The following is a 55837-nucleotide window of genomic DNA, read 5'->3' as shown; positions in this document are numbered from 1 at the left end:
CTGTTGCCGAATGCCTATACGCCCGGGAACTTCCTGCGCGTGATGGGCCTGCCTTCGACCATCGAGGTGTCGGCATTCCGCGCTTCACCGATCGACTTCATGCTCGCACTGCGAAACAGCGTCATCTACACGGCGCTGACGGTCACAGGGCAGATCTTCTTTTCGGCGCTGGCCGGCTACGCTTTTGCCCGCATGAACTTTCCGGGCCGCAACAAGCTGTTTTTCGCCTTCCTTGCCGCCACCATGATCCCGAGCGTGGTGCTGTTCATCCCGAACTTTGTCCTCATCAAGCAGCTTGGTCTCCTGAACAGCTTTGCCGGGCTGGTTGCCCCGACCATCCTGATGACGCCTTTCGCTGTGTTCTTCCTGCGCCAGTTCTTCCTTTCCGCGCCGAAAGAGCTGGACGAGGCGGCGCGGCTCGAGGGGGCGTCCCAGTTTCAGATCTTCTGGCGCGTCGCACTGCCCATCCAGAAAGGTCCGATCGCTACGCTGGCGATCCTGCTGTCCATCAATTCCTGGAACGAGTTCTTCTGGCCCTTCCTGGTGGGGCGCGACCCCGGCGTTCGTGTCATGGCGGTCGCCCTGTCCGATTTCATGAGCCAGACGGGCCGGGGCAATCCCGACTGGAGCGGGCTCATGGCAGCGATCGTGCTGTCGATCCTGCCCGTCATCGCCATGCTCATCGTATTCGGCCGGCAAATCGTGGAGTCGCTGCAGACCAGCGGCCTGAAGTAGCCGGCCAGCCGTGGAATCGAAAAGTGGAGGAGAGACAATGAAAGAATATCTGATGGGGAAAAGACACCTGACGGGCGTTTTTGCCACCGCAACCGCGCTTACCACGCTCGGATCCTCGTTTGCCTGGGCCGAGGATGTGACCTTGAACTATGCCATGTGGGACGCCAACCAGGCTCCCGTCTATCGCCAATGCGCCGACAAGTTCGAAGCTGAAAATCCCGGCATCAAGATCAACATCAAACAGGACAGCTGGGACAATTACTGGACCACGCTGAGCACGTCCTTTGTCGCAGGCACGGCGCCGGACGTGTTCGTCAACCATCTCAGCCGCTTCCCGGAATTCCTGGCGAACGGTGTGATGGATGACCTGACGGACCGTATCGCGGCCGACAAGGTGGAGATGAAGGCCTATCTCCCAGGTCTTGCCGAAAGCTGGAACAAGGACGACCGGCAATATGGCTTGCCGAAGGATTGGGACACGATCGCCCTTATCTACAACAAGAAGATGGTCGCCGATGCCGGCATCAGCGAGGAAGAGCTCAAGAACCTCACCTGGAACCCGAAGGATGGTGGTTCGCTCGAGAAGATCGTCGCGCGCCTCAGCGTGGATCAAAACGGCAAGCGCGGTGACGAAACCGGTTTCGACAAGTCCAAGGTTTCCGTCTATGGCTGGGCAACCAACACCGTTGACGGTTACGGCCAGACGCAATGGAGTTTCCTCGCCGTCTCCGACGGGTTCAAGCCGATCGATAAGCCGTGGGGCAAGCAGTATGGCTATGACAGCCCGGCGCTTGCCGAAACGCTGACCTGGATACGCGATCTTGCCTTGAAGAAGGGCTTCGCGCTTAGCCAGGAGCAGACCGGCAGGCTGAACGCCACCGCGATCTTCGCTGCCGGAAAGGCGGCCATCGTTCCGGATGGCTCGTGGAACATCTCCTCCTATCGGGACACCTCGAAGGCTGAATTCGGCTTTGCACCTTTGCCGCAGGGACCGGATGGCCGCCGCTCGATGTTCAACGGTCTGTCCGACAGCATCTGGTCCGGATCCCAGCACAAGGACGAAGCCTGGAAATGGGTGAAGTATCTCGGCGGATCGGAATGCCAGACCATCGTCGGCAAATCGGGCGTCGTCTTCCCGGCTCGTCCCGAAGCAGCAAAGGCGGCCGAGGAGGCACACAAGGCGAAGGGGCTGGACGTGTCCGCCTTTGTCCAGCTGGCGACACCGGAAACCACTTTTCCGTTCCCGATCTCCGATCGCGCTTCCGAGATATCGGCGATCCTGACGACGGCCATCGAGAACGTCCTGCTTGGCAAGGGTGATCCCGCAACCATCCTCAAGGAAGCCAACGACCAGGCCAATGGCATGCTCTAGCTAGAGCGTGATCCCGAAACGTGGACCCGGTTTTCGGAAAAGATCACGCTCCAACAACAAGGCCGGGCGAGCTTCTCAATTCGAATCCCTGGCGCATCTCTCCCGCGGCAGGATCTTCCTCCGGCGTTCTCTCCCTGACGTCGGAGGAACCTTCACAATCCCTTTTCATCCCACCGAGAACCCGCAATGCGACGCCCAAAGATCACTTTCATCGGAGCCGGCTCCACCGTTTTCATGAAGAACATCATCGGCGATGTGCTGTATCGCCCCGCGCTCCAGGACGCGGTGATCGCGTTGATGGACATCAATCCCGAGCGGCTGAAGGAGAGCGAAGTCGTTGCCGGCAAACTTGTGCAGGCGCTTGGCGCCAATGCCGTCATTGAAACCCATTCCAACCAGCGCAAGGCATTGGAAGGAGCGGATTTCGTCGTTGTCGCCTTTCAGATCGGAGGCTACGAGCCCTGCACGGTGACCGACTTCGAGGTCCCCAAGCAATTCGGCCTGCGTCAGACGATTGCCGACACGCTCGGCGTTGGCGGTATCATGCGCGGATTGCGGACAGTGCCGCATCTCTGGAACATATGTGAGGACATGCTTCAGGTCTGCCCCGACGCGATCCTGCTGCAATATGTGAATCCGATGGCGATCAACATTTGGGCAATCGCCGAGAAGTATCCGTCAATCAGGCAGGTGGGGCTGTGCCATTCCGTTCAGGGCACCGCCTACGAACTGTCGCGCGATCTCGATATCCCGGTTTCGGAAATCCGCTACCGCGCCGCCGGCATCAATCACATGGCGTTCTTCCTGACCTTCGAACATCGCCAGGCGGACGGCAGCTATCGCAATCTCTATCCCGACCTGGTGCGGGGCTACCGCGAAGGGCGCTTCCCGAAACCAAGTCACTGGAACCCGCGCTGCCCGAACAAGGTCCGCTATGAAATGCTGACGCGGCTCGGCTACTTCGTCACTGAAAGCTCCGAGCACTTCGCGGAATATACGCCCTATTTCATCAAAGACGGCCGTGCCGACCTCATCGAGAAATTCGGCATCCCGCTCGATGAGTATCCAAAACGCTGTGTCGAGCAGATCGCCCGCTGGAAGGAGGAATCCAAGACGCTGAAAGGCGCCAGCACGATCGACATCAAGGAGAGCCACGAATATGCCTCTTCCATCATGAATTCGGTCTGGACCGGCGAGCCGTCGACCATCTACGGCAACCAGCGCAACAATGGCTCGATCACCTCGCTGCCGGACAATTGCGTTGCGGAAGTGCCTTGCCTCGTCGATGCAAACGGCATCCAGCCAACCGTCGTCGGCGATCTGCCGCCGCAACTGACCGCACTCATCCGCACCAACATTAACGTGCAGGAGCTCACCGTCAGGGCGCTGACAACGGAAAACCGTGAACACATCTACCATGCGGCAATGATGGATCCGCACACTGCGGCCGAACTCGATCTCGATCAGATCTGGACCCTCGTCGACAGGCTGATCGCAGCACATGGCGATTGGCTGCCCGCATGGGCGCGCGGCTGAACGACCGCCGAATGGCGAGGCCATTCGGCCCGCCGCCATCCCCGCAAGAAAACCCGGAGCAACAGTTCTGTCCCATGACTTTTCTCAGGATCGATCACGTTACCAAGCAATTCGGCTCCGTTCAGGTGGTCAAAGGAGTCTCGATCGAGGCCATGAAGGGAGAATTCGTCGTCTTTGTCGGCCCTTCGGGTTGTGGCAAGTCGACCTTGCTTCGCATGATCGCGGGCCTCGAAGAAACGAGCGAGGGCTCGATCTCGATCGATGGGGAGGATCTAACCCATGCCGATCCGGCCGATCGCCACGTCGCGATGGTCTTCCAGTCCTATGCTCTGTTCCCGCATATGTCGGTCTTCGACAACATCGCCTTCGGCATGCAGGTCAACAAGGTGCCGAAGGCTGAGATCAAGGCGCGTGTTGCGGAGGCCGCTCGCATCCTGCAGATCGAAGCACTGCTCGAACGCAAACCAAAGCAACTCTCCGGTGGCCAGCGGCAGCGTGTCGCCATTGGCCGCGCCATCGTGCGCAAACCCAAGATCTTTCTGTTCGACGAGCCTCTCTCCAATCTGGATGCCGAGCTTCGCACCCAGATGCGTGTCGAGATCGCCAAGATCCATCGCGAGATCGGCGCAACAATGATCTACGTTACGCATGATCAGGTCGAGGCGATGACACTTGCGGACAGGATCGTCGTCCTTCGTGGCGGGTTGGTGGAGCAGATCGGAACCCCCATCGATCTCTACGACAACCCAGCCAACCTTTTCGTCGCCGGCTTCATCGGCAGCCCACGTATGACCTTGCTGTCCGGCAAGGTGGAAAGCGCCTCGGCACATGGCCTTCAGGTCGCGTGTCCAGCCTTTTCCCGACCGCAGTCCATTCCCGGACCCTTTGCGCGGCTGCCGCAAGCAGGCAGTCCGGTCACAATCGGCCTACGTCCGGAAGCCATCAGGATCGACGCCGCGAATCCGGTGTTCAGCGCCAAGGTGGAAATCACCGAAAATCTCGGCGGGTCCACGCTCATCTACGCCGTGACCCAGGACGGAACCGCGCTGATCGTACCGGCACAGGAGCGCTCATCGGTTCGTTCCGGCGATACGCTTCCATTGTCCTTTTCCACAGCCCCGCATGTGTTCGATGCCCAGGGAAACAACCTGCGTTTGCCATAGGTGGAGCCAACCCGCGAAGGCGTACTTTCACCTTCTGCTCGCAACCCTGTTGACAAAAAGGGCGCTTGTCGTTCACCCTTGAAGCTCACCAGGGGGGTCCCGACAAGGGGCTGAGATACTGCTGAACGCGCAGTGACCCGTTGAACCTGATCCAGTTCATACTGGCGTAGGGACGGTGGAACGCTTCGCGGGCCGGCATTTCTTCGGCTTCGGTTTTCGGGCAAAGAGCCCGTATTCCATTCAGCGAAGCGTCGCTCCCTCCTCATGCGCGGACTGGGTCTTCTCGCGAAGGAGGCTCGCTCATGAATATCCATACCCCCACCGTCACCGTTGGCGAATTGCCGGCATCGCGCAAGGTCCATAAGCCGGGCGTCATCCACCCCGGCCTGCGCGTGCCGATGCGCGAGATTTCCGTGCATCCGACCGCCGGCGAGCCGCCGGTCACGGTCTACGATTCGTCCGGGCCCTACACCGACACCAACGTGCAGACCGATATCGAGCGTGGCCTGCCGCGCCTGCGCGAAGAGTGGGTCGTCGCGCGCGGCGATGTCGAGCGTTACGAAGGCCGGCTGGTCAAGCCGGAGGACAATGGCTTCGTCTCCGGCGAGCGGCTGACACCGGAATTCCCGGTGCGCAACCAGCCGTTCAGGGCAAAGGACGGGCGCGCCGTCACCCAGCTCGCCTATGCACGCGCCGGCATCATCACGCCCGAAATGGAATTCATCGCCATCCGTGAGAATCTTGGCCGCCAGGCGGTGCACACCAAACTGCAGCGCGACGGCGAAAGCTTCGGCGCGGCAGTCCCCGACTATGTCACGCCGGAATTCGTGCGCGACGAGGTCGCGCGCGGCCGCGCCATCATCCCGGCCAACATCAACCATCCGGAAGCCGAGCCGATGATCATCGGCCGCAATTTCCTGGTCAAGATCAACGCCAACATCGGCAACTCGGCCGTCACCTCGTCCATGGCGGAAGAGGTGGAAAAGATGGTCTGGGCGACCCGCTGGGGCGCCGACACGGTGATGGACCTTTCCACCGGCCGCAACATCCACAACATTCGCGACTGGATCCTGCGCAACTCACCGGTGCCGATCGGCACCGTTCCGCTCTACCAGGCGCTGGAAAAGGTCGGCGGCGTTGCCGAGGATCTCACCTGGGAGGTGTTCCGCGACACGCTAATCGAGCAGGCGGAGCAGGGCGTCGACTATTTCACCATCCATGCCGGCGTGCGGCTGCCCTATATCCCGCTCACCGTCGACCGTGTCACCGGTATCGTCAGCCGCGGCGGCTCGATCATGGCCAAGTGGTGCCTCTATCATCACAAGGAAAGCTTCCTCTACGAGCATTTCGAGGACATCTGCGACATCTGCCGCGCCTATGACGTGTCGTTCTCGCTGGGCGACGGCCTGCGCCCCGGCTCGATCGCCGACGCCAACGATGCCGCGCAGTTCGCCGAATTGGAGACGCTGGGCGAGCTCACGCAGATCGCCTGGGCCAAGGATTGCCAGGTGATGATCGAAGGCCCCGGCCATGTGCCGATGCACAAGATCAAGGAGAACATGGACAAGCAGCTCGCCGTCTGCGGCGAGGCGCCGTTCTACACGCTCGGGCCGCTCACCACGGACATCGCGCCGGGCTACGACCACATCACCAGCGGCATCGGCGCCGCCATGATCGGGTGGTTCGGCACGGCGATGCTCTGCTACGTCACGCCGAAGGAGCATCTCGGCCTGCCCGACCGCAACGACGTGAAGGTCGGCGTTATCACCTATAAGATCGCGGCCCACGCCGCCGATCTCGCCAAGGGCCATCCTGCCGCCAAGGTCAGGGACGACGCTCTGTCCCGTGCGCGCTTCGAGTTCCGCTGGGAGGACCAGTTCAACCTCTCGCTCGACCCCGAAACCGCGCGCGCCTTCCACGACGAGACCTTGCCCAAGGAGGCGCACAAGGTGGCGCATTTCTGCTCCATGTGCGGACCGAAATTCTGCTCCATGCGCATCTCGCACGACATCCGCGCGGACGCGCAGAAAGAGGGCATGGCGGCGATGGCGGAAAAGTTCCGCGTCGGTGGCGATCTCTATTTGCCTCTCGACACCGCCGCTTCCGTCGAAACAACGGAGGCGGGGACGGACCGGTCATGAAAGCGCTGGTCAAAGGTGCCGGCGTCGCCGGGTTGACGCTGGCTTTCGAGCTGGCGTCGCGCGGCGCCGACGTCACCGTCATCGAAAAGCGGCATCGCCTCGCCGGCAGCGCCTCATGGGCTGCCGGTGGCATGCTGGCGCCCTGGTGCGAGCGCGAGAGTGCGGAACAGGCGGTCGTCACATTGGGCCGCCTCGCGCTCGACTGGTGGGAGGAAGTGCTGCCCGGCCATGTCGTGCGCGCCGGCACACTGGTGGTGGCGCCGGCGCGGGATACGGGCGAGCTCGACCGTTTCGCACGGCGCACGGCCGGGTTCGCGACGATTGGCGAAGAGGCGGTCGCCGCGCTCGAGCCGGATCTTGCCGGCCGCTTCCGACGCGGGCTGTTCTTCGCCGAGGAAGCGCATCTCGATCCGCGCCGCGCCTTGACTACCCTCAAGGACAGGCTGGTCGGCATGGGCGTGCGCTTCGAATTCGGTTACGGCGCGGTGCGTGTGCCGGAAACGGTCGACATCGAGGCCGACTGCACCGGCATCGCAGCGAGCGTCCCGGATTTGCGGGGCGTGCGTGGCGAGATGTTGCTGCTGCATGCGCCGGACGTCTCGCTGGCGCGCCCCGTCCGGCTGCTGCATCCGCGCTTTCCCGTCTATGTCGTGCCGCGCGCCGATCACCTGTTCATGGTCGGCGCGACCATGATCGAAAGTGACGCCAGCGAGCCGGTCACCGCGCGTTCGATGATGGAACTGCTCGGGGCCGCCTATGCGCTGCACCCGGCTTTCGGCGAGGCCGAGATCGTCGAGGCAGGCGTCGGCGTGCGCCCGGCTTTCACCAACAACCTGCCACGCGTCAGCCGCAAGGGAAACCAAATCAGTATCAACGGTCTGTACCGCCACGGCTTCCTGCTGGCGCCGGCAATGGCGAGGCAGGCGGCCGACATGATCTTCCATTCGCAAAGGGAGCTCGCCCATGCGGCTCATCATTAACGGCGAAAGCCGCGAGGTCGGTGCCGGCACGCTGGCGGCACTGCTCGCCGAACTCGACTATGAGGGTGGCTGGCTGGCGACCGCGCTCAACGGCGAAGTGGTGCCGGCCAGGGAACGCGACACCTGCCGCATCGCCGACGGCGACCGCATCGAAATCCTGTCGCCCATGAAGGGAGGGTGAGCCATGACGAGGTTACCCCCACCCCTAACCCCTCCCCTCAAGGGGGAGGGGAACACGCTTGCCTTCTCGCAGCTTGCTTCGATCCATCGATGTGCCCAGCACCCGAGTTCCCCCTCCCCCTTGAGGGGAGGGGTTAGGGGTGGGGGTGCTTCACGCACCTTGGTCTCAGGACCAGCTCTCCGTTCTTCTGCCGGAGCCTGATCATGCTCGAACTCTACGGACAAGAATTCTCATCACGCCTGCTGCTTGGCACCGCGCTTTACCCGTCACCGGCGATCATGGCCGATGCGGTCGAGGCGGCGCGGAACGAGATCGTGACGGTTTCGCTGCGGCGCGAGAGCGCCGGTGGCAAGACGGGCGGGCAGTTCTGGTCTCTCATCCAGTCGCTCGGCGTGCGCGTGCTGCCCAACACGGCCGGCTGCCATTCGGTGAAGGAGGCCGTCACCACCGCGCAGATGGCGCGCGAGGTCTTCGCCACCAACTGGATCAAGCTGGAAGTCATCGGCAACCACGACACCTTGCAGCCGGACGTTTTCGGCCTGGTCGAGGCGGCGGGCATCCTGAGTGGGGAGGGCTTCGAGGTGTTCCCTTATACCACCGACGATCTGGTCGTCGCCGAACGGCTGCTGGAAGCCGGCTGCAAATTGCTGATGCCCTGGTGCGCGCCGATCGGCTCGGCACGCGGGCCGCAGAATGTCGATGCGCTGCGGTCGCTGCGCGGCCATTTCCCCGATGTGCCGCTGATCGTCGATGCCGGCATCGGCCGCCCGTCGCATGCGGCCGCCGTCATGGAGCTCGGCTACGACGCCGTGTTGCTCAACACCGCCGTCGCCAAGGCTGGCGATCCGGTCGCTATGGCCGGCGCTTTCGCCAAGGCGATCGAGGCCGGGCGGGAGGCCTTCCTCGCTGGTCCGCTTGAACCGCGCGACATGGCCGTTCCTTCCACCCCTGTCATCGGCATGGCAGCCTTCTCATGAAACTCGATCCCTTCTACCTTATCGTCGATTCCGCCGCCTGGATCGAGCGGCTGGTGCCGCTTGGCGTGAAGCTGGTGCAGCTGCGCGTCAAGGATACGCCGGATGAGGTTTTGCGCGCCGAGATCCGTGCCGCCAGGGTGACCTGCGAACGCCATCACTGCCAGCTCATCGTCAACGACCATTGGCAGCTCGCCATCGACGAGGGCTGCGACTTCGTCCATCTCGGCCAGGAGGATCTGGCCGAGGCCGATGTCGGGGCGATCCGCCGCGCCGGGCTGAGGCTGGGGCTAAGCACGCATGATCATCTCGAACTGGAAACGGCGCTTGCGGCGGAGCCCGACTATGTCGCGCTGGGCCCGGTCTATCCGACTGTCCTGAAGGCCATGAAATGGGCGCCGCAGGGGCTCGATCGCATCGCCGAATGGAAACGCCGGGCGGGTGAGCTGCCGCTTGTCGCCATCGGTGGATTGACCGTCGAGCGTATCCCAGGTGTGTTCGCGCAAGGTGCCGACAGCGCCGCCGTCGTCACCGACATCACCCGCAATGCCGATCCGGAAGCGCGCACCCGGGAATGGCTGGCGGCCACGGCGTTATGGCGGTGACGCCGGACCGGCATGTCCTGGTCGTCGCCGGTTCGGATTCCAGCGGTGGCGCCGGCGTTGCGCGCGACGTCGAGACGGTTGCCGCCTTCGGCCTGCGTGCTTGCCTCGCGGTAACCGCGGTAACCGTGCAAACCCATGACGCGGTTGAGCGGGTCGAACAGATGCCGCCGGATCTCATCGCCGCACAGATGCGGGCGGCGTTTGCCGCCAACGCAATCGCCGCGGTCAAGATCGGCATGCTGGGCAGCGCGGATGCCATAACCGCGGTTGCCTCTGTACTGGCCAGCCGCCTGCCGCTGCCGGTGGTGCTCGATCCCGTCCTTGCCTCGACGTCGGGTCGCGCGCTGCTCGCCACGGACGCCGTCGAGATATTGAAACGCCGCCTGATGCCGCTCTGCACATTGGTCACGCCCAATCTGCCGGAACTTGCGCTGCTGGGCGATGAGACGGTGGCGACAGACGAGGACGGCATCATCAGCCAGGCAGGACCGCTGTTCGAAAGCGGCATGTCGGCTTTGCTGGTCAAGGGCGGTCATGCAGACGGCGATCGCTCGGTCGACCTTCTCTTGCGTGCCGGCGCGAAGCCGTCACGTTTCGAAGCGCTGCGCCTCGATGTCAGCATGCGTGGCACCGGCTGCATGCTTGCCAGCGCCATCGCGGCTGGGCTGGGTCTGGGTGATGATCTGCAAACGGCGATCAGCAAGGCCAAGGACCATGTTTTCGAAAAGCTGGGTCGGGAAGAGCGCCGGTCTGGCCCAAACTCTCCTCGCATCGATGGTCTGCGAATTGCTGGCAACTCCATCCCGGATTTGTAGAATGCAGTGGACGCAGGGATGGTCCGGCTCGAAGTCAGGCAAACGATGTTGCTGAGGCTGAGTGTTAGTCCGGATGACACGCAATTTTTTGACAGTCGCTTGTGCGAAATGAAACAGGCCGTTCGAAAGCTCCTGGGATGGTTGAGCGCAACCGATGAAATTGGGTTTCCTTTTGACAATGAACGACACGCGCTCGGCATTGCGGGTGTCTCATCATTTGATACTTCGGCTCAGCGAGTTGATTGCCGAAGCCGGCTTCAACGAGGATGCGAGAAAGCCGGCGCATAAAGGCCTCGATATCCTTGTCTATGTCGACAGCGTGGATGCCCAGCGAATGGCGACTCAGACCGGCCTCATGATGAGTTCGATCGATCCGGATGTGCTGATCTACCATCGCAGTGCCAAGCCCGGGCGCTATGATTGGGTGGAGTACTATGTGCGCCTGCGGTACGAAGGCATCAGGGATGCATCCGACAAACTTGGCCGTTTCACGCAAATGATACAGGCGGTTCTTCTGCTCGTCGCCCGACGATCCAAAGTTGAGATCGGCGCTATCGATCGATGGGACGCGATCACGGCCACCATTCGAGAAGAAGTGGCTCGTGACAACTCGATGCGTTTCGATCGCGATGAACCCGATGGAACCGTCATCGTGTGATGTCGCGAAAATTCAGGCGTAGCGTGACTGAATAAACGCTTGATGTCCTATGCTTTCCCGCTCTCCGTCAGGATCCGCTTGTCCCCACCATCGACCACCAGTGCCGTCAGCCTGCCGCTCTGGTAAGCGGCGGTGTCGACGTTGACGCGGTTGGGCATCAGTTCGGCCTCCGCCTGCGGCGTATGACCGTGCACGATCACCTTTTCATACAGTCCCGGATGGTCGAGGAAGACGGCACGGACCCAGATCAGGTCTTCATGCGCCTGGCGGTCAAGTGCGATGCCGGGGCGTACGCCTGCGTGGCAGAAGAAGAAATCGCCGAATGAGATCGAATAGGGTAGATCGTGCAGGAACTGTTTCTGCTCGGGCGAAACGGCGCTGACCAGATCCTTCCAGCCTTGTTCGAGTGAGGCCGGATCGGCGAAGTCGATCGCCACGCCGTAGGATAGCGCCGTCTCGCGGCCGCCATAACGCGAGAACAGCCCGTCGGCGGCCGGCATGGCCAGGAAATCCCGGAAGCCGATATCGTGGTTGCCGGCCAGCGCGATGATGCGCGGATCGCGCTGCTGCGCGGCGATCAGGAAATCGATGACGCCCCTCGAATCCGGGCCGCGATCGACGTAGTCGCCGAGATGGATGATGCGCCAGTCGGCCGGCCGGTCGCGTTCGATCTCGGCTGCGATGGTCCTGTGCATGCCGGACAGCAGGTCGAGGCGGCCGTGCACGTCGCCGATGGCGTAAAGGCGCATGCCGTCCGGCGCGCGGGCGTCAAGGAAATGGATGCCGTCGGTCAAGGCAGAAGCCGCTTTCAAGTCGATTCGAATTTCGATCTGGACCTCTTAGCGGTAAAGCATGTCCTTGCCGACATCCTTGATGTCGCGTTTGCCGCACAGCGCCAATGTCAGGTCGAGCTCCTTGCGGATGATCTCCAGCGCCAGCGTCACACCTTTCTTGCCGGCCGCACCCAGCCCGTAGAGGAACGGACGTCCGATATAGGTGCCCTTGGCGCCGAGGCACAGCGCTTTAAGCACATCCTGACCCGAGCGGATGCCGCCATCCATGTGGACTTCGATCTGGTCGCCGACGGTGTCGACGATCTCTTCCAGCACTGCGATGGAGGAGGGGGCACCGTCGAGCTGGCGGCCGCCATGGTTGGAGATGATGATGGCGTCGGCGCCTGTCTTTGCCGCCAGCACCGCGTCTTCCTTGTCGAGGATGCCCTTCAGGATCAGCTTGCCGCCCCAGCGCTGCCGGATCCATTCCACATCGTCCCAGGACAGGCGCGGGTCGAACTGCTCGTTCGTCCAGGACGACAGCGAAGCGAGGTCGCCCACGCCCTTGGCATGGCCGACGATATTGCGGAAGGTGCGGCGCTTGGTGCCGAGCATGCCGAAGCACCAGCCGGGACGGATCGCCATATCGATCAGGTTCGGCAGGGTCAGCTTCGGCGGAGCCGACAGGCCGTTGCGCACATCCTTGTGACGCTGCGCCAGGATCTGCAGGTCGAGCGTCAGCACCAGCGCCGAACATTTGGCCGCCTTGGCGCGATCGATGAGGTTGAGCACGAAATCCTTGTCGCGCATCACGTAGAGCTGGAACCAGAACGGCTTCCTTGTCACCGAGGCGACGTCCTCGATCGAGCAGATGCTCATGGTCGAGAGCGTGAACGGCACGCCGAATTCCTCCGCCGCCTGCGCCGCCAGCATCTCGCCGTCGGCGTGCTGCATGCCGGTCGAACCGGTCGGCGCCAGCGCCACGGGCATGGAGACGGCCTCGCCGATCATGGTCGAGGCCAGCGAGCGGTTGTCCATGTCGACCAGCACGCGCTGGCGCAGCTTGATCTTGCCGAAGTCTTCTTCGTTGGCGCGGTAGGTGCTCTCCGTCCAGGCGCCGGAATCGGCATAGTCGAAGAACATCTTGGGCACGCGCTGGCGAGCCTGCTGCTTGAGATCGTCGATGGTAAGAAGCATGCTCATTTCGCCTTCCCGCTTTCGCGCGCCGCCGCGCCTGTTTCATTGCGTTTGCGGCCGGGTTCCTGATCCCCGCCACGTTGTTTCAATCGAAGCCGCGACACGCGTTGCCAGTCGCCGGTGCGTTCGGCTTCCACCATGGAGCGTTCGACATAGGTGATGTGGTCCATCGCCGCCTTGCGCGCCGCAGCCGGGTTGCCTGATTTGACAGAGGCATGGATGGCGCGGTGCTGGGCCAGCAGCTCGTCGCGCGCGCCGGGCAAGGTGAACACCAGCAACCGGTTCTGGAACACACCTTCCGAGAGCAGGCGGTAGCAGGACCGCAACGTGTGCAGCAGGATGATGTTGTGCGCGCATTCGCCGACGGCATTGTGGAATTCGACGTCGATGTCGGCTTCGTTCTGGAAATCGCCGGTGCGGTGCGCCTCGTCCATGCGCGCCATGATGCGGTCGAGCAAGGCGAGATCGTCCGGCGTCGCGCGCCGGGCTGCATATTCGGCGGCGATGCCTTCGATCTCGCGGCGGTATTCCAGATAGTCGGCGGCAGCTTTACGGTGAGTGGAGATCAGCTCCATCACCGGCTTGGAGAACACTTGGCCGATGACGTCGGCGACATGGGTGCCGCCGCCGTGCCGGGTCTGCAGCAGACAGCGCGTTTCCAGCGCCTTCAGCGCGTCGCGTAGGATCGGTCGGGACACTTCGAACTGGCGGGCGAGGTCGCGTTCGCCCGGCAGCCGGTCGCCCGGACGCAGCACGCCTTCCAGGATCAAGGCCTCGATCTGCGCCACCACCTCGTCGGCGGTGCGCGAATGATCGATGCGGGAAAAGATGTCGCCCAAGGAAGTGTCCGAGAAAATGCTATGCCGCCTAGAATAGCGGCAATCTTGCCAACTGGTCAATTAATCTATCCAATTTACCGCATTGGCGCATTCGCCTGGCAAGGGCGGCGCTTGCCGTCGAGGCGGCACTTTTCATTGTCACGGCCAGGGATTGCTCCTAGAGCTTTGAAAAAGACAGGGTTCAGAACCTTGGGGGAACTGCCGTGTCGGACGACCAGTCCAATCTCGAATTCCGGCCGCGTGCCATCGGCAGCGTCCTGGGTTTTCCTGCGCATGAAGGCCGCCCGAGCGCGCTGGGCGAGGTGCACGCTCGCCCGCACCCGCTGGTCGAAACGCCGCGGGTCCTGATCCAGCTCTCCTTCATGACCGAAGGCGGCGCCAGCGTCGACCACGCCGTGCTGTCCGAGCTTTCGCGCCGGCTGGGCATCGCCGCCCCCGGCAGCCAGGCGCGCCTCCACGCCATGAAATGGGGCAAGGGCTCGCTGCGCTGGGAGCGCCATACCGAATTCTCGACCTATCTGTGGGAAGGGCCGCTCGACGAGAGCGGGCGCGCGCATGAGGACACGCCGTTCGGCAATGGCTTCTCGCCGCCCGGCACGGTGATTTCCGGCATCCGACTGGAGATCCGCAACTGGACCGCGGCCAACGAGAAGCTGGTCGACAGCTTCGACCCCACCAGCCTGTGCTTTTCGCTGGTGGAGCGCGGCGCCGCGGCGATCATCGCCGACTTCCGCCAGGATGGTGACGGGCTGACACGCATCCTGGTGCTCAACCGCGCGCTGACGCCGGCCAGCACCGGCGCCCTGTCGCAGCGCCTGCTCGATATCGAGACCTATCGCACGCTTGCGATGCTCGGCCTGCCGCTGGCGCAGTCGCTGTCGGCGCGGGTGCGTCGCATCGAAGACAAGCTCGCCGTCATCACGCGCGAGATGAAGGGGACGGAAACCCGCGACAGCCAGACCTTGCTGGCCGATCTCACCGAACTCGCCGCCGAACTGGAGGCGGACGCTGCTTCCAGCCTCTATCGTTTCGGCGCCAGCCGCGCCTATGACGGTATCGTCAGCGAGCGTCTGCAAGCGCTCGATGAAGAGGTGGTGCCGGGCTATGACACCTGGGGCGGCTTCCTGCAGCGCCGCGTCGCGCCGGCCATGCGCACATGCCGCTCGGTCGAGGAGCGGCAGGCAAACCTGTCGCGCAAGCTGACACGCGCCACCACGCTGTTGCGCACCTGGGTGGATGTCGAAGTCGAGAAGCAGAACCGCGACCTTCTCGCCTCGATGAACAACCGTGCCCGCCTGCAACTGCGTCTGCAGCAGACGGTGGAAGGCCTGTCGGTGGCGGCTGTGTCTTATTACGTCGTCGGGCTGATCGGCTATCTCGCCAAGGGTGCGTCCTTCTTCGGCCATGCCTTTGCACCGGAGGTGGTCACGGCCGCGTCCGTGCCGATCGCTGTCCTGCTCGTCTGGTGGGGCGTGCGCCGCGTGCAGCGCCTGCATGGCGAACCCGCGAGCCACGCAGGCGAATAGCGCAGTATCTTCGATCCTGTCTGCCAGCGTCAGATTGACGCGCGGAAAGGTGCGCGCATGACGGCGCCTGCTTTGGCCGAAAGCATCATTTGCATGCACCGTGTCGAATTGGTAAAAAGCTTTTACCAGTCAGTGCATTTTTTACAGTCAAGCGCAGGGAGGCATCATGTCCGGTCTTGCCATGCCGAAGCCGGATGAGGCGACGCTTGGACGGCGTGCCACCATCGTCGCCGATCTCAGGTCGATCGTGCCGGGCGAAGGCGTCGTCGAAACCGTCAATGAGATGCGCGGCTTCGAAAGCGACGGGCTGACCGCCTATCGCCAACTCCCCCTCGTCGTGGTGTTGCCTGAGACGGTGGCGCAGGTGTCGCGGGTGCTGAAATATTGCAACGAACGCAACATCCGCGTCGTGCCGCGCGGCGCCGGCACTTCGCTGTCCGGCGGTGCCTTGCCACTGGAAGACGCGGTCCTGCTGGTCATGAGCCGCTTCAATCGCATCCTCGGTATCGACTACCCCAACCGCACCGTCACCGCGCAGCCCGGCGTCACCAATCTCGGCATCACCTATGCGGTGGAGCAGGAGGGCTTCTACTACGCGCCGGACCCGTCCTCGCAGATCGCCTGCTCGATCGGCGGCAATGTCGCGGAGAACTCCGGCGGCGTGCACTGCCTGAAATACGGCCTCACCGCCAACAACGTTCTGGGCATCGAGATGGTGCTGATGAATGGCGAGGTGGTGCGGCTCGGTGGCAAGCATCTCGACGCCGAAGGTTATGATCTGCTCGGCCTGATGACCGGTTCGGAGGGCCTTCTCGGCGTCGTCACCGAAGTGACGGTGCGCATCCTGAAGAAGCCGGAGACGGCGCGCGCCCTGCTGATCGGCTTCCCGACCAGCGAGCAGGGCGGCCAATGCGTGGCCGACATCATCGGCGCCGGCATCATTCCCGGCGGCATGGAAATGATGGACCGACCGGCGATCCACGCCGCCGAGGATTTTGTGCAGGCGGGCTATCCTTTGGAATGCGAGGCACTGCTGATCGTCGAGCTCGACGGACCGGTGGTCGAGGTCGATCACCTGATCGGTGCCGTCGAGACGATCGCCATCAACAACGGCTCGACCACCTGCCGCATCTCGCAATCGGAAGAAGAGCGCTTGCGTTTCTGGGCCGGCCGCAAGGCGGCCTTCCCGGCGGTCGGGCGCATCTCGCCGGACTATTACTGCATGGACGGCACCATTCCGCGCAAGGAACTGCCGCGCGTGCTGGCCGGCATGCGCTCCCTTTCCGATACCTATGGCCTGCGTGTCGCCAATGTCTTCCACGCCGGCGACGGCAATCTGCATCCGCTCATCCTCTATGATGCCAATGTGCCGGGCGAACTGGACAAGGCCGAGAAGTTCGGCGCCGACATCCTGCGGCTTTGCGTCGAGGTCGGCGGCGTCCTGACCGGCGAGCATGGCGTCGGCGTCGAAAAGCGCGATCTGATGCCGGAGATGTTCAACGAGGCCGATCTCGACCAGCAGATGCGGGTGAAATGCGCTTTCGACCCTAACCATCTGCTCAATCCCGGCAAGGTGTTTCCGCAACTGCGCCGCTGCGCCGAACTCGGCCGCATGCATGTGCATCGCGGCCAGGTCGCGTTTCCCGACATTCCGAGGTTTTGAGGATGCTGTTCAGGCAGGCCATCCTCGAAGCTGTTGCGCGTGGCGATGTCACGCTTGCCTTCCGGCGCTGGCAGCGCCCAACGGTGAAAGCCGGCACCGGTCTGCGCACGGCGGCCGGCGTGGTGCGCATCGCTGCGGTCGAGCCAGTCGAGGAACGGGATTTGAGCGAAGCCGATGCGAAGGCTGCCGGCTTTGCCGATCGCTCTGCACTGCTGGCCGACTTGCGTTCGGATGGCGATCGAACGCTCTACAGGATCGCCCTTGATGGCATCGAGCCGGACCAGCGCATCGGCCTGCGAAGCGAAGGGAAGCTCTCCGAGGCGGATTGGCACGGACTGGCAGCCCGCTTCGAACGCTGGGACCGGGCGAAACCAGGTTATTTCCCGTCGATCCTGAGCGCTATCGGCGCCCATCCGGGCACATCGGCTGCCGAGCTGGCCCGGGCCGCCGGGGTTGAGAAGCTGAAATTCAAGCAGGACGTGCGCAAGCTGAAGGAACTAGGCCTGACCGAGAGCCTCGAAACCGGCTACCGGCTCTCGCCACGCGGCGAGGCGGTGCTGGAGAAATTGCGGGAGCATCGCCTGTGATCGGTTCGAGCCATCAGGACTTGGGTTCCTCGCCCCCGCAGAGCGGGGGAGAGGTGGCTCGGGCGCAGCCCGAGACGGAGAGGGGGACTTCGCACACTTCCCCTCGCCGTTCTCCGAACCACATCGCCAGGGCTCGCGAGTTGCGGCACGGCGGTAATGTGGCCGAAGCTACCCTCTGGAGCGAATTGAAAGCAAAGAAGCTCGGCGGTTACAAGTTCAGCAGGCAAGTGCCCCTCGGGCCTTACTATGCGGATTTCGTCTGTCGACAGGCGAAGCTGGTCATTGAACTCGATGGCAGCCAACACGTCGACAGCGACTCCGACAAGCGTCGTGACGAATTCATGCAGGTTAACGGCTATTCCGTCCTCCGATTCTGGAGTGGCGATGCGCTGAAGAATATTGGTGCAGTCTGTGAAACCATTCTTGCGGTTCTCGATGGCCGGCTTGCCGGTGATATCGCCAGTGCTGATCTCAAGTTCGTTTTCGCGCGTGCGGAGCATGCTGGAAGAGGGGAGGAATGATCATGAATTTCACTCTCTCGGCATATGAGAACCGTCCCCCTCTCCGTCGCCGCTTCGCGGCGCCACCTCTCCCCCGCCTTCGGCAGGGGCGAGGAACCGCGGTTGCGGCGGCGGCGCTTTTCCAGCTTGGGTTCCTCGCCCCCGCAAAGCGGGGGAGAGGTGGATCGGGCGTAGCCCGAGACGGAGAGGGGGGCTTCTCGCCAAACGCATTGCTCTGCGGCGTGGCCGCAAGAAATCCTGGAACCACCGGCGCATGACCACCTTCACTCCAACGTCGCCCGCCGAAGTGCTTTCCGCCGTGCAATGGGCGGTTGCCGAAGAGGCGCCGCTGGAGGTCGTTGGCCACGGCTCCAAGCGCGCCATCGGCCGCCCTCTGCAGACCGAACACACGCTCGATCTCTCAAAACTCACCGGCATCACACTCTACGAGCCGGCGGAACTGGTGCTGTCGGCACATGCCGGAACACCGCTGGCGGAGATCGAAAAGCTGCTTGCCGAAAATGGCCAGCAACTTGCTTTCGAGCCAATGGATTATGGCCGGCTGCTTGGCGAAGAGCCCGGCAGGGGTACGATCGGCAGCGTGCTTGCCGCCAACCTGTCCGGTCCCCGGCGGCTGAAGGCAGGCGCGGCGCGCGACCACATCCTCGGCATCCATGCCGTGTCGGGCCGCGGCGAGGCTTTCAAATCCGGCGGCCGTGTCGTCAAGAACGTCACCGGCTACGATCTTTCCAAAGCGATGGCGGGGTCCTGGGGCACGCTTGCGGTGTTCACCGATGTCACCTTCAAGGTTCTGCCGGCGGCGGAGACCGAGGTGACGCTGGCCGTGCGTGGCCTTCTCGACGACAAGGCGGCCGCCGCCATGTCGATGGCGCTCGGCTCGAGTGCCGAAGTGTCGAGCGCGGCGCATCTGCCTGAACGCATCGCAGCAAGGGTTGCCGAGGGCGCGCTGGGCAGCGAGGCAGCAACCTTGCTGCGCGTCGAGGGGTTTGGTCCTTCGGTGACCTATCGCATTGGCGCGCTGAAGGATCTGCTGCGAAACGCCGGTCAATTGCTGGAGATCGAGGGCGAGGCGTCCGGCGCGATCTGGCGCGATATCCGCGATTGCGTACCGTTCGCAGGTTCCGACAAGCCGCTCTGGCGCGTGTCGATGGCGCCGGCCGATAGCCATGCCATGGTGATGGCGCTGCGCATGCAGTCTGCGGTGGAGGTGTTCTACGACTGGCAGGGCGGCCTGATCTGGCTCAGCATGGAAATGGGCGAACCCGAAGACCGGCTGGTGCGGGGCGCGGTGAAACATTTCGGCGGCGGCCATGCGACGCTCGTCCGCGCCGCGCCCGGTGTCCGTGCAGCCATGCCGGTGTTCGAGCCACAGCCGCCTGCGTTGGCGGCTCTTGCCGATCGGCTCAAGGCCGAATTCGATCCAAAACAGATCCTCAATCCCGGCCGGATGGCTTAGCAATGCAGACTTCGTTCACCGCCGACCAGCTTGCCGATCCGCATGTCGCGGAATCGGAGAAGATCCTGCGCAAATGCGTGCATTGCGGCTTCTGCACCGCCACCTGTCCGACCTATGTGACGCTGGGCAACGAACTCGACAGCCCTCGAGGGCGCATCTACCTGATCAAGGACATGCTGGAGAACGGCCGTCCGGCCGACAAGGAGATCGTCACCCATGTCGATCGCTGCCTGTCCTGCCTGGCCTGCATGACGACCTGCCCCTCGGGCGTCAACTACATGCATCTGGTCGACCATGCGCGCGCTCATATCGACAAGACATACAAGCGTCCGCTGGCCGACCGGCTGATCCGCTCCGTGCTCGCCTTCGTGCTGCCGCATCCGGCGCGGTTTCGCGCCGCGCTGAAACTGGCAAGGCTCGGCCGGCCGTTCACGGGTCTGTTCGAGAACAGCAACGCGCTGAAGCCGCTGGCAGCCATGCTGAAGCTGGCGCCCGCCAGCGTGCCGGTGCCTTCGCCGCTGGCCAGCCCCGGCGTGCGCAGCGCTGCGAACGGGCAGAGACGAGGGCGGGTTGCATTGCTCACCGGCTGCGCACAGCAGGTGCTGGAGCCTGGCATCAACGAAGCGACTGTCTCTCTGCTCAACAGGCTCGGCATCGACGTGGTGATGCCCGAGGGCGAGGGTTGCTGCGGCGCGTTGGTCCATCACATGGGCCGCGAGGAAGCAGCACTCGCCTCCGCGCGCCGCAATGTTGATGCCTGGATGCGGGAGATCGAGGGCGAAGGGCTGGACGCCATCGTCATCACGGCATCGGGCTGCGGCACGACGATCAAGGACTACGGCTTCATGCTGCGGCTGGATCCGGCCTACGCCGAAAAGGCGGCGAAAGTGTCGGCGCTGGCCAGGGATGTGACGGAATATCTGACCACGCTCGACCTGCCGGAGCCCGCACGCAAGCCGGGCACGGTCGTTGCCTATCACTCCGCCTGCTCGATGCAGCATGGCCAAAAGATCACGCGGCAGCCGAAGGATCTGCTTGCCCGTGCCGGTTTCGTGGTGAAGGAGCCACGCGAAGGCCATCTCTGCTGCGGCTCCGCCGGCACCTACAACATCCTGCAGCCGGAGATCTCGGCCCGCCTGCTCGAGCGCAAGGTCAAGAACATCACCGCCACCGGCGCCGAAGTGGTCGCCACCGGCAATATCGGCTGCATCACGCAGATCGGGTCTGCCGCGAAGCTGCCGGTGGTGCATACGGTGAAGCTGCTCGACTGGGCCTATGGCGGCGAGCCGCCCGCCGAGCTGCGCGTCGGCAAAGCCGCTTGACTAGCGGTAGCCGGTGGCATCGGCCGGCTTGCCGGGCTCCTCGACCTCGGCGATGTAACGCCAGGCATCGGGTTGCGACCCGTCGAGGTCGGTGAAGCCATACACCTTCGCCAGTTGTCCGCTGGACAAGGACTGGCCGTTCCAGCGTGCGCGGTCCGGATCGGCCGCGAGCGCTGCGACGGCTCGCCCGACGAAATGCGGCGTTTCCGAAATGACGAAATGCGGCACGTTCGCTGTTGCGTCGCGCCAGTTCTCTTCCCTGACGCCATAGGTCTCCAACATGATTTCGGAACGCAGCCATCCGGGTGTCAGCGAGATCGCGGTGGCGTTATGCGGGGCAAGGTCCTTGGCATGCGTCCAGCCCATGCGGTTCACCGCCACCTTGGCAAGATCGTAGAAAGGGGAGAGGCGATAATGGCTGGCATTGTATTCGGCCGTCCCGTCCGTCACTTCCACCAGCAGCCCGCCGGGCTTTTCGATCAGCAAGGGCAGTGCGTGGTGTGCGGTGATCAGATGCGTATCGATGGCCAGGTGCAGCATGCGCAGGCCCTTGGCGAGATCGTGTTCCCAGACAGGCTTGTTCCATTCGACATAGGTCTCGCCGCCCCAGATATCGTTGACCAGGATGTCGAGGCGGCCCTGCTCCGCGCGAATGCGCTGCACCAGTGCCGCGACCTCGTCCGAAACGAGGTGGTCGACCTGAACGGCGATGCCTTTGCCGCCGGCGGACGTGACCAGTTCCGCAGTCTGTTCGATCGTCTCTGGACGCCGGTATTCGGATTGCTGCTGCCGTGTGGTGCGCCCGGTGACGTAGACCGTGGCGCCGACTGCCCCCAATTCAACCGCTATTCCGCGGCCCGCGCCGCGTGTTGCGCCCGCGACAAGCGCCGTCTTTCCGGCAAGCGACCCTGCAAGTGCCATTGAAACCTCCTGGGCTTCTGCTTTTGATGGATGTGTGAAATAATATATAAATGAATATTCACTTATTAATCGGAAATCAACATGCCGCGACCGAAAACGTTGTCCGACGAGAAGGTGCTGGAGATCGCGCTCGGGCTGATCCATGAACGCGGTCCCGAGGCGCTGACCTTCGAAAGCCTGGCGCGCGCCTGCGGTCTCTCCCCCGCAACGCTGGTTCAACGTTTCAAGACCAAGGTCGGGCTAAAACAGGCCGCTCTTCTGGCCGCCTGGGACCGTTTGGACGCGCGCACCGAAGAGCTTGGCGCCTCCGTCGCCAGGACGCCGGACGGCGCCGTCGACCTGCTGGTCGATCTGTCGCGCGGTTATGGCGAGATCGAAGCCTATGCCGAAGGCCTGTTGGTGCTGCGCGAGGACCTGCGTGACCCAGTGCTGCGGGCGCGCGGCGCGGCCTGGCGCAAACGTCTCTCGACCGCGCTCGATGCGTGTTTTTCAGATGTGGTGACCGCACCGCGCAATATTGGCTTGCTGATGGCCTCGCAGTGGCAGGGTTCGCTGTTGTGGTGGGGCTTCGATCCGCAGGGGCGTGTCGAGGATTTCGTCGAAACCAGCCTGCGCCAGTTCGTTGCGGAGCTGCTGCCGCGTTAATGCACCGTCTGCTGCCAACGTCTGTTCAGTTGCCGAGGCTTATCCGTTTTCATTACCTCCGAGGTCATTGCTGCTGTCGCCCGCTCTGGCATTTTGCACGCCATCAAGCCCAGACAGGAGAAGACAGTGGCCATCACCTACATCATCGGCTTCCGCGTCCGCCCACAGCAACAGGATCGGTTCATGGCGCTGCTCAACGGTGTCCTGGACACGATGCGGCATGAGGAGATGTTCATCTCGGCCACCTTGCACCAGGACCCGGAAGATCCATTGCGGCTATTGCTGCACGAGACCTGGGTCGATCATCAGGACGTGCTCGACGTGCAGCTGAAGCGCCCATACCGCGAGGAATGGCACGCGGCGCTCGACGAGGTGCTGGAAGCTCCACGCGACATCCAGGTCTGGCGGCCGATCAGGAGCGACAGCCGCGCGGCCTTTGACCTGGTCTAGCTTGCCGCGTTGGGAGCCGCGGCTCGCCGGATGCTATTCGGCGGCAATCTGGCCGGGCTGTTCGCCGACGGCATAGCTGGCGCGGTAGAGGTCGCGCTGGCGATTGAGTGCCACCATCGTGTTGCGCAGCAGGATCGAAACCGTGATCGGGCCGACGCCGCCCGGCACCGGAGTGATCCAGGACGCCACGTCCTTGACGCTTTCGGTGTCGACGTCGCCGACGATGCGGGTGGTGCCGTCCGGCAGCGTTTCCGAATTGATGCCGATGTCGATGACGGCGGCGCCCGGTTTCACCATGTCGGCCTTGATCAGGCGCGGCTTGCCGACCGCCACGAACAGCGCGTCGGCCCGGCGCGCGTGCACCGCCAGCGAACGCGTCATATGATGGCAGACGGTGACTGTGGCGCCTTCGCTCATCAAAAGGAAGGCGATCGGCTTGCCGACGATCTCCGAATGGCCGACGACCACGACTTCGAGGCCCTTCAGGTCGAGCCCGGTTTCCTTGAGCAGTTCGACGGAAGCGGCGGCCGTACAGGGCGCCAGGTCGAGCTGGTTGTAGACGATGTTGCCGATCGAGGCCGGATGCATGCCCTCGACATCCTTCAGCGGGTGCACCGCGCTCTGCAGCGCCTTGATCGGGATGTGCGAGGGCACAGGGCGCTGGATGATGATGCCGGTAACGCGCGGATCGGCATTCATGCCGTGGATGGCCGCCTCGAGTTCGCGCGCGGTGACATCGGCCGGAAAGCGGCGCTCCTCGAAATCGATGCCGGCCTGGCCGGCCTTGGCGCGCTGGTTGCGCACATAGACGTCGACGGCGTCGACATCGCCGACGGTGATCGAGACCAGCTTTGGCGGAAAGCCTTCGGCGCGTGCCTCTTCGGCGGCGATGCGGACGCTTTCGATGATGCGTTTGGCGACGGGGCCACCCTTCAGGTAGCGGCTGTCGGTGGTGGACATGGGCAAACTTCCGGATTTGTCGGTTGCGGGCGACATAGCAGGAGAACGCCGCCGTTGGGAGGCTGAATCCGTCCTGCCTTAGTCGATTATGGCCTCTGGCGGCCAAAAAATCGGGTCAGAAGGACAAAACAGAAAGGGCAGCGCGGCATGACCGGCTGCCCTTTCCGGACTGGCCATGTCCCCACAAGGCCCGTCCCCCGTTATTTCGTCGGTCGGCGAAGCAAGGCCGACTCAGCGTGAAAATACTACATCACGACGACCGTCGTGCCTACCTTAACCCGGTCATAGAGGTCTACGACATCCTCGTTGCGCATGCGGATGCAACCGGAGGACACCGCGCCGCCGATCGTCCAGGGCTGGTTGGTGCCGTGGATACGGTAAAGTGTCGAGCCGAGATAGAGCGCGCGCGCGCCGAGCGGGTTCTCGATGCCGCCGGCCAGGAAGGTCGGCAGATAGCGGCCCTTGGCCTTTTCGCGTGCGATCATTTCGCTCGGCGGGCGCCAGTCCGGCCATTCACGCTTCTGGCTGACCTTGTGCGTGCCAGCCCATTCGAAGCCCGGCTTGCCGGTGCCGACACCGTAGCGCCGCGCCTTGCCACCATCGCCTACCAGATAGAGGAAGTTCTGCGTGGTATCGATGATGATGGTGCCCGGCTTTTCCTTGCCGTTGAAGGCGACTTCCTGTGGCAGGTAGATTGGGTTGATCTGTGGCCGTGCCACCGTCCGCCGTGCCGGCCTGCCTGGTACCGCGGCAGTGCGCACACGGTCGGTTCCTGCTTGCGGCTGCGCCTGGCGATACTGAACACGCGGCTGGGCCTGGCGGTAATATTGGCCCTGTGGGGCGACCTGGCGGTAGCGTACCTGCGGCTGTCCCCATTGCGGCTGCTGAACGGCATAGCCGCGGCTCGACCGGACCACGCCCGGCGCGCGCCCAAGCTGCGTCACCCAGGGAGCCGAGAGATCCGGGCTCACCATCACCGGTGGACGCTCGGCATAACGGTCATTGGCAAGGGCAGGGGCGGCAACCGCTGCCAGCGCGCCGATCGCGCCGAACAGGGGCAGAAACATCTTTCTCATGGTTGTTCGCATGGGACTCTCAACTCGATCGTCGCACCGCGCAGGAAACGGGTGTTGCTCGCGGCTTCGATCGGCATGTTGTCCACAGGCGGCAAGCGAATGGTGAATCGCGAACCGTTAAAATGCGGCTTTGTCAGTAAACCTTTTGGTGTGGTTACCGGCCGGTTCAGGAATCTGGTAAAGCCCCGGTAAAGCAGGCCTTCCAGGCGTTAACGAATGGATTTCAGATGGGCGACAACAATGGTTTGATCACTGGGGTGGATGGCATCACCCGGTGTGCCTGGCACGGCAATCTGCCCGACTACCAGCATTATCATGACCATGAATGGGGTCGGCCGGTAACCGGCGACCGCCGGTTGTTCGAGAAGATCTGCCTGGAGGGTTTCCAGTCGGGGCTGTCATGGCTCACCATCCTGCGCAAGCGGGAGGCCTTCCGCGAAGCGTTCGAGGGCTTCGATTTCGACAGGGTCGCGCGTTTTACCGACGCCGATGTCGAGCGGCTGCTGGGCAACGCCGGCATCATCCGCCATCGCGGCAAGATCGTCTCCACCATCAACAATGCCAAACGTGCGCAGGAACTGGTGAAGGAGGCAGGATCACTCGCTGCCTGGTTCTGGTCATTCGAACCGGGACCGGATGAGCGGCCAAAGGTGGTCGACATCACCCATCTGCGCGCCAACCCGACCACGGCGGTGTCGACGCGCATCTCGAAGGAACTGAAGAAGCGGGGCTGGACCTTTGTCGGCCCGACCACGGTCTATGCCTTCATGCAGGCCATGGGCATGGTCAACGACCACATCGAAGGCTGCGTCTGCCGTGCCGAGGTCGAGAAAGAACGGGCGCAGCTCAGACGACCTGTCTAGGTGATCTCGCCGACTTCGCGACTTTCTCAGCTTCGCCGTCTCGTCGCCTGCTTGACCTGGCGGCCCCGTGCTTTTGCAACCAGGCTCTTCCGAGGATGGCGCAGCGTGCGCTGCTGCACCATGAGCGTGGCTGTGCCGGCGATGATCATTCCGACGACATTGACTGCCAGTTGGACCAGTGCGGCCCGGGCTTCATCCCACGCGCCGACGGCGAGCGTGAGCGCTATCGTGCCAACTGCCGGAACGGTGGTGATGGAAATGAAGACGCCGACCAGGGCTGATGACTTCGCTGCCGTCAGCGAGAGCACGCCTGCACAGCCGGCCAGCAGCGCGATGATCAAGGACCACGCGTCCGGCTTGACGATGAACTGGGTCTGCGGGCCGCTGGTCGCTGCGGTAAAATCGACGAAGCCGGCCGCATAGGCGACCGCCCACACCAGCCAGGCAATGGCGGTGGCCAGAGCGAAGCCGCCAAGCAGCGTGGCCGAGGCAGGCCGCAGAAGGGACCATCGGCGCCGGGCGATGGCCAGGCAGATCGCCGCCACCGGGGCGAAGTCCGGACCGACCACCATGGCTCCGATGATGAGAATGGGCTGGTCGACATAGCGCCCGATGCTGGCAATCAGCGTGGCCAGAACCAGGAAGGTCAGGAACGACCAGGAAAGCTCGGCGTCCTCCTGTGCCTGGTCCTCGATCTCATCCCAGATCACGGCATCCGCGGGATGGCCGCCGGCCGCGGCCTGCGCCTGATCGGCGGCCTGCGAGATCACCGTCACATTGTCATGCAGCGATATCGAACCCGTATCCTCGATGCCGAGCGAACGCAGCGCATCGACAATGGCGTTCGCGGTTTCGCGGGCTACATCGAAGAGCAGGACGTCCCCTTTGCCGTCGAGTGCCGTGCCGCGCAGGATCACCAGATTGGCCGTCGTGGGATCGGCTTCAATCGCCTTGATGGCGGCTTCGCAGCGTTGGCGTGGTGTCAGCACGCGGACCTGAAGCATCAGCAGTGCCTCTCATCGACGAATCGCGAGATTCATCCGAGCCTAACCCGCATCGCATGGATGCCGCACACTGCCGATGCTGTCCAGTCTGGCCGGCGGCGTCCTTCGTTGCCGCAGCCAGTTGCGGGAAGGGGCTCAGCCGCGCGACAGCATCAGCCCGATGACGATCGCGGTGATGGTGGCGAGCGCCGGGTAGATCACCAGCAGGCCGGTGATCAGGATGTCGCCGATGCCGGAGCTTTTGCGTTCAGCGGCCGGAACCTCGAACGGCCCCGCATGCTGGCTGATCGCGGACGCGACGACCTCGGGGCGGCGCAGCGGTATGACCTGAGCGGTCATGACCCGTTCATCCAGAAGCTCGATTTTCCGCGCCGTTGCCATTTCGGGTGCAAGTCCTTGGTTCCAGGGCGCTTATCGGCAAGGATTATGTCGGCACGATGCTGCGATAATGGCCAAATTGGTGCGTTTTGGGCGCATTTGGCCGCAATGGTTGACGAGTGGTTAGCGGGTGGACTTGGAGGCGGGCATTCCCGCCGTTTTGCCGTCGCGAAACCGCTGCCTTGCTGCAAAGTGTTGTCGCGGGCAAACGCCTTGCCGCACCTGCCTGCATCGGTTAGGACAACCGCGCCGCGAAAGCGGCAGTTTTCGACATGCACATGCCATCGACAGCGAGTTCACGACCATGGCCGACAAACCGGAAAAGATGAAGGCGCGGCTGCCGCGCGGCCTTGTCGACCGCAGCGCCGAGGACATCCGCGCCGTCGAGAAGATGATGGCGACCATTCGCGCGGTCTACGAGCTATACGGTTTCGAGCCGGTTGATCAGCCGCTGATCGAATACACCGATGCGCTGGGCAAGTTCCTGCCGGATCAGGATCGTCCCAATGAAGGCGTCTTCTCCTTCCAGGACGACGACGAGCAGTGGCTGTCGCTGCGCTATGATCTGACCGCGCCGATGGCGCGCTTCGTCGCCGAGAATTACGAGCGCCTGCCCAAGCCCTATCGCAGCTACCGCTCGGGCTGGGTGTTCCGCAACGAGAAGCCGGGCCCCGGCCGTTTCCGCCAGTTCATGCAGTTCGACGCCGACACGGTCGGCACGCCGGGCGTGGCGGCCGATGCCGAAATGGCCATGATGATGGCCGATGTGATGGAAGCGCTCGGCATCAAGCGCGGCGACTACGCCATCCGCGTCAACAACCGTAAGGTGCTCGACGGCGTGCTGGAAGCGATCGGCCTTGGCGGCGACGACAATGCCGGCCGCCGGCTTACCGTGTTGCGCGCCATCGACAAGCTCGACAAGGTCGGGCCGGACGGCGTGCGCGCGCTGCTCGGCAAGGGTCGCCTCGACGAGAGCGGCGATTTCACCAAGGGTGCCGGACTGGATGCCGCGCAGTCCGATCGCGTGCTGCTTTTGACCGCGCCGGGCACCGGCGATCTCGCCGACACGCTGGCCAAGATGCGGGAGGCCGTCGCCGGGTCGGAACGCGGCGCCGAAGGCGTACAGGAATTGCAGGACATCGGCGCGATGGTCGCGGCAGCCGGTTATCTCGACACACGGGTCAAGATCGATCCCTCCATCGTGCGCGGCCTCGAATATTACACCGGCCCGGTCTACGAGGCCGAGCTACTGGCCGAGATCCCCAACGACGAAGGCAAGATCGTACGCTTCGGCTCGGTCGGTGGCGGCGGACGTTATGATGGGCTGGTCTCGCGCTTCCGCGGCGAACCGGTGCCGGCAACCGGCTTCTCCATCGGCGTTTCGCGCCTGATGACGGCGCTGAAGAACCTCGGCAAGCTCGACACATCCGACATCCTGCAGCCGGTGATCGTGCTGGTGATGGACAAGGATACGGAAAGCCTTGGCCGCTACCAGAAGATGGTATCGGAACTGCGTCAGGCCGGTATCCGTGCCGAGCTCTATCTCGGCGGCGCCGGCATGAAGGCGCAACTTAAATATGCCGACCGTCGCGGTTCACCCGTCGCGGTCATCCAGGGATCGAGCGAACGCGAGGCCGGCGAGGTCCAGTTGAAAGACCTGATCGAAGGCGCCAGGCAGGCGGCGGCGATCGCCGATCATGCCGAATACAAGGAAGCACGGCCGGGCCAGGTCACGGTGAAGGAAGCCAACCTGGTCGCCGAGGTGAAGAAAATTCTCGCCGCGCAGGCCGCCGAGCGCCAATGACCCTGCTTGGCATCGATCACGTCCAGCTTGCCATGCCGGCCGGGCGTGAGCCCGATGCACGCGCATTTTATACCGGCATTCTGGGCCTGACCGAAGTGGCGAAACCCGACGATCTCGCCAGGCGCGGCGGCTGCTGGTTCGAAGGCGCTGCGGTCAAGGTGCATCTCGGCGTCGATCCCGACTTTCACCCTGCCGCCAAGGCGCATCCGGCCTTCCTGGTCGATGATGTGAAGCGGCTGGAGGCCGCGGCGACGAAGGCCGGTTACCGGACGGCTACGGACGTGCCGCTCGAAGGTTACCGGCGCATCCATGTCTATGATCCGTTCGGCAACCGCATCGAGCTCATGCAGAAGGTGACGTCATGAGGGGGGCTCCTGCCTTTGCGGACGAAGTGGTGGCGCTGCTCGAGCAGCGTGGCGTCGGCCTTGTCGACGTCGCGGTGCTTCAGCCTGCCGACCCGTTCCTGGACATGGCTGGCGAGGACCTGCGTCGCCGCATCTTCCTGACCGAAAGTGAGACCGGACAGACGCTCTGCCTGCGTCCCGAATTCACCATTCCGGTCTGCCTCGACCATATTGCCAGCCAGGCCGGCACGCCACGTCGCTACGGCTATCTCGGCGAGGTCTTCCGCCAGCGCCGCGAAGGCGGCAACGAGTTCTTCCAGGCCGGCATCGAGGACCTCGGCGATGGCGACACTGCCGCGGCCGACGCCCGCAGCGTGGCCGACGCCCACGCCTTGCTGTCGCGGGTGCTGCCGAAGCGCGCGCTTTCGGTCACGCTGGGCGACCAGGCCATTTTTGAGGCGGTGCTGGCAGCGCTTGGCCTGCCGCGCGGTTGGCGCATGCGGCTTGCCCGCGCCTTCGGTTCGAAAGCGATGCTGGAGGCGGCACTTGCCGACCTTGCCAATCCGCCGCGCAATGGCCAACTGCCGCCGCCGGTCGCCACGCTGGCGTTGGACGCCGATCTTGATGCCCTGACGACCCACATCGCGGGCGACATGGAAAAACTCGGCCTTTCCGCTTCCGCAAGCCGGACTCCGGCCGACATCGCGCGCCGGCTGATCGAGAAGGCGCAACTGCGTTCGGTACGGTTGTCCGATGAGGCCTTCGCTGCGCTGAAGACGTTTCTCGCCATCCATGTGCCGCTGTCGCAGGCCACCGAGGCCCTGCAGGCTTTTGCCTCGAATGCGGGGCTGACGCTTGGCTCTGCGCTCGACACTTTTGCCTCCCGTGCCGAAGCGGTCGCTGGCCATGGCCTGACGGGCAACACGGTGCATTACGATGCCGCCTTCGGCCGTCCGCTCGACTATTATACGGGGCTCGTCTTCGAGATCGCTTCCGGCGACAGCGACCGCCCGCTGGTCGGCGGCGGACGTTACGACCGCCTGCTGACGCTGCTCGGCGCCAAGGGGCAGATCCCGGGCGTCGGTTTTTCGGTCTGGCTCGATCGCATCGAGACGCTGCGGGGTGACGCATCATGACCGTGACGCTGGCGATCCCCTCCAAGGGACGGCTGAAGGAACAGGCGCTGGAAGTGCTGGCCAAGGCCGGCCTTGCCGTCAGCCTGCCGGAAGACGACCGCAAATATCACGCCCGCATCGCCGATCGCGGCGACATCGAAGTGGCCTTCCTGTCGGCTTCGGAGATTGCCGGCGAGATCGGGCAGGGCGCTGTCGACCTCGGAATCACCGGCGAGGATCTGTTGCGCGAAAACCTCGCGGACTGGCAGTCGCGTGCCGAGATTGCCGCGCGGCTCGGCTTCGGCCATGCCGATGTCGTGGTGGCGGTGCCGGATATCTGGTTCGACGTCGACACCATGGCCGATCTCGACGACGTCGCTGCCGACTTCCGCCAGCGCCATGGCCGCAGGCTGCGCATCGCCACCAAATACTGGCGGCTGACGCAGCAGTTCTTCACCGCCAAGCACGGCATCCAGGTCTATCGCATCGTCGAAAGCCTGGGCGCGACCGAAGGTGCGCCGGCGTCAGGCTCCGCCGACATCATCGTCGACATCACCACGACCGGTTCGACGCTGAAGGCAAACCACCTGAAGATCCTGTCGGACGGCATCGTGCTGAAGTCGCAGGCCTGCCTCGTTGCCTCGAAAAAGGAACGCAAACCGGCCGATGCGGCCCTCGTTGCCGACATCGCTGTAAGGGTCGCGGCTTCGGTTGGCTGAACCATCGGGCCTTTCGGTGCGTCCTTCGAGGCTCGCCCGCAAAGGACAACACTATGCTTCCAATCGACGTGCGGGCGAGCACCTCAGGATGAGGGCGGTTAGCGCGAACTCTCTCTATTCTGCGGCGTTTCAGGATGAAAGGCCATGCACAACGTCCCTCATCCTGAGGAGCGAGCGAAGCGAGCCTCGAAGGACGCACCGCCAGACTCCCCTTTTCTCAGCTTGCATCATCAGACTTTTGGCCTGATTTTCGGATCGGTGGCTGGCTGCTAGCCTTCCATCGCAAGTGGAGGAGCAAGTCATGGCGATCAACCCGGACGAACTGAAAGGTACACGACCGTCGAGCTCGGTACAGGCGGGTGTCGTCTTCATTGCCCCGAGGGAAGGGCTGTCGCATGTCTCAGGTGAGCGTCTGCAGCCGCTGCTCGACAAGACCATTCCGCAACTGCTGGCCGACACGGTGCATGCCTACGGGCCACGCGATGCCGCGGTATTCTCCAGCCAGGACAAGCGCTTCTCGTGGGACGAACTGGCGAGCGTTGTCGACGACTTCGCTGCAGGGCTGATGAAGCTTGGGTTGGTGAAAGGCGACCGCGTCGGCATCTGGTCGCCAAACCGGTGGGAATGGCTGGTGACGCAATACGCCACCGCGCGCGTCGGCCTGATCCTCGTGAATATCAACCCGGCCTACCGGCTTGCCGAACTCGAATATGCACTGAACAAGGTCTGCTGCAAGGCACTGGTCACCGCCGCGCAGTTCAAGACCTCCGACTATCTCGGCATGATCCGCACGCTGGCGCCGGAGATCGACAGCGCCGAGCCCGGTAAACTCGCTGCGAAGAAACTTCCGGCGTTGAAGACCGTCATCCGCATGGGCGAGGAGGTTTCGCCCGGCATGTTCAATTTCGGCGATGTGCTCGCCATGGGCGCCGACGCCGACCGCGCAGCGCTCGATCGGATCAGCGCGACGCTGACACCGGACGATGCCATCAACATCCAGTTCACCAGTGGCACCACCGGTGCGCCGAAAGGCGCCACGTTGACGCACGCGAACATCGTCAACAACGGTAATTTCGTCACCGCCGCGATCCGGCTGACTTCGCATGACAGGCTCTGCATTCCCGTGCCCTTCTATCACTGCTTCGGCATGTCGATGGGCTCGATGGGCTGTGTGTCCAAGGGCGCCACCATGGTTTTCCCGGGTGAGGGCTTCGACCCCGGCGTGACGCTGAAAGCCATATCCGACGAGCGCTGCACCGGCCTCTACGGTGTGCCGACCATGTTTGTCGCCATGCTCGACCATCCCGATTTCAAGAGCTTCGACCTGTCGTCGCTGCGCACTGGCATCATGGCCGGCTCGCCGTGCCCGATCGAGGTGATGAAGAAGGTCATCGCGCTCATGAACATGTCGGAGGTCACGATCGCCTATGGCATGACCGAAACCAGCCCTGTCTCGTTCCAGAGCGGCGTCGACGATCCGCTCGAGAAGCGGGTATCGACCGTCGGTCGCATCCATCCGCATGTCGAGGTCAAGGTGGTGGATGCCGAAGGCGGGACCGTGCCGGTCGGCGAACGCGGCGAACTGTGCACGCGCGGCTATTCGGTGATGAAGGGCTACTGGGAGGACCAGGAAAAGACCGACGAGGCGATCGACCCGGAAGGCTGGATGCATACGGGCGACCTCGCCACCATCGACGAGGAAGGCTTCTGCAACATCGTCGGCCGCGTGAAGGACATGGTCATCCGCGGTGGCGAGAACGTCTATCCGCGTGAGGTCGAGGAATTCCTCTACCGGCATCCGAAGGTGAAGGAAGTGCAGGTCTTCGGCGTGCCCGATGCGAAATATGGCGAGGAGATCGCAGCCTGGATCGTGCTGAAGCCGGGCGAGACGATGAGCGAGGACGACGTGAAGACGTTCTGCGCCGGCCAGATCTCGCACTACAAGGTGCCGCGCTACATCCGCTTCAAGGACAGCCTGCCGATGACGGTGACCGGCAAAGCGCAGAAGTTCGTCATGCGCGATGCCATGGTCGAGGAACTGGGGCTTTAAAGTCGCGCCCGCGTCGAGCGTGGCGTCGCGAGCAGCAGGGTGGTCTCCGAACCGGTGATGGCCGGAATGAACCGCACCTTGCGCAGCACGGCGTCGAGCTGTGTCAACGTTTCTGTGTTCAATTCGACGACGAGGTCCCAGCGGCCATTGGTGGTGTGAATGGCCGAGATTTCCGGGAAGCCGCCCAGCGCCCGCACCACCCGGTCGGCGGCATGGCCTTCGACCTCGATCATCATGATGCCGCGCACGCGTTGTTCCAGCGCATCCGCCCGCAGGATCACGGTGTAGCCGAGGATTTCACCCTGCCGTTCCAGCCGTTCGATGCGCGCGCGCACCGTTGCGCGCGACACGCCGAGATCGACCGCGAGATCGGAGATGGAGCGACGGCCGTCATGCCTGAGCAGCGTCACCAGCTTTTCGTCGAGTGAGTCCATGCTGGAATCCTGTCACTGTCCATATTGGCATTCGATATTGCCGAAATGATAAGGCAATGAACGATATCTGCCAAATCAGTTTGTTCATTCCGCCAGTCGATTGCGCTTTACTCCACGGCAACGAGACAGGTCGGGAAGGAACGTCATGCGTTGCAGGATACTGGGGGCGCCGGAGCAGGACGGCGCCGGGCGTCTGGGATGCGAGATGGGGCCGAGCGCGCTGCGCACGGCAGGTCTCGTTTCGGCGCTGACCGAGCTGGGGCACCAGGTCGAGGATCTGGGTACCGTGCAGCCGGCTGCAGCCCAGCCGATCATTCATCGCAACGCGGCGCTGAAGAAGCTGCCGGAGATCGTTGCCTGGACGGCCGCGATTGCCGAGGCCGCCTATCATGCCAGCAAGGATGCCATGCCGATCTTCCTTGGCGGCGATCATGCCATCTCCGCCGGGACGCTGTCCGGTGTCGCCCGTCGCGCCGCGGAAACAGGCCGCCCCCTTTTCGTCCTGTGGCTGGACGCGCATCCCGACTTCCACACACTCGACTCCACCACCAGCGGCAATCTGCATGGCGTGCCGCTTGCCTATGCCAGCGGCCTGCCGGGCTTTGACGGCTTCTTCCCGAACCTGCCGGTGCGTGTGGAACCGAAGCGCATCTGCACGCTCGGCCTGCGCAGCGTCGATGCGGCCGAGCGCCAGGCGCTCAACGAGGCCGGCGTGACCGTGCATGACATGCGTGCCATCGACGAACACGGCATCGCGCCGTTGCTCAGGGCTTTCCTCGCGCGTGTCGCCGAAGAGAACGGCCTTCTGCATGTCAGCCTCGATGTCGATTTCCTCGACCCGTCGATTGCACCGGCGGTCGGCACCACGGTGCCGGGCGGTGCCACCTTGCGCGAGGCGCACCTGGTCATGGAGATGCTGTCCGACAGCGGTCTGGTCACGAGCCTCGATCTTGTCGAACTCAATCCCTTCCTTGATGAGCGCGGCCGTACCGCCACCTTGATGGTCGATCTGACGGCGAGCCTCATGGGCCGCCGCATCATGGACCGTCCGACCAGGAGCTTCTGAACATGACCGCAGCCAAGCTGAACATCGTTCCGTTCGTGAGCGTCGATTCCATGATGAAGCTGGTGCTGGCCATCGGCGTGGAACGCTTCCTGACCGAGCTTGCCACCTATATCGAGGAGGACTTCCGCCGCTGGGAGCTGTTCGACAAGACGCCGCGTGTCGCCTCGCACAGCCATGACGGCGTCATCGAGCTGATGCCGACCAGCGACGGCCATCTCTACGGCTTCAAATATGTCAACGGCCACCCGAAGAACACGCGCGAGGGCCTGCAGACCGTGACCGCTTTCGGTGTGCTTGCCGATGTCGGCTCCGGCTATCCGATGCTGCTGACCGAAATGACCATCCTGACGGCGCTGCGCACCGCAGCCACTTCGGCGCTCGTCGCAAAGTACCTGGCGCCGAAGGGTGCCCGCACCATGACCATCATCGGCAATGGCGCGCAGTCGGAGTTCCAGGCGATCGCCTTCAAGGCCATCACCGGCATCGACAGGCTGCGCCTTTACGACATCGACCCGTCGGCCTCGCGCCGCTGTGCCAAGAACCTCGCCGGCATGGGTTTCGACATCACCGTCTGCGCTTCCGGCCAGGAAGCGGTGGAGGGGGCCGATGTCATCACCACGGTGACCGCCGACAAGCAGTATGCGACGATCCTGACCGACAACATGGTGGGCTCGGGCGTGCACATCAATGCGGTCGGCGGCGACTGTCCGGGCAAGACCGAGCTGCATCGCGACATCCTGCTGCGCTCCGACATCTTCGTGGAGTTCCCGCCGCAGACGCGCATCGAGGGCGAGATCCAGCAGCTGGATGGCGATCATCCGGTGACCGAACTGTGGCAGGTGATGGCAGGCAAGGCTTCGGGCCGGACCAGCGACAAGCAGATCACGCTGTTCGACTCGGTCGGCTTTGCCACCGAGGACTTCTCGGCGCTGCGTTACGTGCGCGACCAGCTCCACGCCACCGGCCTGTATGAGGAACTCGACCTGCTTGCCGATCCTGACGAACCGCGCGACCTCTTCGGCATGCTGCTGCGCGCCGCCGCTGCATGACTCCGAAAATCGGAAACGATTTTCGGAAAGGATCGCAGGCCAGATACAAGTGTTAGAGTGACCTTTCCGCGTCCGCAGAGGACGCGCGGCGCTCTCGAGCGGCCGTTGTCAGGCGATACCTTGGAGATTGGAAACATGGCGCTCAAGCGGATGGACAACGTAGGAATCGTCGTCGAAGATCTCGGAGGGACGATTGATTTCTTTCGCGAACTCGGCCTCGAGCTCGAAGGGCGGGCCACGATCGAAGGAGAATGGGCCGGACGTGTCACTGGACTGGGCGACCAGCATGTCGAGATTGCCATGATGCGCACACCGGACGGCCACAGCCGGCTTGAGCTCTCCCGCTTCCTGAGGCCGCCTGTCGTTGCAGACCACCGGAACGCTCCGGTCAACGCCTTGGGCTACCTCCGCGTCATGTTTGCCGTGGACGATATCGACGAGACCCTTGAAAGGCTCCGCGCGCGCGGCGCGCAGCTCGTAGGCGAAGTCGTCCAGTACAAGGACGCGTATCGGCTCTGCTACATCCGTGGGCCTGAAGGGCTTCTCATCGGACTCGCTCAAGAACTGAGCTGAGTGCAATACGAAAGACAAATGCCCGCGCGTCCGAGGCCGACCGTCTGTTCGAGCCGGGTCGCCGCGAAAGCCACCATCAGCCTAATCCTTGGGAGGGGTTCCCGGTTCCGCTCGCACGCCTTTCAATACCTGGGCCAGCGCCTTGCATTCCGCCTGGCGGTGGCCGTTGCGGCGCCAGGCCAACGCGACGATGCGTGAAGGCATCGGCTCGGTGAAGGGCACCACGCGAAGGTCGGGCAGTGCTGCCGTCGGCGCCACCGCCATCTCCGGCACCAGCGTCACACCAAAGCCGTGTCCGACCATCTGCAGAAGCGTGGTCAGGCTGGTCGCGCCGTAATTCGCCATGGCGGTCGGGCGCACGCTGCCGCACAGCTGCAGCGCCTGTTCGCGCAGGCAATGGCCTTCTTCGAGAAGCATCAGTCTTTCCAGCACCGGGCTTTCCGGTGGTACAGGGGGCGCCACGAGGTCGGGTTCCGCGCGCGGCACTGCCAGGAAGAAGCGATCCTCGAACAGGGCTTCGGCGGTCAATCCCGGCTGGTCGAGCGGCAGCGCCGCAATGAAGGCGTCGAGGCTGCCAAGCGCGGCTTCTTCAGCCAACGTGTCTGTCACCGCCTCGCGCAGCTCAAGCCGCAACTCGGGGTAGAGCCGCCGCAGTTCCGGCAGGATCGAGGGCAGCAGATAGGGCGCCACCGTCGGGATGATGCCGAGTCGGAAGCGACCCTCCAGAGAACCGCGTCCCGCCACAGCTGCTTCTTCCACGTCGCGCGTGGCTGCCAGCGCCCGCGTAATCAGCGGCAAAAGCGTCAGCGCTTCCGGCGTCAGGATCGCGTTGCGGCCCGTGCGGTCGAACAGCTTGCAGCCGAGCTTTTCCTCCATGTCGGCGATCTGCGCGGAAAGCGCCGGCTGGCTGATTCCGCATAGCACCGCAGCGCGTCCGAAATGCAGTGTCTGCACCAGCGTTTCGAAATACTGCATCTGCCGCAGTGTGAGTTTTATCATAAGAAAAACCTATCGTAAAAAACACAAAAGGCAATTTGCTTTTATAGAATGGACCCCTTACGCTGTCTCTGTTCCACAATTCGGCGGGCGCCTCTGCGGCAGCTCTTCGGCAACCCACCCATTTACGAGGGAGGCAGCCATCGTCAGCCTCTCTCCAGATCAACGTCTGCCGCGCGCCCCGCGAAAGGGCATGGGGTTTGGCCTCGTTTGAAGTTCAGGATTGGAGAAAGAAATGGACGCAAAGACCGACGACAAAAGCGCAGGCAAATGCCCGTTCAGCGGCCATGGACCGAAGAATCGCGACTGGTGGCCCGAACAGCTGGACGTCCAGGTCCTGCACAACAACTCAGGCCTGTCCGATCCCATGGGCGAGACCTTTGACTACGCCAAGGAGTTCGAAAGCCTCGATCTGAACGCGGTCATCGCGGACCTGACGGCGCTGATGACGGATTCGCAGGACTGGTGGCCGGCCGACTTCGGGCATTACGGCGGCATGTTCATCCGAATGGCCTGGCACAGCGCCGGCACCTATCGCATCACCGACGGCCGCGGCGGCGCGGGCGCCGGTCAGCAGCGTTTCGCTCCGCTGAATTCCTGGCCGGACAACGCAAACCTCGACAAGGCTCGCCGCCTGCTGTGGCCAATCAAGCAGAAATACGGCCGCAAGCTCTCCTGGGCAGATCTTTTGATCCTGACCGGCAACGTCGCGCTGGAATCGATGGGCTTCAAGACTTTCGGCTACGCGGGCGGCCGCGCCGACGTCTGGGAGCCGGAAGAGCTTTACTGGGGCCCGGAAGGCACCTGGCTTGGCGACGAACGCTACAGCGGCGAACGCCAGCTGTCCGAGCCGCTGGGCGCCGTGCAGATGGGCCTGATCTACGTCAACCCGGAAGGCCCGAACGGCAATCCCGATCCGATTGCGGCGGCGAGGGACATCCGCGAGACGTTCTTCCGCATGGCGATGAACGACGAAGAGACCGTGGCGCTGATCGCCGGCGGTCACAGCTTCGGCAAGACGCATGGCGCCGGCGATCCGTCGCTGATTGGCCCCGCTCCGGAGGGTGGCGCCATTGAGGATCAGGGCCTCGGCTGGAAGAGCAAGCACGGTACCGGCGTTGGTGCCGACTCCATCACCGGCGGCCCGGAAGTGACCTGGACGCAGACGCCGACGCAGTGGAGCAACCTCTTCTTCAAGAACCTGTTCGAATACGAATGGGAACTGACGGCGAGCCCGGCGGGTGCCAAGCAGTGGAAGGCAAAGAATGCCGAAGCCACCATTCCGGATGCTTACGATCCATCGAAGAAGCATCTGCCGACCATGCTGACGACAGACCTGTCGCTGCGGTTCGACCCGGAATACGAGAAGATCTCGCGCCGCTTCTATGAGAACCCGGACCAGTTCGCCGACGCTTTCGCCCGCGCCTGGTTCAAGCTCACCCATCGCGATATGGGTCCGCGCGTCCGCTATCTCGGTTCGCTGGTCCCGCAGGAGACGCTGATCTGGCAGGATCCGGTTCCCGCCGTCGATCATGCGCTGGTCAACGAGCAGGACATCGCCGCGCTGAAGGCGAAGATCCTCGCCTCCGGCCTCTCCGTGCAGCAACTGGTCTCTACCGCCTGGGCGTCGGCTTCGACTTTCCGTGGCTCGGACAAGCGCGGCGGCGCCAATGGTGCCCGCATTCGTCTTGCGCCGCAGAAGGATTGGGAAGTCAACCAGCCGGCCGAGCTCAAGACCGTGCTTGGCAAGCTCGAAGCGATCCGCGACGAATTCAACGCTTCGGCCACCGGGGGCAAGAAGGTATCGCTGGCCGATCTGATCGTGCTTGGCGGCAGCGCCGCGGTCGAGAAGGCCGCCCGCGACGCCGGCGTCGACGTGACGGTGCCGTTCGCACCGGGCCGTACCGATGCCTCGCAGGATCAGACCGACGTGCAGTCCTTTGCTCCGCTTGAGCCGCGCGCTGACGGTTTCCGCAATTACATCGGCAAGAAGCACCAGTTCATGAAGCCGGAGGAAGCTCTGGTGGACCGGGCGCAACTGCTGCGGTTGACGGGGCCGGAACTGACGGTGCTCGTCGGCGGCCTGCGTGTGCTCGGCGCGAATGCCGGTGGTTCCAAGCACGGCGTGTTCACCGACAAGCCCGGCACGCTGACGAACGATTTCTTCGTCAACCTGCTCGACATGGCAACCGAATGGCAGCCAGCGGGCGACGGCGTCTATGAAGGCCGCGACCGCAAGACCAAGGCGCCCAAGTGGACCGGCACCCGCGTCGATCTGATCTTCGGCTCGCACTCGCAACTGCGTGCCTTCGCCGAAGTCTATGGCAGCGCGGATTCCAGGGAGAAGTTCGCGAAGGACTTCGTGGCGGCCTGGACCAAGGTGATGAACGCCGACCGCTTCGATCTCGTCTGAGTTCAAGCTGATCAAAATAAAACAGGCGCGGAGCGATCCGCGCCTGTTTCTTATTGGAAGGTTGGCAAGGCGCCCAGGTGAGCGCCTTGCCTTCGTGTCCTTAGTCCTTCTCGAACATGCCGGTCTTGGCGACGACGCCGGCAATGGCGCCGCCGATCAGTGGCGCAACGATGAACAGCCAGAGCTGGCTGATGGCCGCGCCGCCGGTGAACAGCGCCGGGCCGATCGAACGTGCCGGGTTGAGCGAGGTTCCGGTCACCGGGATGATCGCGAAGTGCAACGCTGAAAGCGTCAGGCCGATGACGAGGCCGGCAAAGGCTGTCGTGTGCTTGCCGCTGGTGACGCCGAGAATGACCGTCACGAACGTGAACGTGCCGATCAGTTCCCACAGGAACGCGGAGCTCATGCCCCATTTCGTCTCGTCCCAGCCGTTCGCTCCGAAGCCGCCGGTATGGCCGCCGACCTGTCCCGAAACGATGATCCACAGCGCCAGCGAAGCGATGATGGCGCCGATGATCTGGGCGATCCAGTAAGGGATCACATCCTTGGCCGGCAAGCGACCGGCCAGGAAAACGCCCAGTGTCACCGCCGGGTTGAGATGCGCGCCGGAAATCGGTCCGATCGCGTAGGCGGCGGCGATAAGGCCGATGCCGAAAGCAAGGCCGATGCCTTCCTGTCCAAGCGGCAAGGCGCCGCCGAACCCGCCGGTCACCACCGAGGCGGTGCCGATGAACACCAACAGAAATGTACCCAGAACTTCAGCCAGATAAGATTTCATAGTCCCTCTCCTCGAAAGGGCCCTGCCAGCTCCTGGCAAGAGCCGCGAATCGCAAGCGGGAGCGTAAGCTTAAGCCGAACCGTTTTAAAGCGGGGGATATTGCGCCAGTTCAACGCCTTGTGCATTCGGGTTGCGCCCTTTAGAGCAGAAACGAAATCAATCCTACGCGGCGGACGAATGCGACTGGGCGGAAGGCTGGCGGCAGCCATCGAAGTTTTGGAGGACATCAATCGCCGGCATCGTCCGGCGGCCGATGCCTTGCGCGACTGGGGCCTCTCACACCGCTTTGCCGGCGGCGGCGATCGTGCCGCGGTCGGCAACATCGTCTATGACGCCTTGCGCCGCAAACGCAGTGCCGGCTGGCTGTTCGATGATGAGACGCCGCGCGCGGTCGGCTTCGGCGCGCTTTTGCTGGAATGGGGGCAGACGGCGCAGTCGCTGAATGCCGCGCTCGCAGGCGACAAATTCGCGCCGCCCTTGCTGAGCGATGCCGAACTGGCGACCGTTGCCGGGCGCAGACTGGCCGACGCACCGGACGAGGTGCAGGCCGATAGCCCCGACTGGTGCGTGCCGCTGCTGAAAGAAGCTTTCGGCGAAACATGGGTGGAAGAGGGGGCAGCCCTAGCAGCGCGCCCGCCACTCGACCTGCGCACGAACACCTTGCAGGCCAATCGCGCCAAGGTTCTGGCGGAACTCGCCGAGACGGGCGCCGAACCGGCGCGTCTCGCCACTCAGGGTATCCGCATCGCGCCGATCGCCGGTGACGGCCGGCACCCGAATGTCCAGGCCGAACCCGCCTTCCAAAAGGGCTGGTTCGAAGTCCAGGACGAGGGCTCGCAGATCGCCGCGGAACTCGCCGACGCAAAACCCGGCATGCAGGTGCTCGACTATTGCGCCGGCGCCGGCGGCAAGTCGCTGGCGCTGTCGGCGGCGATGGAGAACAAAGGCCAGGTCTTCGCGCATGACGCGGAAAAGCAGCGCCTGGCGCCGATCTTCGACCGTATGCGCCGCTCCGAAAACCGTAACATCCAGGTCGTCGCGCGCGAGCAGGAACTGGCGCCTCTGGCCAGCCACATGGATATCGTGCTGGTCGATGCGCCATGCACCGGTTCAGGCACCTGGCGGCGCCGGCCGGACGCCAAATGGCGGCTGACCAACCGCCAGCTCGATGCGCGCAAGGCGGAACAATCGGCCATTCTCGATGTGGCCAACAGTTTCGTGAAACCCGGCGGCCTGCTGGTCTACGTCACCTGCTCGGTTTTCCCGGACGAAAACGGCGAGCAGGTCTCAAGCTTTCTGGCCCGTCACAAGAGCTTCACGCCGGTCGACCACGCCGCGCTGTGGCAGGCGCGTTTCCCGGGCCATGAGGCCGCGGCGCGTCTCGGCCCGCAATTCGGCATTTCGCTGTCGCCGGCGCTGAGCGGCACCGACGGCTTCTATTTCTGCGCCCTGCGCAAGGTTGCGTGATCCGTTGGCCTATGTTGCAATGCAGCATAGGCATTGCCTGTGGGGTGGCTCTGCGGTAAGCCGGCTAGAACATATTTCCTGAAAAGTCGCGGGCTCTATTGCACGTGCAAGATAACCTTGGGGGCAAGCATCATGGCAGCCAAGATCGTACCGGCCCCGAATTATGAGGAGCGCGTCAGGACCTCGTTCTCGCGTCAGCAGGCCATGGCCACGATCGGCGCCGAACTGACGCTGGTTACCCCGGGCATCATCGAGATCGAGATGCCCTATTCGGCCGAGCTTACGCAGCAGCATGGCTTCCTGCACGCCGGCGTGATTTCGACGGCGCTGGATTCAGCCTGCGGCTATGCCGCCTATTCGCTGATGCCGGAAAATTCCGGCGTTCTGACCATCGAGTTCAAGGTGAATCTCCTGGCGCCGGGCAAAGGCGAACGCTTCCTGTTCCGTGGCTCGGTCACCAAGCCCGGCCGCACCATCATCGTTGCCGACGGCCAGGCCTACGCCTTCGCCGCCGACGGCGAGGCCAAGCTGATCGCCACAATGACCGGCACCATGATGACGGTGACCGGACGTGAAGGCATCGAAGGGTGAGCTGCCGGCTCACGATTTCGTCGCGCAACTGACACGACGAGACGTTACGCAGGCCGAAACCACGCCGTGCGCCATGTCCTCAGGTGTTTAAGTCGATGAACCAGAATTCCGCAGACCTGCTTGTCGCTCTCGCCGGACGCAAGGTCCTGTTCGTCATGGCGGCGGATGCCGAGTACGGCCCGCACCTCAAGCGCCTGTTCAAGCCGTTGATGACCGGCGTCGGCCCGGTCGAAGCCGGCGTACGGCTGGGCGCCGAATTCGCATGGCTGCAGGCCGCCGACCGGTTGCCTGATTTGATCGTCTCGCTCGGCTCCGCCGGTTCGCGCCGGCTGGAGCAGACCGGCATCTACCAGGCGACGTCGGTATCCTATCGCGACATGGATGCTTCCGCGCTCGGCTTCGAGAGAGGCGTCACGCCGTTTCTCGACCTGCCGGCAACCTTGCCGCTCGGTCATCGCATCGCCGGCATCGAAGGCGCGGCACTCTCCACCGGCGCCAACATCGTATCGGGTGCCGCCTACGATACCGTTGCCGAAGACATGGTCGATATGGAGACCTTCGCCGTGCTGCGCGCCTGCCAGCTGTTCTCCTTGCCTTTGATTGCGCTGCGCGGCATTTCCGACGGCGCTGCGGAACTGAGGCATGTCGGCGACTGGACCGAATATCTCCACGTCATAGACGAGAAGCTGGCCGCCGCCGTCGACCTGCTCAGCGTGGCGCTTGCCGACGGCACGCTGGACCTTTGACGGCGGACACTGCCGCGACACGAGAGCGGCATACCGGTCCATCTTGTCCGCATTCCGCTCCAGCGAGCCCATTGCGTCGAATCGGTTCTTTCTTTAAAGGCTCGCCATGACGACACATCCCCACACAGTTCTCATCATCGACTTCGGCAGCCAGGTCACGCAGCTGATCGCCAGGCGCTTGCGCGAAGCCGGCGTCTATTGCGAAATCGTGCCGTTCCAGTCGGCCGACGAAGGCTTCCGGCGGATCAATCCCAAGGCGGTCATCCTGTCGGGAAGCCCACATTCCACCGTCGACATCGGCAGCCCGCGCGCCCCTGACGCGGTCTTCACGGCCGGCATCCCGGTGCTCGGCATCTGCTACGGCGAACAGACCATGTGTGCCCAGCTTGGCGGCAAGGTCGAAGGCGGCCATCACCGCGAATTCGGCCGGGCCTTCCTCGAGGTCGAGCAGGATTGCGCGCTCTTCGACGACGTCTGGGCAAAGGGCACCCGCCACCAGGTGTGGATGAGCCACGGCGATCGCGTCACCGCCATTCCGCCGGGCTTCAAGGTCGTCGGTACGTCGACCGGCGCGCCGTTCGCGGCGATCGCCGATGAAGAGCGCAAGTTCTACGCCGTCCAGTTCCATCCGGAAGTCGTGCACACGCCGGACGGCGCCAAGCTCTTACGCAATTTCGTGCATAAGATCGCCGGCATCCAGGGCGACTGGACCATGAAGGCCTATCGCGAGCACGCCGTCGAGGCGATCCGCAAGCAGGTCGGCAAAGGCAAGGTGATCTGCGCGTTGTCGGGAGGCGTCGATTCTTCCGTCGCGGCGCTGCTGATCCACGAAGCGGTCGGCGACCAGCTCACCTGCATTCTGGTCGACCACGGCCTGATGCGCAAGAACGAGGCGGCGGACGTCGTCACCATGTTCCGCGAGCACTACAATCTGCCGCTGATCCTGGTCGACGCCTCGGATCGCTTCATCTCCGCGCTGGAAGGCGAAAGCGATCCGGAAAAGAAGCGCAAGACCATCGGCCGCCTGTTCATCGAGGTGTTCGAGGAAGAGGCCAAGAAACTCGGGGGCGCTGAATTCCTGGCGCAGGGTACGCTTTATCCCGATGTCATCGAGAGCGTGTCCTTCACCGGCGCCACCTCATCGACCATCAAGTCGCACCACAATGTCGGCGGCCTGCCCGAGCGCATGAACATGCAGCTCGTCGAGCCGCTGCGTGAACTGTTCAAGGACGAGGTGCGCGTGCTTGGCCGCGAGCTAGGCCTGCCAGACAGCTTCATCGGCCGCCATCCCTTCCCGGGACCAGGCCTTGCCATCCGCTGTCCGGGCGGCATTACCCGCGAGAAGCTGGAGATCCTGCGCGAAGCCGATGCGATCTACCTTGACGAGATCCGCAAGGCCGGCCTCTACGACGCCATCTGGCAGGCTTTCGCGGTGCTGCTGCCGGTGCAGACGGTGGGCGTGATGGGCGACGGCCGCACCTATGAGTTCGTCTGCGCCTTGCGCGCCGTCACCTCGGTCGACGGCATGACGGCAGATTTTTACCACTACGACATGGAATTCCTCGGCCGCGCCGCCACCCGCATCATCAACGAAGTGCGCGGCATCAACCGTGTCGTCTACGACGTGACCTCGAAGCCGCCGGGCACGATCGAGTGGGAATGATTTTTGTCCATCCGAGGGTATCCGAAACTACGCCACAGTTCTCCATAACCCATTGGTCAAAAAGAAAAATTACCTCAGCATCTATCGATATCTATCGGTGGGCACAGATCAGGCGTGACGGTCCGCGTGACGGGTCTCGCCCATATTGATCAGCTCCAAAATCCGAAGTACCGTCAGGGCAGATGAGGTCCTTGACGGTACTTTTTTGGCTGTAAGTAACTGATACTAAGCCATATTTTCCGCACAGGGCCGCCCAAAACCGGATGACGGTACTTTTTGGAGGTGTCGCGGAATGCTGACGGATGCTGCGATCAAGGCCCTGAAGCCACAGAGCAAGATGTACAAGGTCGCGGATCGGGACGGCATGTACGTTCGCGTCATGCCTTCGGGAGCGATATCCTTTCGACTCGACTACCGCCTGAATGGACGGCGCGAGACTGTCTACCTAGGAAAGTACGGGCGCGACGGAATCTCACTGGCCCGAGCTCGCGAACTCTGCATTGATGCAAGAAGGGCCGTCAGCGAAGGGCGCTCACCCGCGATCGAGAAGCAACGCGAGAAGCGACGGATCAAGGAAGCCAAGAGCTTCGGCGAGTTCGGAGAGAAATGGCTCCTGAATGCGCCGATGGCTGACAGCACGCGGGCGATGAGGCGTTCGATCTTCGAAAGGGAACTCCTTCCAGTATGGCGCAATCGGCTTCTCACGGAGATCACGCCGGACGATCTGCGTGCGCATTGCGGGAAGATCGTCGATCGCGGCGCGCCGGCGACGGCGATCCATGTTCGGGACATCCTGAAACAAATCTACGGGTTCGCCATCCTGCACGGCGAAAAAGTTGCAAACCCAGCCGACGACGTCGGCCCGGCATCAATCGCGACCTTCGTACCGAAGGATCGCTCGCTATCTCCTACCGAAATCCGGATCATGCTCAGGCAGCTCGAGAACATCGCGACGCTGCCGACCATCCGGTTGGGGATGAAACTGTATCTGCTGACGATGGTGCGAAAGAGCGAGCTGCAGGATGCAGTTTGGGATGAGGTGGATTTCGAGAATGCAGTCTGGACGATCCCGAAGGAGCGCATGAAGCGATCGAAGGCTCACAACGTTTATCTCTCCCGCCAGACTCTCGACATCATGATCGCGCTCAAGACCTGTGCGAGCAACTCGCGATATCTGCTTCCGTCCAGGTACGACGCCGATGCTCCGATGTCGCGCGCCACCTTCAATCGCGTGACCTATGCGGTCGTTGAGCAGGCCAAGAAGGATGGGCTGCCGCTGGAGCCGTTCACCGTCCATGACCTGCGGCGCACGGGCTCTACGCTGCTTAACGAGCTAGGCTTTAACAGCGATTGGATCGAGAAGTGCTTGGCGCACGAGGACGGACGTTCATCGCGCGGGGTCTACAACAAGGCGGAGTACGAGGTCCAGCGTCGTTACATGATGCAGGAATGGTCGGACATCATAGACGCTTGGGTGGAGGGACGTAAACACACACCCGTGCTCTTGCCGCCGGCTATGCCTCTGATGGAGCTTGATCCTGCCCTTTGACTGGCCGCGTTTTCCGATTTGAAACGTCCGGGTGCTGAGCGCGTCGGATCGGCAAGGCGCGGCGCGCCAGCAGCCAGGCCTCAACTTCAGCTAAGTCCCAGACGATGCATCTAGGCGATAGCGCAAAGCGGCGGGGAAATTCACCACGCTGCTCCATTTCGTAGATCGTGCTGTCGGCCAGCGGGATCATCTGCCGCAACTGCTGGCGTCGGATAGTCCGTCGGAGTGGGGTGTAGGATAACGCCATGCTTTTCTCCTATCACTTGAAGGTTCAGGAGATAGAAAGCAATAGATCTTGAAAGATGGAAGTCCCGTCATCGCTCCGTGCGGGAATAGCGTATCATAGCGTGCAAATCGGATGGGTGTTTAGGGACGGGTCTTGGTTATTCCGTATGTTGTTGCTTGATAAAAATCCGATGGTGCGAAAACTAGTGCCGGGCATTGGGGCAGTCGACCATATCGCAGAGCGCCGCCATTCATTTCATCGCAGCCGACTTGGTGAGGCTGCCGTAGGCGTTACCGTCATCCAACGCGTCCTGTGCCGCGAGGTTCCCGGCAGGGAGAACCCGGCGAGTTTCAACAGGACGCTTCATATGACATCGGTATCTTCTTCCACCACGACTCCGCTTCCATCTTCGCCGGACTTGCTCCGATCGCCATTGCAGTCTCCCTGGGTTTTCTCGCGTTCAGCTTTCCCTTTGGAGCGCTGTCGCTTGAAATCGGCGGCCGCCTCGGCTGCGGCACGGTAATCGTGGGCTCCGTCATCGGCCTGCAGGGTCGGTACACCATATATATATCCATACATATTGACGTTGGGCACGGGGCGATCTCCTAGCACGTGCGTGCCTCCACCCATGGTGATGGGGACGTGAGCGGGCTTCTTGTGACCTTCTCCGGTTCCTGGCGAGGACAGATAGGTATCGAGAAGGACCGCGGAGAATGGATGTTACCGAATTCAAGCCCGGCGATCTTGTGCGGGTGAAGTCAGACGGGCCGATCATGACGGTCGAACAGGTCGGGAAGACGGCCATGCTGGAGGAGGATGCCGTCTGGTGTGTCTGGTTCGAGAAGGTGGGCAACAAGCAGGTCGCGCGGAAAGACACGTTCGCGCCGGTCGTGCTGGAGAAGGCTGAGAAGCCACGAGCCGCGTTCTCCGTCGGCGTCGTTCGGGCGTAGCGTGGTGCCTCATGCCGTTTCGCGGCCTGTTCATCGGCATCGACCGTTATAGCTCGACCGGCATCGATGAGCTGACCTGCGCGCGTCGCGACGCGACGGCGCTGGAGGCACTGTTCTTCGACACGCTGGGCGGCAGCACCGTCTTGCTGGCAGATGCAGAGGTGTTGATTTGCACTGAGAGCTGACCCGGGCTTTGCGCCGAGAAGTGACCCGCCTTTAAGTATCGTTCCTGTCAGTCGTGGTGGTCAAGTTCCTCCGTTTCTCCTCTGTCATTTTGGGTTCGTGCGCCAAGCGCGGTTGTCATCTTGGCATCGCCGAAGACGCTAGCCCATTCGCTGAAGCTGAGATTGATGGTGATAATGACGCTGGTGCGCTCGTAGAGTTTGCTCAGCAGGTGGAAGGAGCCGTCATAGCCGAGGCTCACAAGATCAGAATACAACTGCTTCATCGTCCGTTTCTGCTTGCGGCTCTTTTTGGATTCCGTCTTCAGCCAGACCGATAAATGATCTGCAAACGGATCAAGCTTGCTCGGTCGCTCCGGTGCCTTCAGTCTCGGCTGCACGTCGCCGCCACGCAGGTATTTGCGGATAGTATTCCGCGATAGGCCCGTCCTGCGGCATATCTCTCGGATCGATAGATCATCCTGAAAATGCCAGCGTCGGATTACGCTCAGTAACGCCATGTCGATCGCTCCAGAGCCCCCGCTGAAACCACAGGGGATGATTGAAACATGGGTCAATTCTCAGTGATATTTTCCCGCAATCCCGGGTTAGCTCTCAGTGCAAATCAACAGCCCGCCCACAAAATCCTCATGCTCCCCCAGAACTCCAGCCGCCATATTCTTCAAAGCTTTACGTGGGTGGTGTGCAACCGCAAGATCCTTGTCGCGGCGGCCGGACCTATGCGTCGCCTTGGCGTCAGGTCTTTAACACATTGGCCCGACAGGCGATCGAGCGGACCGTATCAGCGTTGTAGTAGAGCCGTGGAGGTTCGATGTCCTCCTGCGTCGTCCAGCTATTGCCTTCCACCCACAGGCCAGTCCCCAGCTCGGCGCGAATGCTGCCGCGCATCTTCTCTGCAACCGGCGCCTCCTTGAGATTCGTCACGCGGTTGTTCCTGATCACCAGGTTCTTGAACGAGGAGGCTTGTACTACGGGGCCCGGCATTTCTGTAAATTCGTTCTTCTCAAGCAACACTCCATCGAACAGAGGATACGCAGTGCTGGCGTCGCCGACCACCTTCGTGTCTAACTGAATGACTGGTCCATCGTCGGCTCCGTAGGAATTGGATGACTCGAACTTGTTCCCCCGGATGATGACGTTGCGCGCGCCGAAGCCCTCTGCGTCGAAAGGGAACGCGTATGGTTGCATCAGCATGGCCGCGAACTGGTTATGAAAGAAACGGTTATCTTCGACGAGCCAGTCGGCGCTGTTGCACAAGATGCCTCGCGCCCGATTCTCGTGGAAGTAGCAATTGCGAACAATGACATTGCGTGAACCATAGCGTCGATTGAAGAGAATGGCGTCATTGGCGATGCGCGTGGGAAGCTTCTGGCTGAAGATCAGTGTGGCTTCGCTCTTCTCGGAGTCCACGGCGACTGATTTCAGCTTGGCGGTAAAGCCGGTCGGCGATAGATCAGCCTTGCGGAGCTCGACTGGATCGCCAGCCGAGAAAGGAGTTCGCCAATCGATGAAGTTGGTTGCGACCAGGGTGTAGTCATCCACGCGGCGGACGCCCATGTGGATGTTGTCGTGAATGTTCACGCAGTCGTCGCCCATGAAGCTAAACTCGCACCGCTCAAGCCGGATGAAGCCTTGCGACTGCCCGACATGAAATCCGTCGGCCGTGGTGGTGATGGATCGGAGCTCGTTGGCAGGAGGGGCGATGCGGCAGTCGACCAGCTCGAAGTGATGCTGATCGCCGCCAGTGACGAATCCCTCGCCGGGAAACGTGTAGATGTTCACGTTGCGCAACGAGAGATGGGAATTGCCGACCATGACAACGGCGTGCTTTTCGTAGGTGTAATGGCGCAGTAGGTAAAGGCGGCCTACGATGGGGTTGATGGGTTCGGTTGGCCACACGCGCACCGTTTGCTCATCGAGCTTCTCAATCTTGGTGGGTGCGAAGCCGTCGAACTCCGTGCCGGCGCCCGGCGCACGCAGCTCTTCATCGAGCGGGTTCATCGTGACCCAAACCTTGGGATCGAGCGGCGCAGCCGTCTCGAAGCGCATCACGAAATTCGATTGATCGTCGGCCAGTTCGGTAACTCTGCCTACCCAAGCAGGCGGATCGATCGCGCAATCCCAGTCCAGATTGAAGTTGGAGAACACCGATCGTCGGCAGTTCTTGATCGAGATGCCTTCGCCACCTTCGATCAGGTGGAAGAGAAACGTCGCCCCGCCGCCATCGAAGGTGAAGTCACTGAACCCATCGAAGACAATCGATTCGCCGGAAGTGCAGCGGTAGATGCCCCTGCCGACGACGAGCCTGGCCGCCTTTGTCTTACGGCACTGGTCGAGCGCGGCCTGTAACGCAGCCAGGTTGCGGTCCGGTCCATCGACCGGAGGCTCGACACCATCGGCAATGGCACCGAAATCAGCCAGATGGAAAACCGGCCCATTGGGGTTCGCCGGCGCATCAATTGTAAAGGGCTGCGCCCCGGTGGCTCTGGGCGTCGCCGCGCTTCCGATCGATTCGGTAAGGGAATGTTCGGCCCATCCCGAGTCGCGCGCGATCGGCGCCGCGCTCCCTGGCGTGGGGGCTGCCAGCGACCAGGGCACGGCGAAGGAAGCCGCGGACATGGCGACGCCCTTTAGGAACCGTCGACGCGATGTGGCAGCCGCCGGGAGCGGCTCACGCCTGTCTCGCGCTAGGATTGACGCTTCTTCGATTTCGGACCGATGCTCGTCGCACATCTAGCTCTCCGGCTCCGCCCCGACGCACAGCTATCAGCACAATGTGGGCCAAGATGTCAATCGGCATGGAATGGGGGTCTGGCGCACTCTCGCCGCATCTCGCGATCATACGGAACCGATCAAGCGAGCTTGGAGCAGGTCAATCTTCGCTCGGCCGTACATCTGGCGCTTGACGAGCTTGAGCTTGGTTACCTGCCCCTCGGTCTGGCCGTTCGACCAGGGTAACGCGATTGCGGTACACACGGCCGCCTCGTCTTTAACGACGCCGCGTGCAAAGGAGGCGACGAGGCTTTGCAGCGTACGCTCGATCCACCTGGGGAGTCCTTCGGGATCCTTGCTGCGGACCAAGGCATGGAAGTCTGCGATGGTCTCGCGCGCCTCGACGAGGGCCGTGACGCGGCCTTCGACGGCGGCGACGATCACTATTCGGCCTTCGAGAGGTTGTCGCGGCCGATTGTCATCAGCCGCGCGATGGTGCGGGCCGAGGGGCCGCGCGTCAGCGTGCCGGCATCCGCCTTCTCGGCTCGGCGCTGGCGGGTCGCCCATTCGCCGACGACGCGCAGGGACCCACGGAAGCCCTGACCTTTGAGCTTGCGCCAGAGATCGGTTGCATTCCTGGCTCCACTGTCCCACTGCGCGCTGGGGCAAGTGGAGTTCCAGCGAACTCTCGCGGGTCCGGAAGACGTCGCTGCGCTCGCCTCGGGCGACGGCGCGCACGGCGTCGAGGAACGCCCTGCTGGCGTTCTCCATGAAGTGCCAGCGATCAGCAACCTGGACAGCATCAGGCAAGGCGCGCGTGATAGCCTCGCCATAGCCTTCGCTTGTTGTAGGCTTCCTCGATTAAGTGAGGAAGATACTCGATGACGTCCTCGAAGGTTTCGAACGCCATCGGGTAAACGGCCTCGACCTTGAGCGTCTTCATGAAGCTCTCGGCCTTGGCATTGTCATAGGGATTGCCCTTGCGCCCATCGACCCGATCAGATCGGCGTCTGCCAGGACCTGTCGATAAATCTCCGCTGCGTATTGAGCCCCGCAATCGGAATGATGAATGCAGCCGGGTGGCGGCCGTCTGCGGGCGATCGCCATCTTAAGGGCTGCCGTGGTCAGGCGCGCATTAATGGATCGGCCGATGGCATAGCCCACAACGAGGCGCGACCATGCGACTCTGTCATACCCGCATGTTCTTCGTTCGGGCCTATCCGCGCGAGATGCAGGAGATGGTGTTCGACGCACATGACCGGGCGTTCGCCTTCTTCCGCGGCGCCTGCACACGTGGCATCTACGACAACATGAAGACGGCGGTCGACGCGATCTGGTGCGCGAGCGCTTCTTCACGCCGAGGCTGCGCTTCAAGACCCTGGAGGACCTGAACGGCGGGCTGGCCGACAAGTGCGTCGCCTACGCAAAGGCGCACAAGCATCCCGATCAGGGCACGCGCACGGTATGGGAAGTTCGAGGAGGAGCGGACCAGCTTCATTCCCTATGCCGGCCGCTTCGACGGCTTCCACTGCATTCCGGCCTCCGTGTCGAAGACCTGCACAGTGCGCTTCGACAACAATAAATACTCGATGCTGTCGCGTGCCGTCGGTCGACCGGTCGAGATCCATGCCTATGCCGATCGCATTGTCATCCGCCAGGACGGCGCGGTCGTTGGAGAACACGCCCGCTGCTTCGGCCGCAACGAGGTGGTCTACGATCCCTGGCACTATGTGCCGGTGCTGGCTCGCAAGCCCGGAGGACTGCGCAACGGCGCACCTTTCAAGAACTGGGTTCTGCCGTCGGCCATGGAGAAGGTGCGCCGCAAGCTCAAGGCCGCCGCGCCTGCGATCCCACAAAGCCTTACTTGCTTCCAAGCAACCAAGGCTTTTCCGAACCTCTCGGTTCCGAAGGGAACGTCCAGCAAGCGTCACAGACAAAGCAGCTTCCGGTGCGAGCGCATGATGGCGGGCTTTGCCGTCACGTGTTCTCAGGTGGAGGCTTTCCGATTGAAACGGCGGTCCCCGGCGGGCATTATCATAAAGCGCTTCCATGCCGCGCTATTCGCACAATGTCATCAAGTGCCGAGCGCACCAGTGGCCAGGGGAAATCCGTACAGTCCCCGAAGTATTCGCCTTCACGCATGACCACATCGAGCTTGCCCGCTACGCCACCAAGCGTCGTGGCGGGCGTAGCCGTCAGGGCGTCTACCAGTTCCTGCTCACAGGCGGCGGCGACCCGTTCCGCCTGCATAGCTACGGAATAGCCAACGCGTTCATCCTCGGCGTCCCGGCGGGCCTGATGAGCGGCCAGATCGGTCTCAGCTACCTCCTCGACAGAAACATTGAGCGTCGTCGGTATTTACCGGAACTCGGATTCGGGGCGAAGCGAAATTTTCGTGCCTCAATGATCATAAATCATACATTATTTTTTGACATTTGCGTAGTATGTCGGTATTGGCCGCTGCTCGTTGGATACATTTTTGCATTGCGCTATGAGAGGATGACACGTGGTTACAAAGAAGATTTGCCCACCTCGCTTTCCGGCAGAATCGTCATTGTTACCGGAAGTGGAGCTGGCATCGGCCTTGGTGTCGTCGAAGCGGTCAGCGCTGGCGGCGCCCGCGTTGTCGTCGCTGAGAAACAAGACACCGATTGGCGGCACGGGTGCGCACGGGCTACCGTTTTCAAAAGCAATGCGCGCGGGCGATTTCGTTTTTGTCTCTGGTCAAGTCGCATTCGATGACTACGGTCGCCTCGTTGATGGAGGAATCGAGGCACAAACGTCGCAGGTCCTTCGCAACATCGAAGCTGTTTTGAAAGAAGCCGGCTGCACACTCGATGATGTCGTGAAGGTCAACGTCTGGCTCGATGACCCAAGAGACTTTGGTCGATTCAACGCGACCTACGCCACCTTCTTTCCAATGCATCCACCTGCGCGCTCCACTGTCGAGTCGCGTATCATGATTGACGCCAAAGTCGAGATCGACTGCATTGCCTACAGCCCTGCCTGACCTGTTGCCCATAGCCCCGCCGGAGTGGGCAAGGCTGCTTTTAGCTCATTTTGTTATGCGCACGCATGGTTCCAGAAACGCTGCCCGATCGGTGCAGCTGGAATCGATCGCTACCCAGAACACGGACACCAGCGGTGATGCAACACTTAAGGACGAAAACAAGCTCGCTGGTGATCCAGCCCGAATGTGGGTCGATCCGCGCATGGCAGGTTTGGCGCGGTGGCCGATTCCGCGACTTGCTGCGTCCGGTCGACCTCGACGTCGTGAACGAGGCAGAGCCACTTGTCATGGGATGCTTTGCTCTCGTGCCCTATTCGGGTCCCGTGCTCGGTGGGCAGTTCAGTTTCCTTGGCAATACATATCGGCTCCCGAGAACCCATCATAGCCAAACGACACCGATCCACGGTGACGGGTGGGTTTCACCTTGGCAGACAAGCTATAAGGCTAAGGCCAGTCTGGATCTGGTGCTCGAGCATACTGGCGTTACCGGATTTCCCTTCAAATACAACGTTCAACAGAGATTTCGGCTGTCGCCAAACTGGCTCGAGGTAGAGTTGACGGTGACAAACGCCGGGCAAAAGCCGATGCCGATCGGCATCGGCTTTCACCCGTTTTTCCCAAAAGACGATGACACAACTGTAAGAGCAGTAAACCCGCTGGTATGGTCGCAGCCGGAGTCGGGAGAATCGAGCGATCCACAACCAACGCCGCCAGAATGGGACTTCTCGGCTGGTCGCAAGCTTGAAGGTATGGTTCTCGATCATTGCTTTTCGCAGTGGGGCCGCCAGGCAATCTTGACTTGGCCAAGTCGCGGCTACAGCCTTGTCCTTGAAGCAGACGAAGCCCTCGACAAGCTTGTGCTCTTCGCGCCTGACCAAGAGGGCTATTTTTGTGTCGAGCCGGTGAGCAATGTGGACGACGCATTCAACAAGATGGCTCGTGGGGCGTCCGGACATGGCGTGCAATGCCTCGCGCCTGGAGGCAGTATTTCGGGCCGCATGCGACTACGCTTCGTCGATCACGCCGCGACATCCTAAATATCGGAATACCTTCGATGCCAGCGAGTTTAGGCGCAAGGCCAAAGCAGGGCGGTCGGTTGGCATTCGTCTGCTGGCGCGAACGTGGTGTCCTTCGCGGCCTATCGTGAACCGTCGGAAACCAACTCTAAGTACCTGATTTGAAAAGTATAAATTTTCCCCATCTATCGGGAACTATCGCGTGCAAAAGGACCGCTCCGACGGTCCTTCTGACCGTTTTCTTTTCCGAGCGCTTACCGTCAGCCCAATTCGGCTGATGACGGTCTTTTTTCGGAAGATAACGCGCTGAATTTGTTGGGGAAAGCAGCGTTTAAGCGGCCGAATTTTGCTCGACGGTCTTTTTAGGCTGCAAGTCGATCAATTTCCGCCGGAAATGGAGGTCACCTTGCTGACGGACACGGCGCTTAGGTATCTGAAATATAAGGCAAAAGACTGCAAGGTCACCGACCGTGACGGTATGTACGTCCTGGTCAAGAGCTCCGGCGCGCTGACCTTCCGGTACGACTACCGGATCAACGGCCGTCGCGAGACCGTAACGCTCGGACAATACGGGCCGGACGGCGTAACACTCGTCCGCGCGAGAGAATTGTGTCTCGATGCGCGCCGTATGGTGAGGGCGGGAATCTCGCCTGCTTAGGAGAAGCAGCGACAGAGACGCCGCCTGAAGGAAGCGAAGAGTTTCGGCGAGTTCGGGGAACGCTGGTACAAGGAACGGCGGACAGCCGAGGGCCGCGCGGCCGCGCTGGAAGAAGCGCGGCATGCGGCCGCCGAAGAGCAGGCCCGCGAGCAGTTCGGTCGTTTCATGACTGGCCGCAGCTACAGCCCGTCCACCGAGATATTCCACGACTGGGTGGACCGCTTGCGATGGTTGCGAAGATCGCCGCCCGGATGATTGCTGTTCTTGCCGTCGGCGGGGGGGGGGGGGGGGGGGTGGGGGGGGGGGGGGGGGGGGGGGGAAGGAGGGAAAAACCCCCCCCCCTCCCCCCCCCCTAGAGGGGGCAAGAAAGAGCGAAAACTCCCGC

Annotated in this window: 55 protein-coding genes, 3 pseudogenes and 1 riboswitch (1 of these 59 cut by a window edge); of the genes and pseudogenes, 40 read left to right on the top strand and 18 right to left on the bottom strand. The window is 62.8% G+C overall.

Features of this window, described 5'->3' with window-relative positions:
• The 11 genes from ACFWXH_RS21375 to ACFWXH_RS21325 all read left to right on the top strand — a co-directional run.
• A protein-coding gene (locus ACFWXH_RS21375) for a carbohydrate ABC transporter permease (protein WP_379123374.1) crosses the window boundary here: on the top strand, positions 1-735 show its 3' portion. It extends 138 nt beyond the left edge of the window; the window shows 735 of its 873 coding nt (coding positions 139-873); the start codon falls outside the window, past its left edge; it ends in the stop codon at positions 733-735.
• Between the two features lie 37 nt (positions 736-772).
• A complete protein-coding gene (locus ACFWXH_RS21370; RefSeq protein WP_379123373.1) occupies positions 773-2107 on the top strand; it encodes an ABC transporter substrate-binding protein in 1335 nt (444 codons plus the stop codon).
• A gap of 186 nt (positions 2108-2293) precedes the next feature.
• Complete coding sequence (locus tag ACFWXH_RS21365; RefSeq protein ID WP_379123372.1) at positions 2294-3643, top strand: alpha-glucosidase/alpha-galactosidase; 1350 nt, start codon at positions 2294-2296, stop codon at positions 3641-3643.
• Between the two features lie 74 nt (positions 3644-3717).
• Positions 3718-4806: an ABC transporter ATP-binding protein gene (locus ACFWXH_RS21360; RefSeq protein ID WP_379123371.1), complete on the top strand. Its 1089-nt coding sequence runs from the start codon at positions 3718-3720 to the stop codon at positions 4804-4806.
• Positions 4807-4886: 80 nt separating this feature from the next.
• A riboswitch (TPP riboswitch) is annotated at positions 4887-4997 on the top strand.
• Positions 4998-5108: 111 nt separating this feature from the next.
• Complete coding sequence (gene thiC / locus ACFWXH_RS21355) at positions 5109-6947, top strand: phosphomethylpyrimidine synthase ThiC (protein WP_379123370.1); 1839 nt, start codon at positions 5109-5111, stop codon at positions 6945-6947.
• Positions 6944-7927, top strand: coding sequence for a glycine oxidase ThiO (gene thiO, locus ACFWXH_RS21350; protein ID WP_379123369.1), 984 nt, complete (start codon positions 6944-6946; stop codon positions 7925-7927). Before thiC ends, thiO begins: the two co-directional genes overlap by 4 nt.
• The gene (thiS, locus tag ACFWXH_RS21345) at positions 7911-8108 is read left to right on the top strand and encodes a sulfur carrier protein ThiS (RefSeq protein ID WP_379123368.1); all 198 of its coding nucleotides are present in this window, start codon (positions 7911-7913) and stop codon (positions 8106-8108) included. The genes thiO and thiS overlap by 17 nt, the downstream gene beginning before the upstream one ends.
• Before the next feature lie 203 nt (positions 8109-8311).
• Complete coding sequence (locus ACFWXH_RS21340; protein ID WP_379123367.1) at positions 8312-9085, top strand: thiazole synthase; 774 nt, start codon at positions 8312-8314, stop codon at positions 9083-9085.
• Positions 9082-9687: a thiamine phosphate synthase gene (locus tag ACFWXH_RS21335; protein WP_379123366.1), complete on the top strand. Its 606-nt coding sequence runs from the start codon at positions 9082-9084 to the stop codon at positions 9685-9687. Before ACFWXH_RS21340 ends, ACFWXH_RS21335 begins: the two co-directional genes overlap by 4 nt.
• Entirely contained in the window at positions 9657-10502 is an 846-nt protein-coding gene (locus tag ACFWXH_RS21330; protein ID WP_379123365.1) for a hydroxymethylpyrimidine/phosphomethylpyrimidine kinase, read from the top strand. Before ACFWXH_RS21335 ends, ACFWXH_RS21330 begins: the two co-directional genes overlap by 31 nt.
• 178 nt (positions 10503-10680) lie before the next feature.
• Positions 10681-11160, top strand: a complete 480-nt coding sequence (locus ACFWXH_RS21325; protein ID WP_379123364.1) for a hypothetical protein — start codon at positions 10681-10683, stop codon at positions 11158-11160.
• A 47-nt stretch (positions 11161-11207) separates the two neighbouring features.
• Here the strand turns inward: ACFWXH_RS21325 and ACFWXH_RS21320 are convergent, their stop codons facing one another.
• The 3 genes from ACFWXH_RS21320 to ACFWXH_RS21310 all read right to left on the bottom strand — a co-directional run bounded on the left by ACFWXH_RS21320 (position 11208) and on the right by ACFWXH_RS21310 (position 13969).
• Positions 11208-11909: a metallophosphoesterase family protein gene (locus tag ACFWXH_RS21320; protein WP_379123815.1), complete on the bottom strand. Its 702-nt coding sequence runs from the start codon at positions 11907-11909 to the stop codon at positions 11208-11210.
• 90 nt (positions 11910-11999) lie between these two features.
• Complete coding sequence (locus ACFWXH_RS21315) at positions 12000-13136, bottom strand: L-lactate dehydrogenase (RefSeq protein ID WP_379123363.1); 1137 nt, start codon at positions 13134-13136, stop codon at positions 12000-12002.
• Entirely contained in the window at positions 13133-13969 is an 837-nt protein-coding gene (locus ACFWXH_RS21310; protein ID WP_379123362.1) for an FCD domain-containing protein, read from the bottom strand. Before ACFWXH_RS21310 ends, ACFWXH_RS21315 begins: the two co-directional genes overlap by 4 nt.
• Positions 13970-14172: 203 nt before the next feature.
• Here ACFWXH_RS21310 and ACFWXH_RS21305 point away from each other — a divergent pair, with 203 nt between their 5' ends.
• The 6 genes from ACFWXH_RS21305 (at position 14173) to glcF (ending at position 21044) form a co-directional block, all read left to right on the top strand.
• Complete coding sequence (locus tag ACFWXH_RS21305) at positions 14173-15495, top strand: DUF3422 family protein (RefSeq protein ID WP_379123361.1); 1323 nt, start codon at positions 14173-14175, stop codon at positions 15493-15495.
• 166 nt (positions 15496-15661) lie between these two features.
• Complete coding sequence (locus tag ACFWXH_RS21300; RefSeq protein WP_379123360.1) at positions 15662-17158, top strand: FAD-linked oxidase C-terminal domain-containing protein; 1497 nt, start codon at positions 15662-15664, stop codon at positions 17156-17158.
• Between the two features lie 2 nt (positions 17159-17160).
• Entirely contained in the window at positions 17161-17745 is a 585-nt protein-coding gene (locus tag ACFWXH_RS21295) for an ASCH domain-containing protein (RefSeq protein WP_379123359.1), read from the top strand.
• A gap of 53 nt (positions 17746-17798) precedes the next feature.
• Positions 17799-18266 carry an endonuclease domain-containing protein gene (locus ACFWXH_RS21290; protein WP_379123813.1) on the top strand — a complete coding sequence of 156 codons (468 nt, stop codon included), beginning with the start codon at positions 17799-17801 and terminating at the stop codon, positions 18264-18266.
• 253 nt (positions 18267-18519) lie between these two features.
• Positions 18520-19722, top strand: a complete 1203-nt coding sequence (locus tag ACFWXH_RS21285) for an FAD-binding protein (protein WP_379123358.1) — start codon at positions 18520-18522, stop codon at positions 19720-19722.
• Between the two features lie 2 nt (positions 19723-19724).
• On the top strand, positions 19725-21044 hold the full coding sequence (glcF, locus tag ACFWXH_RS21280) for a glycolate oxidase subunit GlcF (protein WP_379123357.1): 1320 nt from the start codon (positions 19725-19727) through the stop codon (positions 21042-21044).
• Here glcF and ACFWXH_RS21275 read toward each other — a convergent pair whose 3' ends face one another.
• Positions 21045-21965, bottom strand: coding sequence for an SDR family oxidoreductase (locus ACFWXH_RS21275; protein WP_379123356.1), 921 nt, complete (start codon positions 21963-21965; stop codon positions 21045-21047).
• Between the two features lie 81 nt (positions 21966-22046).
• On the opposite strand from ACFWXH_RS21275, the gene ACFWXH_RS21270 reads away from it, so the two are divergent.
• Both ACFWXH_RS21270 and ACFWXH_RS21265 read left to right on the top strand, forming a co-directional pair.
• Complete coding sequence (locus ACFWXH_RS21270; RefSeq protein ID WP_379123355.1) at positions 22047-22610, top strand: TetR/AcrR family transcriptional regulator; 564 nt, start codon at positions 22047-22049, stop codon at positions 22608-22610.
• A 126-nt stretch (positions 22611-22736) separates the two neighbouring features.
• Entirely contained in the window at positions 22737-23060 is a 324-nt protein-coding gene (locus tag ACFWXH_RS21265) for a putative quinol monooxygenase (protein WP_379123354.1), read from the top strand.
• Between the two features lie 33 nt (positions 23061-23093).
• Here the strand turns inward: ACFWXH_RS21265 and ACFWXH_RS21260 are convergent, their stop codons facing one another.
• The gene (locus ACFWXH_RS21260; protein WP_379123353.1) at positions 23094-24020 is read right to left on the bottom strand and encodes a bifunctional 5,10-methylenetetrahydrofolate dehydrogenase/5,10-methenyltetrahydrofolate cyclohydrolase; all 927 of its coding nucleotides are present in this window, start codon (positions 24018-24020) and stop codon (positions 23094-23096) included.
• 245 nt (positions 24021-24265) lie between these two features.
• Positions 24266-25096, bottom strand: coding sequence for a L,D-transpeptidase (locus ACFWXH_RS21255; RefSeq protein ID WP_379123352.1), 831 nt, complete (start codon positions 25094-25096; stop codon positions 24266-24268).
• A gap of 227 nt (positions 25097-25323) precedes the next feature.
• On the opposite strand from ACFWXH_RS21255, the gene ACFWXH_RS21250 reads away from it, so the two are divergent.
• Positions 25324-25959, top strand: coding sequence for a DNA-3-methyladenine glycosylase I (locus ACFWXH_RS21250; protein ID WP_379123351.1), 636 nt, complete (start codon positions 25324-25326; stop codon positions 25957-25959).
• 26 nt (positions 25960-25985) lie between these two features.
• Here the strand turns inward: ACFWXH_RS21250 and ACFWXH_RS21245 are convergent, their stop codons facing one another.
• Entirely contained in the window at positions 25986-26963 is a 978-nt protein-coding gene (locus ACFWXH_RS21245) for a DUF389 domain-containing protein (RefSeq protein WP_379123350.1), read from the bottom strand.
• A 135-nt stretch (positions 26964-27098) separates the two neighbouring features.
• Complete coding sequence (locus ACFWXH_RS21240) at positions 27099-27302, bottom strand: hypothetical protein (protein ID WP_379123349.1); 204 nt, start codon at positions 27300-27302, stop codon at positions 27099-27101.
• A gap of 343 nt (positions 27303-27645) precedes the next feature.
• On the opposite strand from ACFWXH_RS21240, the gene hisS reads away from it, so the two are divergent.
• From hisS to ACFWXH_RS21215, 5 genes are all read left to right on the top strand, one after another.
• Entirely contained in the window at positions 27646-29145 is a 1500-nt protein-coding gene (hisS, locus tag ACFWXH_RS21235; RefSeq protein ID WP_379123348.1) for a histidine--tRNA ligase, read from the top strand.
• Entirely contained in the window at positions 29142-29510 is a 369-nt protein-coding gene (locus tag ACFWXH_RS21230; RefSeq protein WP_379123347.1) for a VOC family protein, read from the top strand. Before hisS ends, ACFWXH_RS21230 begins: the two co-directional genes overlap by 4 nt.
• The gene (locus ACFWXH_RS21225) at positions 29507-30625 is read left to right on the top strand and encodes an ATP phosphoribosyltransferase regulatory subunit (protein WP_379123346.1); all 1119 of its coding nucleotides are present in this window, start codon (positions 29507-29509) and stop codon (positions 30623-30625) included. Before ACFWXH_RS21230 ends, ACFWXH_RS21225 begins: the two co-directional genes overlap by 4 nt.
• A complete protein-coding gene (gene hisG / locus ACFWXH_RS21220) occupies positions 30622-31323 on the top strand; it encodes an ATP phosphoribosyltransferase (RefSeq protein WP_379123345.1) in 702 nt (233 codons plus the stop codon). Before ACFWXH_RS21225 ends, hisG begins: the two co-directional genes overlap by 4 nt.
• Positions 31324-31624: 301 nt before the next feature.
• A complete protein-coding gene (locus tag ACFWXH_RS21215; RefSeq protein WP_379123344.1) occupies positions 31625-33373 on the top strand; it encodes an AMP-binding protein in 1749 nt (582 codons plus the stop codon).
• On the opposite strand, the gene ACFWXH_RS21210 is transcribed toward ACFWXH_RS21215, so the two are convergent.
• Positions 33370-33807: an Lrp/AsnC family transcriptional regulator gene (locus tag ACFWXH_RS21210; protein WP_379123343.1), complete on the bottom strand. Its 438-nt coding sequence runs from the start codon at positions 33805-33807 to the stop codon at positions 33370-33372. The genes ACFWXH_RS21215 and ACFWXH_RS21210 overlap by 4 nt on opposite strands.
• A gap of 145 nt (positions 33808-33952) precedes the next feature.
• Here ACFWXH_RS21210 and rocF point away from each other — a divergent pair, with 145 nt between their 5' ends.
• The 3 genes from rocF to ACFWXH_RS21195 all read left to right on the top strand — a co-directional run bounded on the left by rocF (position 33953) and on the right by ACFWXH_RS21195 (position 36495).
• Positions 33953-34873 carry an arginase gene (gene rocF, locus ACFWXH_RS21205; RefSeq protein WP_379123342.1) on the top strand — a complete coding sequence of 307 codons (921 nt, stop codon included), beginning with the start codon at positions 33953-33955 and terminating at the stop codon, positions 34871-34873.
• A gap of 2 nt (positions 34874-34875) precedes the next feature.
• Positions 34876-35922 (top strand): ornithine cyclodeaminase, encoded by a 1047-nt coding sequence (locus tag ACFWXH_RS21200; protein ID WP_379123341.1) that lies wholly within the window; start codon positions 34876-34878, stop codon positions 35920-35922.
• Positions 35923-36057: 135 nt separating this feature from the next.
• Positions 36058-36495: a VOC family protein gene (locus tag ACFWXH_RS21195; RefSeq protein WP_379123340.1), complete on the top strand. Its 438-nt coding sequence runs from the start codon at positions 36058-36060 to the stop codon at positions 36493-36495.
• A gap of 81 nt (positions 36496-36576) precedes the next feature.
• On the opposite strand, the gene ACFWXH_RS21190 is transcribed toward ACFWXH_RS21195, so the two are convergent.
• Entirely contained in the window at positions 36577-37494 is a 918-nt protein-coding gene (locus ACFWXH_RS21190; RefSeq protein WP_379123339.1) for a LysR substrate-binding domain-containing protein, read from the bottom strand.
• Between the two features lie 232 nt (positions 37495-37726).
• On the opposite strand from ACFWXH_RS21190, the gene katG reads away from it, so the two are divergent.
• A complete protein-coding gene (gene katG / locus ACFWXH_RS21185; protein ID WP_379123338.1) occupies positions 37727-39904 on the top strand; it encodes a catalase/peroxidase HPI in 2178 nt (725 codons plus the stop codon).
• Between the two features lie 100 nt (positions 39905-40004).
• Here the strand turns inward: katG and ACFWXH_RS21180 are convergent, their stop codons facing one another.
• Positions 40005-40682: an MIP family channel protein gene (locus tag ACFWXH_RS21180; protein ID WP_054313410.1), complete on the bottom strand. Its 678-nt coding sequence runs from the start codon at positions 40680-40682 to the stop codon at positions 40005-40007.
• A 177-nt stretch (positions 40683-40859) separates the two neighbouring features.
• On the opposite strand from ACFWXH_RS21180, the gene ACFWXH_RS21175 reads away from it, so the two are divergent.
• The 5 genes from ACFWXH_RS21175 (at position 40860) to ACFWXH_RS21155 (ending at position 46698) form a co-directional block, all read left to right on the top strand.
• Positions 40860-42149 (top strand): RsmB/NOP family class I SAM-dependent RNA methyltransferase, encoded by a 1290-nt coding sequence (locus ACFWXH_RS21175; protein ID WP_379123337.1) that lies wholly within the window; start codon positions 40860-40862, stop codon positions 42147-42149.
• A 132-nt stretch (positions 42150-42281) separates the two neighbouring features.
• The gene (locus ACFWXH_RS21170; RefSeq protein ID WP_054313412.1) at positions 42282-42740 is read left to right on the top strand and encodes a PaaI family thioesterase; all 459 of its coding nucleotides are present in this window, start codon (positions 42282-42284) and stop codon (positions 42738-42740) included.
• A gap of 95 nt (positions 42741-42835) precedes the next feature.
• A complete protein-coding gene (locus ACFWXH_RS21165) occupies positions 42836-43486 on the top strand; it encodes a 5'-methylthioadenosine/S-adenosylhomocysteine nucleosidase (RefSeq protein ID WP_379123336.1) in 651 nt (216 codons plus the stop codon).
• 106 nt (positions 43487-43592) lie between these two features.
• Complete coding sequence (gene guaA, locus ACFWXH_RS21160) at positions 43593-45149, top strand: glutamine-hydrolyzing GMP synthase (protein WP_379123335.1); 1557 nt, start codon at positions 43593-43595, stop codon at positions 45147-45149.
• A 292-nt stretch (positions 45150-45441) separates the two neighbouring features.
• Positions 45442-46698 (top strand): tyrosine-type recombinase/integrase, encoded by a 1257-nt coding sequence (locus tag ACFWXH_RS21155; protein ID WP_379123334.1) that lies wholly within the window; start codon positions 45442-45444, stop codon positions 46696-46698.
• On the opposite strand, the gene ACFWXH_RS21150 is transcribed toward ACFWXH_RS21155, so the two are convergent.
• The gene (locus tag ACFWXH_RS21150) at positions 46664-46945 is read right to left on the bottom strand and encodes a helix-turn-helix transcriptional regulator (protein ID WP_379115069.1); all 282 of its coding nucleotides are present in this window, start codon (positions 46943-46945) and stop codon (positions 46664-46666) included. The two genes, ACFWXH_RS21155 and ACFWXH_RS21150, sit on opposite strands and share 35 nt — an antisense overlap.
• Positions 46946-47287: 342 nt before the next feature.
• Complete coding sequence (locus ACFWXH_RS21145) at positions 47288-47518, bottom strand: hypothetical protein (RefSeq protein WP_379123333.1); 231 nt, start codon at positions 47516-47518, stop codon at positions 47288-47290.
• A 119-nt stretch (positions 47519-47637) separates the two neighbouring features.
• Between ACFWXH_RS21145 and ACFWXH_RS21140 the strand changes: the two genes are divergently transcribed.
• Both ACFWXH_RS21140 and ACFWXH_RS21135 read left to right on the top strand, forming a co-directional pair.
• Positions 47638-47874 (top strand): DUF2158 domain-containing protein, encoded by a 237-nt coding sequence (locus ACFWXH_RS21140; RefSeq protein ID WP_379123332.1) that lies wholly within the window; start codon positions 47638-47640, stop codon positions 47872-47874.
• Positions 47875-47885: 11 nt separating this feature from the next.
• Positions 47886-48059 (top strand): hypothetical protein, encoded by a 174-nt coding sequence (locus tag ACFWXH_RS21135; RefSeq protein ID WP_379123331.1) that lies wholly within the window; start codon positions 47886-47888, stop codon positions 48057-48059.
• 47 nt (positions 48060-48106) lie between these two features.
• On the opposite strand, the gene ACFWXH_RS21130 is transcribed toward ACFWXH_RS21135, so the two are convergent.
• The 5 genes and pseudogenes from ACFWXH_RS21130 to ACFWXH_RS21110 all read right to left on the bottom strand — a co-directional run bounded on the left by ACFWXH_RS21130 (position 48107) and on the right by ACFWXH_RS21110 (position 51932).
• Positions 48107-48556 (bottom strand): ATP-binding protein, encoded by a 450-nt coding sequence (locus tag ACFWXH_RS21130; protein WP_379123330.1) that lies wholly within the window; start codon positions 48554-48556, stop codon positions 48107-48109.
• Between the two features lie 235 nt (positions 48557-48791).
• Positions 48792-50675, bottom strand: coding sequence for a hypothetical protein (locus ACFWXH_RS21125; protein WP_379123329.1), 1884 nt, complete (start codon positions 50673-50675; stop codon positions 48792-48794).
• A 219-nt stretch (positions 50676-50894) separates the two neighbouring features.
• A pseudogene (locus ACFWXH_RS21120) lies at positions 50895-51605 on the bottom strand (transposase); the annotation flags it as partial.
• Positions 51571-51711: a hypothetical protein gene (locus ACFWXH_RS21115; RefSeq protein ID WP_379115064.1), complete on the bottom strand. Its 141-nt coding sequence runs from the start codon at positions 51709-51711 to the stop codon at positions 51571-51573. The gene ACFWXH_RS21115 and the pseudogene ACFWXH_RS21120, both read right to left, overlap by 35 nt.
• Complete coding sequence (locus ACFWXH_RS21110; protein ID WP_379123328.1) at positions 51708-51932, bottom strand: DDE-type integrase/transposase/recombinase; 225 nt, start codon at positions 51930-51932, stop codon at positions 51708-51710. The genes ACFWXH_RS21115 and ACFWXH_RS21110 overlap by 4 nt, the downstream gene beginning before the upstream one ends.
• Positions 51933-51940: 8 nt before the next feature.
• Between ACFWXH_RS21110 and ACFWXH_RS21105 the strand changes: the two are divergent.
• The 4 genes and pseudogenes from ACFWXH_RS21105 to ACFWXH_RS21090 form a co-directional block, all read left to right on the top strand.
• Positions 51941-52609, top strand: a pseudogene (locus ACFWXH_RS21105) (IS21 family transposase); the annotation flags it as partial.
• 809 nt (positions 52610-53418) lie between these two features.
• Positions 53419-53778 carry a RidA family protein gene (locus ACFWXH_RS21100; protein WP_379115167.1) on the top strand — a complete coding sequence of 120 codons (360 nt, stop codon included), beginning with the start codon at positions 53419-53421 and terminating at the stop codon, positions 53776-53778.
• 170 nt (positions 53779-53948) lie between these two features.
• Positions 53949-54815 (top strand): aldose 1-epimerase, encoded by an 867-nt coding sequence (locus ACFWXH_RS21095; protein WP_379123327.1) that lies wholly within the window; start codon positions 53949-53951, stop codon positions 54813-54815.
• A 385-nt stretch (positions 54816-55200) separates the two neighbouring features.
• Positions 55201-55518: pseudogene (locus ACFWXH_RS21090) on the top strand (Arm DNA-binding domain-containing protein); the annotation flags it as partial.
• Between the last annotated feature and the right edge of the window lie 319 nt (positions 55519-55837).

It is taken from the genome of Mesorhizobium sp. NPDC059054 (genome assembly GCF_042739215.1).
GTDB lineage: Bacteria > Pseudomonadota > Alphaproteobacteria > Rhizobiales > Rhizobiaceae > Mesorhizobium.
This window is presented reverse-complemented; position numbering and strand designations above follow the sequence as displayed.

Bases quoted from the DNA above. Each gene is read 5' to 3' on its own strand.
- ACFWXH_RS21370 (WP_379123373.1), top strand. From the start codon at position 773: ATGAAAGAATATCTGATGGGGAAAAGACACCTGACGGGCGTTTTTGCC.
- ACFWXH_RS21365 (WP_379123372.1), top strand. From the start codon at position 2,294: ATGCGACGCCCAAAGATCACTTTCATCGGAGCCGGCTCCACCGTTTTC.
- ACFWXH_RS21360 (WP_379123371.1), top strand. From the start codon at position 3,718: ATGACTTTTCTCAGGATCGATCACGTTACCAAGCAATTCGGCTCCGTT.
- thiC (WP_379123370.1), top strand. From the start codon at position 5,109: ATGAATATCCATACCCCCACCGTCACCGTTGGCGAATTGCCGGCATCG.
- thiO (WP_379123369.1), top strand. From the start codon at position 6,944: ATGAAAGCGCTGGTCAAAGGTGCCGGCGTCGCCGGGTTGACGCTGGCT.
- thiS (WP_379123368.1), top strand. From the start codon at position 7,911: ATGCGGCTCATCATTAACGGCGAAAGCCGCGAGGTCGGTGCCGGCACG.
- ACFWXH_RS21340 (WP_379123367.1), top strand. From the start codon at position 8,312: ATGCTCGAACTCTACGGACAAGAATTCTCATCACGCCTGCTGCTTGGC.
- ACFWXH_RS21335 (WP_379123366.1), top strand. From the start codon at position 9,082: ATGAAACTCGATCCCTTCTACCTTATCGTCGATTCCGCCGCCTGGATC.
- ACFWXH_RS21330 (WP_379123365.1), top strand. From the start codon at position 9,657: ATGGCTGGCGGCCACGGCGTTATGGCGGTGACGCCGGACCGGCATGTC.
- ACFWXH_RS21325 (WP_379123364.1), top strand. From the start codon at position 10,681: ATGAACGACACGCGCTCGGCATTGCGGGTGTCTCATCATTTGATACTT.
- ACFWXH_RS21320 (WP_379123815.1), bottom strand. From the start codon at position 11,909: ATGCGCCTTTACGCCATCGGCGACGTGCACGGCCGCCTCGACCTGCTG.
- ACFWXH_RS21315 (WP_379123363.1), bottom strand. From the start codon at position 13,136: ATGAGCATGCTTCTTACCATCGACGATCTCAAGCAGCAGGCTCGCCAG.
- ACFWXH_RS21300 (WP_379123360.1), top strand. From the start codon at position 15,662: ATGTCCGGTCTTGCCATGCCGAAGCCGGATGAGGCGACGCTTGGACGG.
- ACFWXH_RS21295 (WP_379123359.1), top strand. From the start codon at position 17,161: ATGCTGTTCAGGCAGGCCATCCTCGAAGCTGTTGCGCGTGGCGATGTC.
- ACFWXH_RS21285 (WP_379123358.1), top strand. From the start codon at position 18,520: ATGACCACCTTCACTCCAACGTCGCCCGCCGAAGTGCTTTCCGCCGTG.
- glcF (WP_379123357.1), top strand. From the start codon at position 19,725: ATGCAGACTTCGTTCACCGCCGACCAGCTTGCCGATCCGCATGTCGCG.
- ACFWXH_RS21275 (WP_379123356.1), bottom strand. From the start codon at position 21,965: ATGGCACTTGCAGGGTCGCTTGCCGGAAAGACGGCGCTTGTCGCGGGC.
- ACFWXH_RS21270 (WP_379123355.1), top strand. From the start codon at position 22,047: ATGCCGCGACCGAAAACGTTGTCCGACGAGAAGGTGCTGGAGATCGCG.
- ACFWXH_RS21260 (WP_379123353.1), bottom strand. From the start codon at position 24,020: ATGTCCACCACCGACAGCCGCTACCTGAAGGGTGGCCCCGTCGCCAAA.
- ACFWXH_RS21255 (WP_379123352.1), bottom strand. From the start codon at position 25,096: ATGAGAAAGATGTTTCTGCCCCTGTTCGGCGCGATCGGCGCGCTGGCA.
- ACFWXH_RS21250 (WP_379123351.1), top strand. From the start codon at position 25,324: ATGGGCGACAACAATGGTTTGATCACTGGGGTGGATGGCATCACCCGG.
- ACFWXH_RS21245 (WP_379123350.1), bottom strand. From the start codon at position 26,963: ATGCTTCAGGTCCGCGTGCTGACACCACGCCAACGCTGCGAAGCCGCC.
- ACFWXH_RS21240 (WP_379123349.1), bottom strand. From the start codon at position 27,302: ATGACCGCTCAGGTCATACCGCTGCGCCGCCCCGAGGTCGTCGCGTCC.
- hisS (WP_379123348.1), top strand. From the start codon at position 27,646: ATGGCCGACAAACCGGAAAAGATGAAGGCGCGGCTGCCGCGCGGCCTT.
- ACFWXH_RS21230 (WP_379123347.1), top strand. From the start codon at position 29,142: ATGACCCTGCTTGGCATCGATCACGTCCAGCTTGCCATGCCGGCCGGG.
- ACFWXH_RS21225 (WP_379123346.1), top strand. From the start codon at position 29,507: ATGAGGGGGGCTCCTGCCTTTGCGGACGAAGTGGTGGCGCTGCTCGAG.
- hisG (WP_379123345.1), top strand. From the start codon at position 30,622: ATGACCGTGACGCTGGCGATCCCCTCCAAGGGACGGCTGAAGGAACAG.
- ACFWXH_RS21215 (WP_379123344.1), top strand. From the start codon at position 31,625: ATGGCGATCAACCCGGACGAACTGAAAGGTACACGACCGTCGAGCTCG.
- ACFWXH_RS21210 (WP_379123343.1), bottom strand. From the start codon at position 33,807: ATGGACTCACTCGACGAAAAGCTGGTGACGCTGCTCAGGCATGACGGC.
- rocF (WP_379123342.1), top strand. From the start codon at position 33,953: ATGCGTTGCAGGATACTGGGGGCGCCGGAGCAGGACGGCGCCGGGCGT.
- ACFWXH_RS21200 (WP_379123341.1), top strand. From the start codon at position 34,876: ATGACCGCAGCCAAGCTGAACATCGTTCCGTTCGTGAGCGTCGATTCC.
- ACFWXH_RS21195 (WP_379123340.1), top strand. From the start codon at position 36,058: ATGGCGCTCAAGCGGATGGACAACGTAGGAATCGTCGTCGAAGATCTC.
- ACFWXH_RS21190 (WP_379123339.1), bottom strand. From the start codon at position 37,494: ATGATAAAACTCACACTGCGGCAGATGCAGTATTTCGAAACGCTGGTG.
- katG (WP_379123338.1), top strand. From the start codon at position 37,727: ATGGACGCAAAGACCGACGACAAAAGCGCAGGCAAATGCCCGTTCAGC.
- ACFWXH_RS21180 (WP_054313410.1), bottom strand. From the start codon at position 40,682: ATGAAATCTTATCTGGCTGAAGTTCTGGGTACATTTCTGTTGGTGTTC.
- ACFWXH_RS21175 (WP_379123337.1), top strand. From the start codon at position 40,860: ATGCGACTGGGCGGAAGGCTGGCGGCAGCCATCGAAGTTTTGGAGGAC.
- ACFWXH_RS21170 (WP_054313412.1), top strand. From the start codon at position 42,282: ATGGCAGCCAAGATCGTACCGGCCCCGAATTATGAGGAGCGCGTCAGG.
- ACFWXH_RS21165 (WP_379123336.1), top strand. From the start codon at position 42,836: ATGAACCAGAATTCCGCAGACCTGCTTGTCGCTCTCGCCGGACGCAAG.
- guaA (WP_379123335.1), top strand. From the start codon at position 43,593: ATGACGACACATCCCCACACAGTTCTCATCATCGACTTCGGCAGCCAG.
- ACFWXH_RS21155 (WP_379123334.1), top strand. From the start codon at position 45,442: ATGCTGACGGATGCTGCGATCAAGGCCCTGAAGCCACAGAGCAAGATG.
- ACFWXH_RS21150 (WP_379115069.1), bottom strand. From the start codon at position 46,945: ATGGCGTTATCCTACACCCCACTCCGACGGACTATCCGACGCCAGCAG.
- ACFWXH_RS21140 (WP_379123332.1), top strand. From the start codon at position 47,638: ATGGATGTTACCGAATTCAAGCCCGGCGATCTTGTGCGGGTGAAGTCA.
- ACFWXH_RS21135 (WP_379123331.1), top strand. From the start codon at position 47,886: ATGCCGTTTCGCGGCCTGTTCATCGGCATCGACCGTTATAGCTCGACC.
- ACFWXH_RS21130 (WP_379123330.1), bottom strand. From the start codon at position 48,556: ATGGCGTTACTGAGCGTAATCCGACGCTGGCATTTTCAGGATGATCTA.
- ACFWXH_RS21125 (WP_379123329.1), bottom strand. From the start codon at position 50,675: ATGTCCGCGGCTTCCTTCGCCGTGCCCTGGTCGCTGGCAGCCCCCACG.
- ACFWXH_RS21115 (WP_379115064.1), bottom strand. From the start codon at position 51,711: ATGAAGACGCTCAAGGTCGAGGCCGTTTACCCGATGGCGTTCGAAACC.